The following is a 57,671-nucleotide window of genomic DNA, read 5'->3' as shown; positions in this document are numbered from 1 at the left end:
ATCCGGCAGCACGCCGTAGCCAATGGAATCCACTTTACCCTCGAAGGTTTTGCCGCTGTCGCTCATCAGGCGAATTGTCGCAGGCGTACCGGCATGAATATTTTTCAGATCGGTTTCGCGGAAGTTGGCGATCACGTACCAGTGACGAGTGTCGATTAGGGTAAAAATAGGGCGCATGGCAGAAGCAAATTGCCCGACGGAGGTTTTGAGAGAAATGACCCGGCCATCAAACGGCGCGCGAACGGTCGCCATTTCCAGATGCAGTTTGGTCAGAGCGATATCCGCTTCCACCGCTGCACGTTGGGCGACCAGTGCATCGACGCCGCTGACGCCGCTGGCGGCTGACTGCGCCTGCAACAATACGGCATTAAGGTCGGCCTCTGCAGCGCGCTGTGCAGTTCTCGCACGGTCAACTTCTTCAGCAGAAACAAAACCTTCTTTCAGTAATGGCTCGGTACGGTGCAATGTATCGCTGGCCTGTTTAGCGGCGGCGCGGGCTTTTTCTACCGTGGCGTTAACTGAGTCGGCGCCAAACTGTTGGGCGTTAACGCTACGCTGAGTGAGCATAATTTGCTTATCCAGTGCGGCGAGGGAGGCTTCGGCTTTCGCCAGATTCGCTTCGTACGGGCGAGGATCGATACGAAACAGCAAATCGCCCTGTTTGACTGCCTGGTTGTCTGTGACCGCCAGTTCCACAATACGACCGCTGACTTCCGGCACAACATCGATGGTATCTGCTGACGCGTAAGCGTCATTAGTTGATGGCGCATTGTCTACGCGCCAGATAACGAAAACGAGGGCAACCAGCGCCAGCGCGACGACCAGCAGGGCAGGGATCTTACTGCGAGGAGCTTTTTTCGGCGTACTTTCCATGAGCGCATCTCAAATAGATTAGAAAAATGCCAGCCAGAACAGCATGGCGTAGAGAGCAAAAAGGGCGGTATAAATAATTCCGACAAATGCCAGATTGATATTTGCCCTCTGAATAATTCGCCTTGTGATGAGCGTCAAAATAAGGCTGGCAATGGCGCAGAAAAACCAGCTGGGATAATAAGCGCCGATCACCGGGATTGCCGGAGATAATGAGCATCCCGAAACCATGAAGACGGGAACTATCCAGGCTGTTTTTTTGAGGTGCATCGCCATGCGAGAGAGAACTGTTGGCATATTAAATACATCCTGTCTGCTGCGAACAATATCTGTAGTGAATATCAATATCCATTGAAGGCGTCAGTATGGCTATTTTCTTGATGAATAAAAATAGCTTTATTCAGCCACCGCATTCATAACTTATATATATTGTGTATTAATTTGCTGCATATATTTTTAATATAAATGCTTTCGGGGGCTTGAACGCCCCCGAGAATGAGTTGAATTAATTCGGGGTTACGATATTCACCCACAAATCAAAATTATCCAGACAAGCAATAATTTCTTCCAGTTTCGCACCATTGCCAATAATTTTGGCTTTCTTCGCTTTTACCAGATCCGCCATTTTCGCCTGTCCGGTCAGCACGGCGTGCAGATCTTCACGGTTAATGTAGAAAGAGGCGTCGGCTTGCGGTTGCAGCGTTTTACGGTAGTTAAGCACGCTATCGTTCAGGGTCAGGTTGAGGTTATCGCCGTTACTCATATTGAAGTTCAGGCTGATATTCTTCCCGGCGGCTTTTTCGCTATCGAGGCGAACAGCCATAAAGTCGAACAGCATTTCGACCGACATCCCGCGAATGGTATCCGGGGAACCGGTGGTGCCATGGCTGAACTTATGTACCCCTTCGCGCAGCTCTTTCGCGCCAGTCAGGTAGAAACCGCGCCAGGTGGCGGACTCTGCCTGATAACCGAGCTGTTCAAAGTTATTGGCTTGCAGGTTTTTCGCCACCTGGTCACCCGGATTGGCGGCAATCACCTGTTTCAGCAGTTCTGCCGACCAGCGATAATCACCTTGCTTGTTCGCTTCTTTCGCCAGGTTGATGACACGGGCAGAACCGCCCAGCGCCTGCACATAACGTTTACCCATCTCCACCTGACCATACGGATGCAGGTTTGCCGGGTTACCGTCGTAATAGCCGAGATAGAAGTTATATACCGCACGGGCGTTGTGGCTGACAGAACCGTAATAGCCACGGCTGGCCCAGTTATTGGCAAGCGTTGGCGGCAGCTTAATCATGTCGCCGATTTCATTCATGGTGTAGCCCTGGTTTGCCAGGTGCAGGGTCTGGTCGTGAATATACTTGATGGTATCGCGATATTTACCAATATAATCATTGATATGCTTATTGCCCCAAACCGGCCAGGTATGCGGCATAAACAATACTTCTGCTTCGTTACCCCACATATCCAGCGTTTCGTTCAGATACTCGGTCCACTTGCTGGTGTCGCGGGTTTTCGCGCCGCGCAGAGTGTAGAAGTTGTGCAGGGTATGAGTAGCGTTCTCGGCGGTACACAGGGCTTTCAGTGCCGGAATATAGAAGTGCATTTCCGCTGGCGCTTCGCTGCCAGGGGTCATCAGGAAGTCAAACTCCAGACCGTCGATAATCATCTTCTCGCCAGTTCTGACGATAGTTTTGGTTGGCGCAATAATGCTTGGGTCACCGGTTGCCAGCGTCACGCCGAGGCCGTTACCCACGTTACCCTGCGCGTTGTGCGGCAGTAACAGGCCGTAAGAGTAGAGCGCACGGCGGCTCATAATATTACCCGCCAGTACGTTTTCGCTGATGGCTTCGTCCATAAAGCCAGCCGGAGCGATCACCTGAACTTTTCCCGATTTAACATCAGCTTCAGAGATAATGCCTTTCACACCGCCATAGTGGTCGGTGTGGCTGTGGGTGTAGATAACCGCAACAATCGGTTTTTGCGGACGATGCTGGAAGTAAAGGTCAAGTGCGGCTTTTGCGGCTGGCGGCGTCACCAGCGGGTCGATAACAATAATGCCTTTCTCGCCTTCCACGAACGTAATGTTGGAGATGTCCTGACCACGCACCTGATACATTTTATCGGTGACTTTGAACAGGCCAGAAATACCGTTGATCTGCGACTGACGCCACAGGCTGGGGTTTACGGTTTCCGGTGCAGCGGAATTAATATCAAATTTGTAATCATCCGCGCGGTAGTAAACTTTGCCATTCGCATCACGAAGAATACCTTCATCGAGCAGCGGGGCGATAAATCCACGCTGGGCATCGTCAAAATCCTGACGATCGCTAAACGGTAATGATTTGGCGTAATTCTGATTTACCTGTTGCGTATATTGAGTGGCGGCTTTCGCTTCATCTGTTGCGTAAGCGGTATTTACCATCATGCTGCTGGCGGCGGTTAAGGCAATAACAATCCTGCTCAAACGGAATAACTGAGAGTTATTCATATAAATCTCCATTTATCATTTATGTCGTAAATATGTAATCCATGCAAAATACGTCATTTAAAGCTGGCGTTATCATAATTGGGAAACGACGACTTTAATAAACGGAAGTGTGAGCGGAACGAGCCATTTTATTAGGCATTTGTGCTGAAGGTGAAAAAGTACGGCATATCTATTAATAATATCAATAATGTGACATGAATTATATTTTCATTATATATATTGCTTTCCTCTTTCACTTCGCCAGGAAGTACGCACAATGATTAATCAGGTGAATAATGCGGAGTGTAACCATGAAACCCGTGGTGCTGGTGGTGGATGATGACGCGGCTATCTGTGCACTGTTGCAGGACGTGTTAAGCGAACATGTCTTTACGGTTTCAGTCTGCCATACCGGACAGGAGGCAATATCGTGTATTGAAGGCGATCCTGATATTGCGCTGGTGGTGCTGGATATGATGTTGCCTGATACCAACGGCCTGATGGTATTACAACAACTACAGAAAATGCGTCCTGCATTGCCGGTGGTGATGCTGACCGGTCTGGGCAGTGAGTCTGATGTGGTGGTCGGGCTGGAAATGGGCGCGGATGATTACATCTGCAAGCCATTTACCCCACGGGTAGTGGTCGCGCGACTAAAAGCGGTGTTACGGCGCGTTGGCGTGCTGGCGGTCAATGAGGAGAAAAATGCCGGGCTGTCATTTAATGGCTGGTATCTCGATACCACACGCTGCCAGCTACACAATCCGCGACAGCAACTTGTTGAGCTGACTCAGGGCGAATATGGCTTGTTGCTGGCACTGGCACAAAACGCCCGTCGGGTATTGAGCCGCGAGCAGTTGCTGGAGTTTACCCATAGTGACAGCATAGAGGTGTTTGATCGCACCATCGACGTATTAATCATGCGACTACGACGCAAAATCGAACTGAACCCGCATCAGCCAATGTTGATTAAAACTCTGCGCGGTCTGGGTTATGTCTTCGCTGCCGACGTGCATTAATCCGACATTTCTGTTTGCAGCTCTTCCAGTGTTTTTGCCCCGTCGATGGCGTTGGCGCATAACAGGCTCGCGCGCGCACAGGCATGTGCCAGTTTGATGCTCTCGGTAAGCGTCCAGCGTTCGTGGCAGCCATACAAAAATCCGGCACAAAACGCATCACCCGCGCCGACGCTACCGATAATCTCGCGCGGTTCTAATTTCCGTGAGGGTATCCACATGCCGCCCTGTTCTGGCGTCTCTCCCCATGCGCCTTCCGCGCAGTGAATCACCACGCGCTGGCGCACGCCCGCATCTAACAGTTCGCGCGCGGCGGCGGCAATATGCGCGATATGTGGCTCGCCGTTAGGCAAACGAATCTCCAGCCCGCTAAATTCCCCGGCCTCCAGTTCGTTAATCACCAGATAATCCAGATGACGCAACGCGGGCAATACCAGCGGCTGATAGCGCGGATCGCCCTTGCGGGAAACCAGATCGAGACAGGTTTCATAGCCAGCGTCATGCATCTGCGCCAGCAGGCAGGCGCTGCGAGTGCCATAAACATCGTCTGGCATATCCAGGCTTTCGAGCAGGAGCAGATAGCCGAGATGGAAGATTTTCATGCTGCTATCAAGCTGGTCGAACGCCGGGAGATCCAGCAGCCGGTTAGCGCCCGGTGAATGGAAAAATGTGCGCTGCCCGCTGGGATCGGTCATCACCTGCGACATCGACGTCGGCGCAAAGGTGGTGCGCTGCACATGCTGGCGGTTGACGTGGTATTGCTCAAGCATCGCCATAATGTAATCGCCATCGCTGTCCTGACCGATTAGTCCGACCGCCTGCAAAGGCAGCCCGGCGCGCATTTTCGCCAGCGTCAGCAGGACGTTAAGCGGTGCGCCACCGGTAGAGCGTTCACTGTGGGTGATCTCCGCCAGCCAGCCGCGCTCCGGCCACTGGATAATCTGGTGGACGTGATCAATCAACATATTTCCTGCTGCGATAATACCTTTACGTTCCATCATGCCAGCTCCTGGATTAGCTAATGCGCTACCGCCGGGCAGCGTCGCCGCCCGGCCTCGGACTTATTTCACCGTCCAGCCTTTGTAATTACCGACGTTGTCTTTGTCGATCATCGTCACCGGGATTAGCACCGGCTCTTTCGGCGCGGGCTTGCCCTGCAAAATGTCATAACCGATCTCAACGGCTTTCGCCGCCATCACCTGCGGGTCTTGCGCGGGAGTCGCGACAAACAACGAGTTCTCACGCTTCAGCGCCTCTTCGGCGTCCGGGCTACCATCCACGCCAACAATAAAGAACTCGTTACGTTGTGCCTGTTTTGCTGCCAGATCGGCACCAATCGCGGTGGGATCGTTAATCGCAAATACGCCGTCGATCTTCGGATTCGCCGCCAGCAGCCCGGTCATCACCTCCAGCCCGCCTTCACGACTGCCTTTGGCGTTCTGGTTGTCTGAGAGCACCTTGATGTCAGGATGGCGTTTAAATTCGGTCTGGCAGCCTTCGACGCGGTTCTGCACGGCGGACACCGGCGGCCCGTTGATGATCACCACGTTGCCTTTCCCTTTCAGGCGATCGGTGATGTATTTACAGGCCATTTCGCCCGCCTGGGTGTTATCGGAAGTAATGGTGGCGTCGGCACCTTCTGCCGCTACGTCCACCGCCACCACCACGATCCCGGCGTCTTTCGCCCGTTTCACCGCCGGGCCGATCCCTTTTGAATCGGCAGCGTTAAGGATGATCATATCGACGTTGGCGGCAATAAAGTTATCTATTTGCGAAACCTGCTGGCCCAGATCGTAGCCACTGGAAACCAGCGTCACTTTGACGTTATCGCCTGCCAGTTTGCGCGCTTCCAGCTCCGCGCCTTTGGTTATCTGCACGAAGAACGGATTCGCCAGATCGCCCACCGTCACGCCTATCGATTTCAGTTCTTTCGCCTGGGCGAACGGTGCTGCGACCAGCAGCGCGCCTGCACAGAGCGCGGTCACTAAGGGCTTCAATCTCATGCTGTATTCCTCATGTGTAGGGTATTGTTGTTATGCGCTTTGATGATGTCGGGTACGGTATTTGTCGATCAGCACCGCAATGATGATCACCGCCCCTTTGATCACCAGTTGCCAGAAGTAAGAGACGCCCATTAAGGTCATGCCGTTGTTTAGCGTGGCGATAATCAGCGCCCCCACCAGCGTGCCGGTGATGGTGCCGATGCCGCCGACAAAACTGGTGCCGCCGAGGATCACCGCCGCAATGGCGTCCAGTTCGTAACCCATGCCTAAGTTGCCGTTGGCGCTGTACAGTCGCGAGGCACTCATAATTCCGCCCAATCCTGAAAGCAGGCCGCTCATGCCATAAACAAACAGCAGCACCAGCCAGACTTTTATGCCGGTAAGACGTGCCGCCTGCATATTGCCGCCGACGGCGTAGATATGAACGCCAAGCGTGGTACGGCGCAGAATAAACCAGCACAGCACGATTACCGCCAGCGCAATGACCACCAGCCAGGGGATCGGTCCAAGATAGTTATTGCCTATCCACTCGAAATTAATGTTGGAGTTGATAACCGTAGTGCCATCCGCCAGCAGATACGCTGCCCCGCGCAGCGCCGTATAGGTGCCGAGTGTGACAATAAACGGCGGTAATCCGGCAAAGGCCACCAGCGCGCCGTTGAACAACCCCAGCAGCAGGCCGAGCATCAGCGCCGCCGGGATCGACAGCATGGCGAACTCCGGGCTAAGGGAGACGACCATCGCTGCTACCGCCGTGGTGCCGAGAATTGAACCTACAGAAAGATCGATCCCGCCGGTCAAAATGATGAAGGTCATTCCTGCCGCCAGCACAATGTTGATTGACGCCTGGCGGGTAATATTCAGCAGGTTACTTTCGGTAAAAAAGTTTGGCGCGATAAAGCCAAAAACCGCCACGATCAGGATCAGAATCGGCAAAATGCCGACCGTTTGCATCAGATCGCTCATTAACATTTTTTTGGCAGAGGTCTTTGCAGATGTTGTCATGAGCGCACCGCCTGGGAATGGGCGTCGTTGACGCCGGTCGCTAAGGTCATAATGTTTTCCTGGGTGATGTTGTTGCCGTTTAACTCACCGGCAATGCTGCCTTCGCGCATTACATAAACGCGATCGCTCATCCCGACTATCTCCGGCAGTTCGCTGGAGATCATCAGGATCGCCACGCCCTTGCGTGCCATCTCGTTCATGATCCGGTAGATCTCGCTTTTTGCGCCGACATCCACGCCGCGCGTGGGTTCATCGAGCAGTAAAATGCGCGGGCCAATCGCCACCCAGCGGGAGATCAACAGTTTTTGCTGATTGCCGCCGGAAAGCCCGCCCGCTCGCACCTGGGAATGTGGCACACGAATGTTGAGCAACTTAATGGCATCATCGGAGATGGTTTGCGCTTTTTTGCGGTTGAGCATCCCCCAGCTGGCATCGCGCTCCAGGGTTGCCATGGTGATGTTTTCGGCTGCCGCCATTTCAAGGAACAGCCCCTGTTCTTTGCGGTTTTCGGTCAGAAATCCAATGCCAAGATCGATGGCTTCACGCGGGGAGTGGATCACCACCGGTTCGCCATCCACTTCAATCATTCCGCCCGTTGCTTTACGCACGCCGAAGATCAACTGCGCGAGTTCGGAACGTCCGGCACCCACCAGCCCTGCGAGGCCGACAATTTCGCCGGAACGCACCAGCAGGCTGCTCGGCTGTACTTTGCCGCCGTCGGTCAGGTGGTGAACGTTCAGGCGGGCTTTGCCGGGCAGGATATCGCGTTCTTTATTGAACAGATCGCTCAGCGGCCTTCCGACCATCATCCGCACCAGCTCTCCGGCGTTGAGGTTGTCGCGGGTCAAGCTGCCAACGTATTGCCCGTCGCGCAGCACGCTGACGCGATCGGAAAGCTCATACACTTCCGCCATGCGGTGGCTGATGTAGATAATCGCCATCCCTTCATCGCGCAGCCGCATAATCAGTTCAAACAAGCGGTGAGTTTCGCGGGAGGAGAGGGCGGCGGTGGGTTCGTCCATCACCAGAATGCGGCTGTTGCGATGCAGCGCGCGGGCAATTTCGACCTGCTGTTGTTCGGCAATGGTCAGCGTCATGACTTTATCACTGGCCTTGAACTGCGCGCCGAGGCGGTCGATCACTTTTTGCGCCTGCACCAGCATCTCTTTACGCTGCACCAGCCCGCCGTGGGAAAGCTCGCTGCCGAGGAAAATGTTCTCTGCCACCGTCAAATTGGGTGCCAGCTGCATCTCCTGATAAATCAGCGTAATACCGGCGCTTAAGGCATCTTTTGGCGTGCGAATGTGAAAGGGGTTGCCATCAATCAGGATCTCGCCGCTGGTGGCAGTATAAGCCCCTGCCAGCACCTTCATCAGCGTGCTTTTTCCTGCGCCGTTTTCCCCCATCAGGGCATGGATCTCGCCAGGGTAAACCGTCAAATCCACCCCTTTGAGCGCATAAAATTTGCCGAAGGCTTTGGCAATATTGCGCATCTCCAGAACTGGCGTGCTGTTCATGGTGGACTCCTGCGAGGTTGTCGATATCAGCACTCCATCACAGGAAAGTAAATGCAAAATGTCAGAAGCCGTTCATATTTGTCATATTGCGAATTTTCTTCACGGAGCGTGATATGGCGCACCCCGGACGTCACTTTTTTGCCAGCGCGCGCGGGCGATTGCTGCTTTTGAATTTGCTGGTGGTGGCGGTGACGCTGATGGTCTGCTGCGTGGCGGTGATGGGCTTTCGCCATGCCAGCCAGATGCAGGAACTGGTGCAGCAGCAAACGGTAGATGATATGACCGGCAGCCTGAATCTGGCGCGCGACACGGCAAACGTGGCGACGGCGGCGGTGCGATTGTCACAGGTGGTGGGGGCGCTGGAATATAAAGGCGAAGCCGAGCGATTGCTGGAGACACAGCGGGCGTTAAAAAACTCACTTGAGCAACTGGCGACAGCGCCTTTAGCACAGCAGGACGCCGGGCTGGTGGCGCGAATCATCCAGCGCAGCAATGAACTGCAAACCAGCGTCGGCGGAATGCTGGAGCGGGGGCAAAGGCGGCACCTGGAGCGTAACGCGTTGTTAAGTTCGCTATATCAAAACTTAAGTTATCTGCAGCATCTGCAAAAAGTCACTCACGCGCAAGATGATATTTTGCTTAACGAGATGAACCGGCTGATCGTTGCCGCCATTGCCACTCCAGCACCGCAGGCGATTATTCATCAACTGGTCGAAGTGATGTCTGCGCTGCCGACTCATAGTGATACGCCGTTAGTAAATACGCTACTTACTGATTTTAATCGTGAACTGCGTAAACTCGCGCCGCTTTCGGCGTCACTGGAGCAAAGCGATCTGGCGATTAGCTGGTATATGTTTCACATCAAAGCTCTGGTGGCGATCCTTAACAGCGATATTAACCATTATGCCGAACAGGTGGCGATGCTTTCAGGTCAGCGGGTAGCGCAAAGCTACCAGGATCTGCGCTCCGGCGAGAGAGTGATCATGATCTTTGCCCTGTTAGCGGTGGTGATCACCGCGTTTGCAGGTTGGTACATCTATCGCAATCTTGGCTCAAACCTGACGGCGATTTCTCGCGCCATGAGTCGTCTGGCGCACGGTGAAGCAGACGTCAGCTTTCCGGCGTTACAGCGGCGCGATGAGTTGGGGGAACTGGCACGCGCCTTTAACGTCTTCGCCCGTAATACCGCATCGCTTGAACGGACGTCACGGCTGCTGAAAGAGAAAACCACGCAGATGGAGATTGCCCAAACCGAGCGGCAGGGGCTGGAAGAGGCGCTATTGCACAGCCAGAAGCTAAAAGCGGTCGGGCAACTGACGGGGGGACTGGCGCATGATTTTAATAATCTGTTGGCGGTGATTATTGGCAGCCTGGAGCTGGTGAACACGGAATCGCCCGACGCGCCGCGAATACAGCGGGCGCAGCAAGCCGCCGAACGTGGCGCGCTACTGACCCAACGGCTGTTGGCATTTTCCCGCAAGCAGTCCTTACATCCACAAGCCATTGAACTGAAAACACTGCTGGAAGAGTTAAGCGAATTGATGCGCCACTCCTTACCGGCAACGCTGACGCTGGAGATTGAAGCGCAGTCTCCGGCGTGGCCTGCGTGGATTGACGTCAGCCAACTGGAAAATGCCATCATCAACCTGGTGATGAACGCTCGTGATGCGATGGAAGGGCTGACGGGAACCCTCAAAATCCGCACCTGGAACCAGCGTGTCACCCGTAGCGGTGGGCAGCGTCAGGACATGGTGGCTTTGGAGGTTATCGATCATGGCTGTGGAATGTCGCAGGAGGTGAAAGACCAGGTGTTCGAACCGTTCTTTACCACCAAACAGACGGGGAGCGGCAGCGGGCTGGGCTTGTCGATGGTCTATGGTTTCGTGCGTCAGTCCGGCGGGAGGGTGGAAATCGAAAGTGCGCCGGGGCAGGGAACGACAGTCAGACTACAGCTTCCCCGTGCGTTGTTGGCGGCGAAAAATGTATCGTCAGCGGTGGTAGAACAGACAGCCGTCAGCGGCGATAAGCTGGTGTTGGTGCTGGAAGATGAAGCTGCGGTACGCCAGACCATCTGTGAACAGCTGCATCTGCTGGGCTATTTGACGCTGGAAGCGAGCAGTGGCGAACAGGCGCTGGATCTGCTGGCGGCATCAGCGGAAATCGATATCTTTATCAGCGACTTAATGCTCCCAGGCGGTATGAGCGGCGCAGAAGTGGTCAATGCAGCACGCAAACGCTACCCACACCTGACGCTGTTGCTTATCAGCGGTCAGGATTTACGCCCCAGCTATAACCCCGCGTTGCCAGAAGTGGCGCTGCTGCGCAAACCTTTTACCCGCGTGCAACTGGCGCAGGCATTGGGGCAAATTGAGGGATGATTTTCAGAATTTATCAAGAGGCCTGGAGCAAATGTGCTGCTATTGTGAGCAATTCTGTTCTGAATGGGATATAAAAGGAATTATGCCAGTACTGACAAGAGGCGATTCACATATGATCGTGATGCCAACCACCTATAGCCCAATGACGGTTGCTCGTTCTTTTCGCGTGGTGGAAGAGATCGAGCTTTCCGGGCGTCTGTTACAGGTGATTTATGACAGCCAGACGCCAAGAGCGGCCATCATTGAAGCGGACATTGAAGTTTTTGCAGGCGTGCCACGTCATCGGGTACTTGCCGCTCTCGACCTGCAGCGTAAAAAAGAGTTCGGCAGCGATATTATTGCCGTTGAACGCTGGTGGGAAGACTCGGATCTGGTACAAGTGGAAGGTATCTGCGTCTCCCCTGGTGAACGCGATAAAGGTCTGGCAACGCGACTGTATGAAGCGTTAATCCTGCAATGCGGAATCACACTCATCAGCGATTTTGATCAGTATGATGGCGGGAAGATGCTCTGGCAGAAGATCGCGCGCGAGTCCGATCAGATTTCAGTGTTTATATTAGACACTGAACAAGAGACATTTTGGCCTTACGATGGCACGAAAGTGATCTACGATGGTGGCTGCATTCCGGAAGAACGTATCTGGAGTATTTCTCCGGATCAAAAATGTCATAGCATTGTGCTGGTGGCGGAAAATAAACGGCGAGCTATCCAGCTAATGGAAGAGTCTGCGCCTTACCGTATTTGAGATTACTCCGCTACTCCGGTTATTCACACTCAACTAACGTTAAGCCAGTCCATCACAGAGACTGGCTTATGAAACCTTACTCCACGCTCTTTCTTTTCACCCTGCTCACGTTGACCATCGTTCCGGCTCAGGCCGATATTATCGACGACACGATTGGTAATATTCAGCAGGCGATTAACGACGCTTATAACCCTGACCGTGGGCGTGACTATGAAGATTCGCGCGACGACGGCTGGCAGCGTCAAGTGAGCGACGATCGTCGCAGACAATATGACGACCGCCGCCGCCAGTTTGAAGATCGCCGCAGGCAGCTTGACGACCGCCAGCGCCAGCTTGATCAGGAGCGTCGGCAGCTGGAAGATGAAGAGCGGAGAATGGAAGATGAGTATGGGCGGTGATGTTGGGTGTGGAGCAGGCATCGCCCCTCCCCCTAATTCTCCCCATCAGCTATAAAAGCCCGACTATGGTGTTGACTGCTGCTTAACGACATTAATCATCCACGGCACACCATATTTATCGGTAACTTTGCCGAAGCCATGCGCCCAGAAGGTTTCCTGCCAGTCCATTTCGATTTTTCCGTTGGCGGCAAGGTTGTCAAACCAACGTTTCCCTTCCTCGACCTGTTGCGAATCGAGCACCAGCGTAAAGCCGGAGTAGTTGACTTTTCCTGACGGTATGGCATCGCTCATCATGATGTCGCTTCCGGCAATGCGCACGTTAGCATGGGCGATGGCAGTATCGGGAAATTGCATCCCTGAAGGACAGCCTTCGGTGCTTTCTTGCGTGGGTTTCGGCATTTCCCCAAAGCTGATTTTATAGAGCAGTTCCGCGCCTAACGCGCGTTGGTAATAGGCTATCGCGTCGGCACAGTTACCGGAAAAAGAGATATAGGGACTTAACGGCATGATGGTGACCTCAGTTAAGAGAAGTCAGTTAAGTGTAGTTTGAATTTTGTACAGATGAAGAGTAGGCCTGATAAGACGCGCAAGCGTCGCATCAGGCAGTTGGCACCGTTGCCGGATGTATCGCACCCGGCATTCGAAATCAGTTCTTTTTCACAAACTCAGATTTCAGTTTCATTGGACCAAAACCGTCGATTTTGCAATCGATGTTGTGGTCGCCTTCAACCAGGCGGATGTTTTTCACTTTGGTGCCAATTTTCAGCATCGAAGAGCTACCTTTCACCTTCAGATCTTTAATGATGGTAACGCTGTCGCCGTCAGCCAGCAGATTGCCGTTAGCATCTTTAACGATCAGCTCGTCGCTTTCCAGTGCAGGTTCTGCGTCGTTCCATTCGTAGGCACATTCCGGGCAGATGTACATGCCGTTATCTTCGTAGGTGTATTCGGAGTTGCATTTCGGGCAGTGTGGTAATGACATGTGGATTTCCTCAAAAGTCAGCAGGGCAAAAGCGCCAAAAAACGGCAGATTGCCGAAAAAGGCCGCAATTATACACAAAATCCCTGAGTTTGTCGGGGGTACTGCTGATTTTAGTCGACGATCGTTTTCATTTGAAAGACAACGCAAAAAGAAAATAATCTTTTTGCCTCTGTTTATTATTTAAGTTAAGGTTAACTCTCTTCTTGTTCTTTTTTTAATTAAATTGTTATTTTATCTTTCTGACTTTTAACTTGTCGGAAGAGATTTATTCATCCTAATAAAAACAATATATTAAATATAAAAATTATTTCCTGCAGTAATTATAAAAGCCGACAACAGAACTAAAAAACGATCTGGCTAAATAAAAATAATGAAATTTGCCTTAAGGAAGAATTTTCCATGTACACACAGACAATATATGAATTAAGTCAGGAGGCTGAGCGTCTGTTACAGCTTTCCCGACAACAGTTGCAGTTACTGGAAAAAATGCCGCTCTCTGTGCCCGGAGAAGATGCACCACCACTGACTTTACCCTGGAGTCAGTCTAATATCGCCGAGCGTCATGCGATGCTGAATAATGAGCTGCGTAAAATTTCCCGTCTGGAAATGGTGCTGGCGATTATTGGCACCATGAAAGCAGGGAAATCAACCACCATTAACGCTATTGTTGGCACTGAAGTTCTGCCTAATCGCAATCGCCCTATGACTGCGCTGCCGACGCTTATTCGCCATACGCCGGGGCAAAAAGAACCGGTGCTGCATTTTTCACATGTCGCACCAATCGACTGTTTAATCCAACAATTACAACAACGCCTGCGCGATTGCGATATTGAGCATCTGACCGAACTGCTGGAAATAGATAAAGATATGCGTGCGCTTATGCAGCGGATCGAAAATGGCGTTGCTTTTGAAAAATATTATCTTGGTGCCCAGCCAATTTTTCATTGTCTGAAAAGTTTGAATGATTTGGTGCGTCTGGCGAAGGCGCTGGACGTCGATTTTCCTTTTTCTGCTTACGCCGCCATTGAGCATATTCCAGTAATTGAAGTGGAGTTTGTCCATCTGGCGGGACTGGAGAGTTATCCCGGTCAATTGACGTTGCTGGATACCCCCGGACCGAATGAAGCCGGACAACCGCATCTGCAAAAAATGCTTAACGAGCAACTGGCGCGCGCCTCCGCAGTGCTGGCGGTGCTGGACTATACGCAACTGAAGTCAATCTCCGATGAAGAGGTGCGTGAGGCGGTTTTAGCGGTGGGGAAATCAGTACCGCTGTATGTGCTCGTCAATAAGTTCGATCAGCAGGATCGTAACAGTGACGATGCCGAACAGGTGCGGGCGCTGATTTCCGGAACGCTGATGAAAGGCTGTGTTACGCCAGGGCAGATATTTCCGGTATCGTCGATGTGGGGCTATCTGGCGAATCGGGCACGTCATGAGTTAGCTAACAATGGGAAGTTGCCTGCGCCGGAGCAACAACGCTGGGTGGAGGATTTTGCCCATGCCGCGCTTGGCAGGCGCTGGCGCAATGCCGATCTGGCAGATATCGACCGTATTCGTCATGCCGCCGATCAACTGTGGGAAGATTCGCTGTTCGCGCAACCGGTTCAGGCATTACTCCATGCTGCCTACGCCAACGCGTCGTTATATGCTCTGCGATCTGCCTCGCATAAGTTGTTGAATTATGCCCAACAAGCGCGGGAATACCTTGATTTTCGCGCACACGGGCTGAACGTCGTCTGCGAGCAATTGCGGCAAAATATCCGCCAGGTTGAAGAAAATATGCAGCTATTGCAGCTCAATCAGGTGCAGGTGAGTGGCGAGATTAAACATGAAATCGAGGTGGCTCTGGTATCAGCCAACGACTTTCTGCGTCAGCAGCAAGATGAGGTGAATACCCAGTTAGCTGTACTTTTTCAACATGATTCATGGTCGTTAAGCGAGATTCGTACCCGCTGCGAGACGCTGTTACAGGCGGCGCAGACCAAAATCAGCCGTGATTTTACGCTGCGTTTTGCTGAACTGGAATCAACCCTTTGCCGGGTGTTAACCGATGTTATTCACCCCATCGAGCAGCGGGTAAAAACAGAATTGAATGAGTCCGGGTTTCGCCCCGGCTTTCATTTTCCTGCTTTTCATGGCGCAGTCCCACACTTCAATACTCGCCAGCTGTTCAGCGATGCAATATCCCACCAGGAAGCAACGGATGAGCAGAGCAGCCGTTTTGGCATTGTGCGTGAGACGTTCTCGCGCTGGCTGAATCAGCCTGACTGGGGACGGGGTGGTGAGAAATCCCCGCCAGAGGCCGTTGATTACAGTGCGCTACAACGAACGTTAACCGAAGAAGTAGACCTTTATTGCCAACAAATGGCTAAAGCTTTGGCGGTTCAGGTCGATGATTCTGTCATGGCAGGCATGAACACTTTTTTCGCTGATTTCGCGTTATGTTTGACGGAATTACAGGCGCGTTTACGCGATAGTCTGGCGCTGCGTCAACAAAATGAATCCGTGGTCAGGATGATGCAGCAGCAATTGCAGCAGACCGTGATGATTCATGGCTGGATTTATACGGACTCTCAGTTGTTACGCGATGATATTCAAACTCTTTTCATGGCAGAACAGTATTGACAAAGACGTTACTGGACGGCTCCGGTCGCGTACTGGAGTCGGTTTATCCCCGCTTTTTGGTGGATCTGGCGCAGGGCGATGGTGCCCGCTATCCACAAGCCCATCAGCAGCAGTTTCGTGAACGACTGATGCAGGAGCTCCTTGCGCGCGCACAGCTTCAGGCGTGGGCGAATGCCGGAATGTTAAATGCGCCACTTAGCCTGCGCCTGACATTGGTGGAAAAACTGGCGGCGATGCTGGATCCCGGCCATCTGGCGCTGACGCAGATCACGCAACATCTGGCGCTATTGCAAAAAATGGATCACCGCTCGCACTCCGCTTTCCCGGAACTTCCCCAGCAAATTGCCGCGTTGTATGAGTGGTTTTCTGCCCGCTGTCGCTGGAAGGAAAAAGCGTTAATGCAACGAGGGTTACTGGTTCAGGCAGGTGAGCAGAGTGAGCAAATTTTTACCCGCTGGTGTGCTGGTGCGTACAACGCCTGGTCGCTGCCGGGACGTTGTTTTATTGCTCTGGAAGAGCTGCGCTGGGGGGCATTTGGTGATGCCTGCCGTCTGGGAAATCCACAAGCAGCGGCGTTGTTGCTTGACGATTTACGCCTGAAAGCGACGCAATATCTGGCTGAAAGTATCAATGCGGCACCGACTACTCGCCATTATTACCATCAATGGTTTTCCTCTCCCACTACCCCGACTGGCGGGGATCATGCTGACTTTTTAAGTTGGCTTGGCAAGTGGTCCGATGCCGATAAGCAGCCCGTTTGCTGGTCAGTAACCCAACGCTGGCAAACCGTCGCGTTGGGGATGCCACGGCTCTGTTCAGCACAGCGTCTGGCGGGCGCGATGGTTGAGGAAATCTTCTCTGTAAATTGACTGTAAATGATCAGTTACATCAATGAGTGCTCAACGAAATCCATGTGTGAAGTTGATCACAAATTTAAACACTGGTAGGGTAAAAAGGTCATTAACTGCCCAATTCAGGCGTCAACAGGTTTGATTGTACAATCCTTAATCGGATCGTGTAAGCAAACCAGCTACGCTTGTTACAGAGATTGCACCCTGCAATTCCCGCTCCCCTTTTGCGGGCGCCGCGTCGATTTGCCTGACGCGTGCGGAAATGGGCTTACTCTGCGAGGAAAGCTATGCTGAAAAGGAAAAAAGTAAAACCGATAACCCTTCGTGATGTCACCATTATTGATGACGGTAAACTGCGAAAAGCCATTACTGCAGCATCGCTGGGTAATGCAATGGAATGGTTCGATTTTGGTGTTTATGGCTTTGTTGCTTACGCATTAGGTAAAGTATTTTTCCCAGGGGCTGACCCCAGCGTGCAGATGGTTGCTGCACTTGCCACCTTCTCCGTTCCCTTTCTGATTCGACCGCTTGGCGGACTCTTCTTTGGTATGTTGGGCGATAAATATGGTCGCCAGAAGATCCTCGCTATCACTATTGTGATTATGTCGATCAGTACGTTCTGTATCGGTTTAATACCGTCCTACGCCTCTATTGGTATTTGGGCGCCGATTTTGCTGTTGATCTGTAAGATGGCACAAGGTTTCTCGGTCGGCGGCGAATATACCGGAGCGTCGATATTTGTTGCGGAATACTCACCTGACCGTAAACGTGGCTTTATGGGCAGCTGGCTGGATTTCGGTTCTATTGCCGGGTTTGTGCTGGGTGCGGGCGTGGTGGTGTTGATCTCGACCATCGTCGGTGAAGAGAATTTCCTTGACTGGGGCTGGCGTATTCCGTTCTTTATCGCGCTGCCGCTGGGAATTATTGGGCTTTATCTTCGTCATGCTTTAGAAGAGACGCCAGCGTTCCAGCAACATGTTGAGAAACTGGAACAGGGTGACCGCGAAGGTTTGCAGGATGGCCCGAAAGTCTCGTTTAAAGAGATTGCCACCAAACACTGGCGCAGTCTGTTGACATGTATTGGTCTGGTGATTGCCACCAACGTGACTTACTACATGTTGCTGACTTATATGCCGAGTTATTTGTCGCATAACCTGCATTACTCCGAAGACCACGGGGTGCTGATTATTATCGCGATTATGATCGGTATGCTGTTTGTTCAGCCGGTGATGGGCTTGCTGAGTGACCGTTTTGGTCGTCGTCCGTTTGTGATCCTCGGCAGTGTTGCGTTGTTTGCGCTGGCGATCCCGGCGTTTATCCTGATTAACAGTAATATTATCGGCCTGATTTTCGCCGGGTTGCTGATGCTGGCGGTGATCCTTAACTGCTTTACGGGTGTTATGGCCTCTACCTTGCCAGCGATGTTCCCGACGCATATTCGTTACAGTGCGCTGGCGGCGGCATTTAATATTTCGGTGCTGGTTGCCGGTCTGACGCCAACGCTGGCAGCCTGGCTGGTGGAAAGCTCGCATAATCTGATGATGCCTGCCTATTACCTGATGGTAGTGGCGGTGATTGGTTTGATTACCGGCGTGACCATGAAAGAGACGGCGAATCGTCCACTGAAAGGTGCGACGCCAGCGGCGTCAGATTTGCAGGAAGCGAAGGAAATTCTCGTCGAGCATTACGATAATATCGAGCAGAAAATCGAGGATATTGACCAGGAGATTGCCGATTTGCAGGCGAAACGTACCCGCCTGGTGCAGCAACATCCGCGAATTGATGAGTAAGCTGAAACGGATTGCCTGATGCGGCACTCTCTTATCAGGCCAACAATCGAACTCTTAAGGTTCACTTAATCTCTGACGCGCATACTCTCCTCCAGGACAACGGAGGAGAGTGCAATGAAAAACCGTGTTTATGAAAGTTTAACGACTGTGTTTAGCGTGCTGGTCGTCAGCAGCTTTCTCTATATCTGGTTTGCCACGTACTGATCTTTTTTCAGCCGTACCCAGGCGCGCGTGCCGGAAGCCTCTTCCCGGTTTTGCAGGAAAAACTGCCCGTGATGCAACTGTGTGATGCGGCTGACAATACTTAATCCCAGACCAATCCCGCCATAACGGCTGTCCATTCGTACAAACGCTTTGCTCAACTCTCCGCATTTACTCTCATCAATGCCAGGCCCTTCATCTTCAACGGCCATGACCGCTCCGCCAGCTTCTTGCAGCTTAATCATAATGTTGCTGCCTTGCGGGCTGTAACGATGGGCGTTTTCTACCAGGTTTCGCAATAACATCCGCAGCAGGGTTGCGTCACCCTGAACGGTGATGTCGGCGGCGCTCTCTGGCAATAGCAGGGTTTGCTGGCGCTGGTCGAGCATGGTACTGAGTTCGTCATACGAGGGGAGAATGACATCTTCCAGCAGTTTTACATGTTGATAATTACCGGAAGAAAATGACTGTCCGGCGCGCGCTAGTTGTAACAGCTGGGAGACGCTCTCCATCATCTGATCAAGCCGTGCCACTAACGGTGCTACATCAATGTGATGCGTTTTCGCCAGCAGTTCCAGATGCAAACGCACCCCCGCCAGTGGCGTTCGCAGTTCGTGAGCGACGTCAGCGGTAAACAACCTTTCGTTATCCAGCGTGCTGGTCAGGCGACTGACCAGATCGTTCAACGCCGAAACCACCGCTTCGATTTCGAGGGTGGCACTGTGAATGGCTATGGGCGTTAAGTTGTCAGCGGTGCGCGCTTCCAGCTCTTTTTGCAGTTCCGCCAGCGGGCGTGTGATGCGGTGCACCGCCTGATAGCAGATAAATAGTGTCAGGCTGACCATAAATACGCCGGGAACAATCAGGCTGGCGACTGCTTCGCGGATCTCACGCATGATGTGGCGATCGTTGTTGCGATTGTCACGTAGCGCCTGCTCAAACAGCTGAATTTGCTCGGTACTTTCATGCCATAACCAGAAGACGCTGATCAGCTCAAACACCAACAAAATGGCCCCGATGGTCAATATCAGCCGTTGGCGCAGCGATATTGGTCGGCGCAGAAAACGCATCAGATTCAATTATTTTTCCTCATTTGCGACCAGCATATAGCCAAAGCCGCGCACGGTGCGGATACGTGTTTTACCCACTTTGTCGCGCAGGTTGTGGATATGCACTTCCAGGGTGTTGGTCGAGGGTTCGTTGTCCCAGTTGTAGATATCGTTGTAGAGAATTTCCCGATGCACGGGGCTGCCTGCTTTGAGCATCAGCCGCGATAGCAGAGCATATTCTTTGGGCGTCAGAATCAACTCTTCGCCGCCCATCCATACCTGACGGCGACCCATATTCAGCGTCAGATTGCCAACAATCAGCTCACTTTCGCCCTGATTATTATGGCGTCGCAGCAGGGCGCGGATGCGGGCGTGTAACTCTTCCAGCGCAAAAGGTTTTACCAGATAGTCATCGGCACCGACATCCAGCCCGGCGATTTTGTCGGTCAGGGTATCGCGAGCGGTGAGGATCAGTACCGGCAGGGTATATTTTTTCTGCCGGATACGGGCGAGAAAATGCAGCCCATCTTCGTCGGGTAAACCTAAATCCAGCACCACCAGGCTATAATGACCGGCCTCAAGGCTTTGCTCCGCCATCCGCGCGGTCGTGACTCCATCGCACGCGTAGCCTTCGGTTTGTGCCGCCAGAATCAGCCCCTGCAATAACAGTGTATCGTCTTCAACAATCAGAATTTTCATTCAGTCACTCTCCTGCAAGTTTGCAGAATATCATCCGCAGCCTGGTAATACTTCGTTTCGACGCCGGTTAATCCCAACAGGGTTGAGAATAAATTGTCCTGTGAATAGTGCTGCGTTTGTGCCTGTTTTTGCAGGCAGCTCTGGTCAATCTGATACCGCTTTTGATAATCCTCCGATAACCACAGCAGCATCGGTACTTGTTTTTGACTATCAGGCGCGATGGCATAAGGCAGGCCGTGCAGGTAGATGCCATTTTCACCTAACGATTCACCATGGTCAGAAAGATAAACCAGGCTGGTGGTAAATTTATCCTGATGTTCTTTCAGCAGATTAATTGCTTTATCAACAATATAGTCGACGTAGAGCAACGTATTATCGTAAGTGTTCACCAGTTGTTCTTTGGAACAGGTCTGGATCTCGTTGGTGTCGCAGGTGGGGGTAAATTTCCTGAACTGCGGCGGATAGCGGTTGTAATAGGTCGGGCCGTGGCTACCGATGGTGTGTAAGACAATCACGCCATCACCTTGCAGGTTATTGATGTACTCTTCCAGCCCGTGGAACAGCACCTCGTCATAGCATTCGCCGTTGATACACTGGCCGGGCAGGTTCAGCGCGGTGACATTCTGGTGTGGTACGCGGTCGCAGACACCTTTGCAGCCACCGTCGTTGTCATTCCATAACACATTAATGCCCGCTCGCTGAATGATATCCAGCACGCCTTCCTGGTGCTGTGCCAGCTCTTCTTTGTAATGCTCACGCGGCATATCCGAGAACATGCATGGCACAGAGACAGCCGTTGCCGTGCCGCAAGACGCGGTATTGGGGAAATAGACCACGTTATCTTTCGCCAGACGCGGATTGGTTTCACGTGGGTAGCCGTTGAGTGAGAAATTCTCTGCCCGCGAGGTTTCGCCGACGATCAGGATGGTCAGATTTTTACGCTTCTCGTTTTGCATTAACGGGTTGCGGTGTGCATCCTCGCCAATGCGAACCAGCGGCAGATTTGCCAGTCGCTGGTGGGAATACCATGACCAACTGGCAACAATGCTGTTGGAGGGGCTTAAGGATTTCACCAGCTCTTTGTTGTTGCGAAACAGCGAGGCGTAGTCTTTATAAAACAACGCGGCGACCAGCAGAATCAGCAGTACAGAAATCAGAATATTGGCCCCACGGAAAAGAACGCTACGCAGGCGTGAGGTTGCGGGTTTGATTTTTACCCAGCAGGCAATCAGTGCAGCAAGAACCCCGCTTAATCCCAGAGTTAATAACATCTGCGGTGTCATTAACGCGTAGCTTTCCGCAGGTGTGGTATCCATGATATTGGCAACCATCGAACGGTCGATGACGATGCCATAAGTCATTATGAAATATTGCGCAGACGCGCCGACAAGAATAAACAGGCAGGCCAGTGGACGATTAAGCCATAAGAAAGAGCCTAGCGTCAGGACAATATTAATCACGCTGAACGCGACGACCGGCATCGATAAGAAAACCAGTACGTTATGCATTGAATCCAGCGGTAACGCCTGTAACACCTGTTTAAAAAAGGCAATGTTCAGGCAGATAGCAATATAAAAAGAGGCCAGCAATAGCCAGGCGAGTAAATTCAAAGAGGGTCTTTTTAGAAGGCGCTTCAACATCACGGTGTTTCCATCGAACAAAGTGCGCATATGCTCGCAAAGCAAAGTTAAGCCAACCTTAAGTTCTTAAGGTTGGCTTTTATGTTTGCTGGATTAAGGGGGCTTAATCTTTGCTTATTGGTGCATCTAAAGGATAGGGGTTTTTATGCAGTCGGTTGTAGTTCAGCGTGTACATTGCGGTAATCACCATCAGCGTGACGAATGACCACATAACCTCTTGTGCGCCAGAACCGACCACCGCCCAGATGCAGTAAAGGAAGGCGATAGTGGTGATAGCCAGATACGCCGGACGCGCTTTACCAAAGTGACCGTGGCCTAAAAGTAGTAAAGCTGCACAGGTATAAAGATAAGGCACCAGGGTAAAGATTACCGATACGGAAGAGACCAGACCGAACTCTTTGGTTGCGTTTGGCGAAATGCTGCTGAACTGGAAGATAGTCATCAGGATACCGACGATAATCAACCCGGCTACCGGTGTGCCTGCTTTGTTGACGCGGGCAAAAATCGGTGGGAACAGACCGTCATCGGCAGCGGCTTTCGCCGTTTGCCCGGCCAGTAATGTCCAGCCGCCCAGCGAACCTAAGCAACCAGCCGCCGCACAGAAGGAGACAATGGCCCCTGCGGTATCACCCAGCGCCATCCGTGCAGCATCACCGAAAGGTGAGGCGGAAACGCGCAGTGCGGCGTTGGGGATCATCCCCATAATCGCGGTGGTCGAGAGCACATAGCAAACGGCGGCAATCAATACCCCGCCAATGGTGGCGATAGGGACGTTGCGTTTCGGGTTTTTCACCACACCCGCTGCAACGGAGGCACTTTCCACACCGATGAACGACCACAGCGTAACGTTAAGGGTACTTTGAATTGCACCGAAGGTGCCCAGGCCGCTGACGTTCCATGCCGCCATATAGGTTTCTCCGTGGAACCAGAACCAGCCGAATACGGCAATCCCGACGATTGGGATCAGCGCCAACACGGTAGCGACGGCCTGCACGCGGGTGATCATTTTCGGACCGACGATATTAAGCAGAACGAAGATCCACAGCACCACCACGCAGGTGATGGTTAATACCCACGGATCTTTCAGGAGCGGGAAGAAATAGCTCAAATAGCCGACGCCAATGACCACCATGGCGATATTGCCAATCCAGCAGGCCAGCCAGTAGAGAACGTTGGTTTGATATCCGAGAAAAGGACCGAAACAGCGGCGCGCGTAGGCATATGAACCGCCAGGGCTGGGATCGAGGAACGACATTTTGGCGTAGACCATCGATAAAGCCAAAGCACCGATAATCGTCACCAACCAACCATATATGGCAATACCGCCAGTTGAGGCCAGGTTTGCAGGTAACAGAAATACACCTGACCCCATAATATTCCCCGACACCATCAGAGTAACGGGGATTAAGCCCACTTTGTGAGCATCAGCATCCGAAGACATAATTAAACTCCTGCGAAGGCGAGCTTCGTGACAATAAATTACGTCATATCATACGCCTGCATTCGCGCATTGAATTATCGTCAGTCGGGTTATCGCTGATGCCGTTATTAATATATCTCTTCGTAAAGGTTATAAATCAGGCGACAGAACGTTCTCTGTGTTGGCTAACATAATGGAGTGGCGTCATGCCATAGAAGTCTTTAAATACAGAAATAAAGTAAGACGTGCTGTTGTAGCCACAGGACTGTGACACCTGTGAGATATTTTTTCCATCCATCATTAATTCATTTACAGCATAACGCATCCGGCAGGTGGTTATTATTTGGCTATAACTGGTGTTTTCGCTTTTCAGCTTTTTCTTTAACAAACTTGGGCTAAGACATAAACAACTGGCTACCATACTAAGATTCCAGTCTTTATGGATATCGCTTTCAATGATTTGATAAACGCTGTCGCTAACACAATTACGTAACATATACATAAGTAGAGAAAGGAATTTTTTACTGTCGAGAAAGCGAGAGAGCACAGTGAATAATAATGCACGTGTTCGTTCTTTTTCCGACTCTGTTTCAGCAGGCGCTGTGCTATGTTGCGCCGCAACGCGAAACACCTCTGGTGTAAGGCATGGCAGGGAAATAATCGGTGTGGCGCTACGTTGCCAGACCGGTATTTTCGAGAGATCTTTATTCAGAAAACGGAGATAATCTTTGATGATGTCTAGGCTAATATACGCAATCAAAGTGTTATTCAGAGAGGAGACGTCGATAATATTATTTTCACAACTTAATAACGCCATATGGTTAGCCTTCAAACTTATAGGCTCTTTCCCATTCACTCTTAGCCAGACATCTTTTTCAGTTAATAAAACTATACAAGGTTGGTTGCTGCAAATCCTCATACATGTACTCCTGAAATGCAAAGAAAAATAGTGGATCTCGCCAACATAGAGAGATACCGGGGACTGGTTATATAATTGTATGACGAATCAAAACATGCATAAAAATAACGTGTTTTACTAATATTACAAATTTTTATAGTAATTTCTCATGTACAAAAATTTTTACAGAGTGGTGAAGGGTAAATAATAAACAAAAAAAGCGCGGGGTGGGACCGCGCAAAAAGTATGACATTTTTGTTTGCAGCAATTTTTATGAAAACGTTGCCATACTCAAAAGGCCTCAGGCCAGGCGGCGTAATGTTATTAAAACAATTACGCCTTCAGCGGAATAGTGGTTACGCTTTCACACACATTACGTGGTAAATACCGTCAATAATTTCTGTACCTTCAGTTTCGTGTTCAAATCCAGGGAAATGATGATCCCAGGATTGCAGCGAGCGTAAATAACTTACCTGCGGACTGTTTTTATCGCCGAAGTTTTCACCAGACAGCAGCATCGGGATTCCTGGCGGATACGGGATGACTGAGTTCGCCGCAATGCGTCCTGGCAGATTTTCAATGGATACCAGCTCGACGTTGTTGTCGACAATCGCGTTGTACGCTTCACGCGGAGTGATTTCAGCCACCGGCAGGCCAGAATAGGCTTCGTTTAACCGTGCACCTGGGTTGTTTTCTTTCAGCCAGGCAAACATTTTGTCGCCCAGATCGTGAATCCCCATGTTCGCGTAAGTGTCAGGATATTGTTCAACAAGTTCCGGCATCACCTGCGCCAGCGGTGTGTTGGCGTCGTAGTGGCGTTTGAAGGAACAGAGGGTGTTAACCAGAGTTCCCCATTTCCCTCGGGTCACACCCATTGAGAACAGGAACATAATCTGGAAATCGGTGGTGCGAGTTGGCACGATGCCGTGGTGACCAAGCCATGCGGTAACCAGTGCGGCAGGTACGCCAGTCTCTTCCAGTTCACCGTCTTCACCCATCCCCGGTGCGAGGATGCTGACTTTAATCGGGTCGAGCATACTCCAGTTGTCCGGGATATCTTTAAAGCCGTGCCAGCTTTCGCCCGGATGCATTACCCAGCAGTCCTGAACGGTGGTCAGCAGTTTGCGTGGCGCGTCGGCAAAGTCATAGGTTTTGCCGGTTTCCGGATCGGTAACCACTTCTTTATTCCACGGTTTAAAGAACCAGCTACCTTCGTCAGTAAACTCTTTATACAACCGTGCCATTGCCTGGCGGAAATCGACCGCTTCATCGATCACTTCCTGAGTCAGTGACAGACCGCTGTTGCCGTCCATCATTGATACAGCCACATCGTTTGATGCGCAGATGGCATACAGCGGGGAAGTGGTGGCATGCATCATGTATGCCTGATTAAAGCGGGAGAAGTTAATCGCGCCCCGGCCTTCACGTACATGAATATAAGACGCCTGCGACAGCGCATTCAGCAGTTTATGTGTGGAGTGGGTAGCGAAAACGGTTGGACCGTTGTGATTGCCTGGTTCACCGCGCATTGCATAGTGATCGGCATAGATCGGGTTAAACCGTGCGTAGCCATACCAGGCTTCGTCGAAATGCAGACGGTCAGAGGTTTTTTCCAGCAGATCCTGCGCGTCTTTGGCGTTATAGCACACGCCGTCGTAGGTGCAGTTAGTCACCACGCAGTAAGACGGTTTTTGTCCGACTTTGTCTTTAGTCAGCGGGCTTTCACTGATTTTCTTCTGCAAGGTTTCAGGCTGCATTTCCTGCGGGTAGATTGGCCCGATAATGCCGTAGCGGTTGCGGCTTGGCACCATGTATACCGGTTTCGCGCCAGTCAGCATTAAGCCTTGTTCAATGGATTTGTGGCAGTTACGGTCAACAACGACCACGTCGTTATCGGTCATGCAGGCTTGCATGATGGTGCGGTTAGAACCTGAAGTGCCGACAACGACTGACCAGGAGCGATCGGCACCAAATACGCGCGCGGCATATTTTTCGCTTTCGCCAAATGCGCCAGTATGGTCAAGCAAAGAACCGAGAGAAGTTCGTTCGATCCCCATATCGGTGCGGAACAGGTTTTCACCATAATAGTCATGGTAGAAACGTCCGGCTGGCGTTTTAGTGAACCCCACTCCGCCCTGGTGACCCGGCGCGGCCCAGGAATACTCATGGATGTCGCTATATTTCATCAGCGCGCTGAACAGTGGCGGTAACAACTGTTGACGGTAGCGGGTCATCGCGGCGATGGCGCGTCCGGCAATAAAATCGGCAGTATCTTCCAGAATCCAGGCGAATTCATCGACAAGCTCCAGCAGGTCGCGATCCAGAGCGGCGATTGATTTTTCCCGATCGCCTAACAGGAATACCGGCACATTTTGCTGGCGTTCATGAAGTTTACCGATCAATTCTCTGACGTTTTGATGTTCGTCTGGATGCTCCATTTGATAACTGAACATCAGACAATCAATAGCTTCATTTGAAGAGAGAATGGCAAAACCATCATCGAATGAGGTTGATTTAATGACGGTAACATTTTGTTGGCTCAAGGCATTCGCCAGACGTTCAACGGCGCTACCGACCCAGGTGTCCTGATGTAGAAACTCGCTTTCAACAATTAATACTTTCATCATTGTTTACCCGGTTGTGAAGGAATCTTCGTTGCGGGCAAGTATCTTCCGGGCATTTCAGGCTGTAAAGCGATTGAAAAATAAGCATTTTTAATTTTTTATTATTATAAACATAAGCTTATATTAATTTTTCAATTAATTTTCAATGTTTATTATCGACAGCTAAATTATTTTTTTGGCTGATACTGATATCGTTTTTAACCGGGAAGTGTCTGGCGGCGCTGTTGGCTAAGTTTGCGGTATTGTTGCGGCGACATACCGACATATTTGGCGAAAGTACTGTAAAAACGACTGCTTGAACGAAAACCTGCCGTCAGGGCAATATCGAGAATACTTTTATCGGTATCGCTCAGTAACGCGCGAACGTGGTTGATGCGCATCGCGGTAATGTACTGTTTCATCGTCAACTGCATGACTCGCTGAAATATCCCCATCGCATAGTTGGCGTTTAGTTTGACGTGCTCAGCCACGTCGTTGATGGTCAGCGCCTGGTCATAGTTTTCTGCAATAAAGCCCAGCATCTGGCTGACGTAAAATTGCGCATGGCGCGAGACGCTGTTTTTGTGCGTGCGCGAGGTTTTATTGACCAGAATCGGTTCCCAGCCGGAGAGGCTAAATCGCTTGAGCATCAGGCCAATTTCATCAATGGCGAGCTGGCGGATTTGCTCATTCGGGCTGTTCAATTCCTGCTGCCAGCGGCGCACTTCAAAGGGGCTAAGTTGCTGTGTCGCCAGCGATTTAATCACCATGCCGTGAGTGACGTGGTTTATAAGGTCTTTATCCAGAGGCCAGGAGAGAAACAGATGCATCGGCAGATTAAAAATCGCCATGCTCTGACAGGTTCCGGTATCGGTTAGTTGGTGTGGCGTACAGGCCCAGAACAGCGTGATATGCCCCTGATTGATATTCACTTTTTCATTGTTGATCAGGTATTCCACATCGCCATCGAAAGGCACATTTACCTCAACCTGACCATGCCAGTGGCTGGTGGTCATGACATGTGGTGCACGAAACTCTATCTCCATCCGCTGGTATTCTGAATACAGAGACAGCGGGCTGCGGGTCTGTTTTTCATCGCTGCTACACATAAAGGTATCTGTATTCATGGATGGATCTCTTTCCTGGATTATCAGAATTATGGCATGAGTGGCTGAGGATGACTGCGAATGACGACACAAAACGTAAAGAGAGAGGATTTTCTAAGGGCTAATTACTCTGTTTTTCAGGTAATTTAGTCCCAAAAACTCAGATTTACTGCTAAGTAACCCCAGATCTGAGTTTTCGGGAATGCTCAGTGGGGAAGCCGGAGGCTTTCTGCGAAATCGCCTGCCATGATGAAGTCATTCAAACAAGCCAGGAGATCTGCATGATGTCTGCACCCAAAATTACATTTATCGGCGCTGGTTCGACAATTTTCGTAAAAAATATTCTTGGTGATGTGTTTCATCGCGAGGCGCTGAAAACGGCGCATATTGCTCTGATGGACATTGATCCAACTCGCCTGGAAGAGTCGCACATTGTGGTGCGTAAGCTGATGGATTCAGCTGGAGCCAGCGGCAAAATCACCTGCCACACGCAACAGAAAGAAGCCTTACAGGATGCCGATTTTGTCGTGGTGGCATTTCAGATTGGTGGTTATGAACCTTGCACGGTGACTGATTTCGAGGTCTGTAAGCGCCATGGTCTGGAACAAACTATTGCCGATACGTTGGGGCCGGGCGGCATTATGCGCGCGCTGCGTACCATTCCGCACCTGTGGCAAATTTGCGAAGACATGACAGAAGTCTGCCCCGATGCCACCATGCTCAACTACGTTAACCCGATGGCGATGAATACCTGGGCGATGTATGCCCGCTATCCGCATATCAAACAGGTAGGGCTGTGCCATTCGGTGCAAGGAACGGCGGAAGAGCTGGCGCGTGACCTCAATATTGACCCCGCTACGCTGCGTTATCGTTGTGCGGGTATCAACCATATGGCGTTTTACCTGGAACTGGAGCGCAAAACCGCCGACGGCAGTTACGTGAATCTCTACCCGGAACTGCTGGCGGCTTATGATGCAGGTCAGGCACCGAAGCCGAATATTCATGGTAATCCTCGCTGCCAGAACATTGTGCGCTATGAAATGTTCAAAAAGCTGGGCTACTTCGTCACGGAGTCGTCAGAACATTTTGCCGAATATACGCCGTGGTTTATTAAGCCAGGCCGTGAGGATTTGATTGAGCGTTATAAAGTACCGCTGGATGAGTACCCGAAACGCTGCGTCGAGCAGTTGGAGAACTGGCACAAAGAGCTGGAGGAGTATAAGAACGCCTCCCGGATTGATATTAAACCGTCACGGGAATATGCCAGCACCATCATGAACGCTATCTGGACCGGCGAACCGAGCGTGATTTATGGCAACGTCCGTAACGATGGCTTGATTGATAACCTGCCGCAAGGATGTTGTGTGGAAGTGGCCTGCCTGGTTGATGCAAATGGCATTCAGCCGACCAAAGTCGGTACGCTACCGTCGCATCTGGCAGCCCTGATGCAAACCAATATCAACGTACAGACGCTGCTCACCGAAGCCATTCTCACCGAAAATCGTGACCGTGTTTACCACGCTGCGATGATGGACCCGCACACTGCCGCCGTGTTGGGAATTGACGAAATATATACCCTTGTTGACGATCTGATTTCCGCCCACGGCGACTGGCTGCCAGGCTGGTTGCACCGTTAAGGGGTAATCGCTTCCGGCGCTTTGGTAATTAAGCCATAGCGCCGGAGCTGGCGACAGTGAAGGCGAGCAAGCAATATCACCGTAGTTAATGCGCCCAGCAGCGCGCAGAACATATCAGATTGCGTGTCCCACTGGTCGCCCTGGGTGCCGAGAAAATCATCCGCTCCCTGACCCATCGCCAGCGCCGCCCACCACTCGATCAACTCATACATGGCGCTTATCGCCAGTGCTACGCAGCAGACCAGAAACGCCACCATTTTGCGTCCGCGCACGTACATTCCACGCACGAGGATTTCTCGCGCCACCAGTGCAGGCACCAGCCCCTGGAAAAAATGCCCCAGCTTGTCATACGGATTACGGCTTAACACCAACCATTCCTGTACTTCAAAACCGATGGGGACTTTCGCGTAGGTGTACTGACCGCCGACCATCAGGATGATGGCGTGAAAGAAAATCAGTGCATAGAGCAGCGGCGTTAACGGATAACGTCTGGCGGTGGTAAGCAGCAACGGTACGACAATAATTACCGGCGTCACTTCCATCAACCAGGTGAGTTTGTCATGAGCCGAAATTCCGGTGTAAATCAGGATTAACGTCAGCGCCAGTGCGCCAGTGTTAAGAATTAACGGCTTGAGTGTGCGGGTCATGGTGAGTTCGCAAGTCAGGGAAAATACTGACTATTCACCAGCAAGCGTGAAATTACAATCGCAAAAGAGGTGGCCCAGGGGGATCACCTGGCAGTATGCCGCCAGGCGCTGGGCCAAAGAAGTTACTTAGTGCAGTTCGCGCACTGTTTGTTGACGATTTGCTGGAAGAAGTCGTTGCCTTTGTCATCGACCAGGATAAACGCCGGGAAATCTTCTACTTCGATTTTCCAGATAGCTTCCATACCCAGTTCCGGATAAGCGACACATTCCAGATGCTTAATGCTCTGCTGTGCCAGCACTGCCGCCGGGCCGCCAATGCTGCCGAGGTAGAAGCCGCCGTGTTTATGACACGCGTCGGTGACTTGCTGACTGCGGTTACCTTTCGCCAGCATGATCATGCTGCCGCCGTGGGATTGCAGCAGATCCACGTAAGAGTCCATACGGCCTGCGGTGGTTGGGCCTAAAGAACCCGATGGATAACCGGCTGGCGTTTTTGCCGGACCTGCGTAGTAGATCGGGTGATCTTTGATGTACTGCGGCAGTTCTTTACCGGCGTCGATCAATTCTTTCAGCTTGGCGTGCGCAATATCACGACCGACGATAATTGTGCCGGTGAGTGACAAGCGGGTGGATACCGGATACTGCGAAAGCTGGGCGAGGATCTCTTTCATCGGACGGTTGAGATCGACTTTCACCGCTTCGCCTTCACCCGCCTGACGCAGCTCTTCAGGAATATACTGACCTGGGTTGTGTTCCAGTTTTTCTATCCAGATACCTTCGCGGTTAATTTTCGCTTTAATGTTGCGGTCAGCGGAGCAGGAGACGCCCATACCCACCGGGCAGGATGCGCCGTGACGCGGCAGGCGGATTACGCGGATGTCGTGAGCGAAGTATTTACCGCCAAACTGCGCGCCGAGGCCGAGCTTCTGAGCCTCTTCCAGCAGTTCTTGTTCTAACTGAACATCGCGGAACGCCTGACCGTGTTCGTTACCTTCAGTCGGCAGCTCATCGTAATAGTGAGCACTTGCCAACTTGACGGTTTTCAGGTTGGTTTCCGCAGAAGTACCGCCAATCACAAACGCGATATGGTATGGCGGGCAGGCTGCGGTGCCGAGGGTACGCATTTTCTCAACGAGGAAGTTTTTCAGTTTACCCGGAGTCAGCAGGGCTTTGGTTTCCTGATAGAGATACGTTTTGTTGGCAGAACCGCCGCCTTTGGCGACGCAGAGGAATTTGTACTCGTCGCCATCTACCGCGTACAGGTCGATTTGCGCAGGCAGGTTAGTGCCGGTGTTGACCTCTTTGTACATGTCCAGCGGTGCGTTTTGTGAATAGCGCAGGTTATCTTCGATATAAGTGTTATAGACGCCTTTTGATAAGGCTTCTTCATCACCGCCGCCGGTCCACACTCGCTGACCTTTTTTACCGACGATGATCGCGGTGCCGGTATCCTGGCAGGTCGGCAGTACACCTTTGGCGGCGATTTCAGAGTTTCTCAAGAATTGCAGCGCCACATACTTATCGTTTTCACTGGCTTCAGGGTCGTGAAGAATAGAAGCTACCTGTTGCTGGTGTGCCGGGCGGAGCATGAAAGAAGCGTCATGGAAGGCTTGCTGCGCCAGCAAGGTCAGGGCTTCAGGTTCCACCTTCAGGATGGTTTCGCCGTTAAATTCGGCAACACTAACGTAATCGGATGTGAGCAGATAGTACTCGGTATTGTCTTTCCCCATCGGGAAAGGCGTCTGATAAATAAACTCTTTATTTGACATAGCTTCCAGCCTGTAACTCTGTATTTGTTATACGAAAATGGCGTGCCGCACAGCGACGGGCAGCACGCAGAGTGCAATTACAAGAACCCGTACATCGCAGCGAAGATCCAGCCGAAGACGCACGATACGCTCACACCAATCAACCCTGGCAAAATAAAGCTGTGGTTGATGACGAAGCGGCCGATGTGGGTGGTTCCGGAACGGTCAAACTGAATCGCTGCCAGATCGCTCGGATAGGTCGGCAGGATGTAATAACCATAGCAAGCCGGTGCTGAAGCCACGATGTATGCCGGGTCAACGCCAATCGCCAGTGCGACCGGAACAATCGCTGCCAGTGCAGCGGCCTGGGAGTTAACAAACTTGGAGACCAGCAACAGAACAATGGCATAAGCCCACGGATACTCTTTCACCATTTCGCCCAGTACGCCCTGAATTTCAGACATATGCGCACCGAACATGGTTTCTGCCATCCACGCGATACCGTATACCGCCACGATGGCAATCATACCGGAACGGAAGACTTCATTTTTTGAGATGGACGCGGGATTGGTTTTGGTCAGGATAATAATCAGCGCCCCGGTCAGCAGCATAAACATCTGGATAACCAGTACCATCGACAGCGGTTTGCCGCCAAAAGACGGACGCAGGTCAGAATCAGCACCAAGAAGTGCGACCACCGCGATTGCCCCGAGGAAGATCCACATTGCCAGCCAGTTGCTTTTCGGCAGTTTTTTATCCAGCAGCGTGGCGGTGTCACCGTAAACGTACTCACGGTTTTCTGGTACGGAGATGAATTTCTGGAACTCTTCGTCTTTGTCCAGATCTTTACCACGGAACCAACTGAAAATACCGATCGCCAGGATACCTAACAAGGTAGAGGGGATGGTAATCGCAAGCAGGTCGAGGAACTCAAGGTGACGACCATCAAAGGTTACGTTCCCCAGCATTGCGACCAGCGATACTACGGCAACCGACACCGGACTGGCGATAATCCCCATCTGCGCGCCGATAGAGCTCGCCGCCATTGGGCGTTCCGGACGGATGTTGTTCTTAATCGCAACGTCGTAGATGATCGGCAGGATGGTGTAAACCACGTGACCCGTACCGCAAAGAATGGTCAGCGTACAGGTGACAAATGGTGCGACGATGGAAACATATTTCGGATTGCGACGCAGCAGTTTTTCGGCAATTTGCAGCATAACATCCAGGCCGCCAGAGGCTTGCAGGGTCGCCGATGCCGCTACCACCGCGATGATGACCAGCATGACATCAACCGGTGGTTTACCCGGCTGAAGATGGAAGACGAAGACCAGAATGACCAGGCCGATACCGCCTAATAAACCCAGCGCGATACCGCCCTTTCGGGCACCATAAAACAGACATATCAGTATTATGATAAGTTGGATGGTAAATAACATGTGTAAACCCTCGCGATAATCCCATTTAAATTCTTGCCAAATAGATCACAGCCACATTCTGTTTTGGATGAACTGTTATCAGAGACTGACTAAATATCCGTTTGGTCGTAACTGGCTTGAGTAAATACTTCACAGTGAATATTGGCTGATTCAGACAGCGGTAAATTTATGCACTGTGATAAGTGACTTTTTCAGAGGAAAATACTCTCTGGCGATGGGGTTATAGTTTGTGTTTCGCAGATGTTAAAGATCTGTTTTTCTCTATCTTGTTGATATTTATTGGTATAATTTTTGTTCTACAGACAGATATCATCAAGTTTATAGATTATTCTGATCTACCTATTTGTGGGTAAAAATACACATAATACGGATGACATAATAGTTAATTAACTTTTGTTAGCGTTTTGAAATTAAAAACTCTATTTATCCGAATTGATATTAATTCGCAGGGGATGAAGAGGGATAATTATATTTGATCTGGCACAAGTTTTACTGATGGCTGATGTAACTTGTGCCAGTGCTGGTTTGCATTACTGCAATAATTGTTACTTCCAGATAACTAATAACGCGTTATTGGCAATATTGCTTCAGTAATGAGTAATGCTCAGCCTGAATACGGTAGCGATAAACCGGACGACCGGTGACGCCATAATGGATACTGGTAACTAAGATGTGACAATTCACTAGCCAGATCAGATATTTGCGGCAGGAAACGCGAGAGATGTTAACCTCGTTGGCCAGCTCGTCGGTTGAAAATTCATAGTCCTGGTGAGCGTCAATCCACTGGCACAGCGTGCGTAAAGTCTGCGGCGTTAAGCCTTTTGGCAGACGGCGGGTATCCTGTTCGTTAGATGAATTGCCATGAATTAGCTGATCCAGCTCGGCCTGGTCATAGTATTGATGTTTCTCCAGCGCCATTTTCTTTTGTCGCCAGCCGATGAGCGCCTCTTCAAAACGTGATGCCTGGAACGGTTTGATTAGATAATCAACGACGCCATAATGCAGAGAATCCTTAATGGTTGCGGCATCAGCAGCCGAGGAGATGACAATCACATCGCTTTTGCATCGAGCGTTGTGCAGGACAGGCAGTAAATCGAGCCCGTTTTCTTTTTGCATATAGATATCGAGCAAGATCAGGTCGATAGGCGTTTCGTTGTTGAAGATAATCTCTTTGGCTTTCTCCAGTGTCGAGGCTGTTCCGCAGCATTGAAAACCAGGGATCTGCGCCACGTATCGGCGATTCAACTCCGCCACCATTGCGTCGTCATCGATAATTAATACATTGATCATTTGCTCGACCTCTCCCCATCCCAGGGTAACTGGACAAAAAATTGTGTGAAAATCCCGGGTTCCGATTCCACGGCAATGCTGCCGCCGAGATTTTCAACCTGTTGTTTGACAAGTGCCAGACCGACGCCTCGTTCACTTCCTTTTGTCGAGACACCTTTTTCAAAAATGTGATCGATTTTGTCGGGGGAAATTCCCGGACCATCATCGTTAATTTCACAGTGCAGCCAGCCGTGACGGTAGTGCAACGTAACGCTGATTTCACCACCGGGTTCTTGCCCTAATGCCTCCAGCGCGTTTTCTATCAGATTTCCCAGTGCGGTAATTAACGTTGCGACTTGATCTTCACTACCGCTGTCTGGCAACTGGCTCTCACTATTTAATATCAGCGTATGGCCTAAATCGGTCGCGCGGTTAATCTTGCTGATTAAAAAACCAGCGATAACCGGAGATTTGATTTTACCCAGCAAAGAGCCAATCTCTTCCTGATAGTTGTTGGCTGTTTTTAGAATGTAATCTTCCAACTGCTTATAACTCTTCAGATGTAATAATCCGAGAATCACGTGTAATTTGTTCATAAATTCGTGGGAGCGTTCACGAAGTGCGTCGGCATAGTTGACCAGACCATCCAACCGTTGCATTAGCTTACGAACTTCCGTTTTGTCCCTGAAGGTAGAGATGGCTCCGATGATAACGCCATTGCTGCGTACGGGTACGGTGTTGATGAGTAATAGCCGATCTTTGACGGTAACCTCTTCATCTCGTCGCGGCGTGCCGTCGCGTAATACTTCCGAGACATCCACCACCTGCGACCATGCCTGACTCAGTGTCGACAGCTTTTCATCATCCTGGGATTTGTGATAATTAAGCAGTTCTTGCGCGGCATCATTAATTAGTGTGACTTCGCCGCGCGCGTCTACGGCAACGACACCTTCTTTGATCGATTGCAGCATTGCCTGGCGTTGCTCAAACAGAGTTGAGATTTCGTAAGGCTCCAGGCCGAACAGGATGCGCTTAAGTACTTTGACCAAAATCCATGTCCCCAGCCCGCCAACCAGCACACCGAATAAAATTGACCAGATAATGCTCCAGCGACTGTCATTGATCTGCTGCGTTACGCGGCTTAGCTCCAGACCAATCGCCACCACGCCGATCTGCTTATGATTTTCGTCGTAGATAGGGGTAAATACGCGTAAAGCCTGTGCCAGAAAACCGCGATTAATCGCGACATTTTCCTCGCCGTTGAGCGCCTTCAGGATGTCGTCCCCTTTAAAGAGCTGACCAATGCGTTGGGTTTCAGGGTGCGAGTAGCGAAGACTTTGCATATTGGTAACGACAATAAACAGCAGATCGTTGCGTTTGCGTACAGCTTCGGCGATGTCCTGGATACCGCTCTCCTGCGGTTTTTTCTGCAAGCCCTGACGAATTTCTGGCGAGTCGGCAAGGGTACGCGCCACGGCCAGCGCCTTGTTAGCCAGCCCGTCACGCGTCATGTCGCTGATTTGCGAGAAGTAAACCAGATGCACTACCAGCAGCACCGAGAACAGCACTGCGCTGACCATTAAGATCACCGTGGTACTGAGTTTCATCGGACGTTTGCGTAACATGCGGCAGGGCAGTGAATGTCTCATCAGCTTCCTTGTATGACAAATTTCCTAAGCATTATCTCTGATGCTGCGGGTAATTCAAAGGGAGTAAGGGGATTGGCCATCCGGGGAAGCGGATTTGGTAACTGAAACTGCCAGTGTCGTCTGGCGATTCGGGAGCTATGCTTATAGCGAAAACCATACTTATGAGGGAGGGAAGGTCATGGATCAGGAACTACTGGACGTTGGTTATCGCTGCTATACCGGCGAAAAGGTCGATGTCTATTTCAACACCGCAATATGTCAGCATTCCGGTAATTGTGTTCGCGGTAATAGCAAACTGTTTAATCTCAAACGTAAGCCGTGGATCATGCCGGATGAAGTAGACGTCGCTACCGTCGTGAATGTTATTGATACGTGCCCCAGCGGCGCACTGAAATACCGTCTTAAATAAGCGAGGGGAAAATGGAAATACGTGAGGGTCATAATAAATTTTACATCAATGATGCGCAGGGAAATCAAATAGCTGAAATTGTCTTTGTGCCGACCGGAGAGAATTTAGCCATTATCGAACATACCGATGTTGATGAAAGCCTGAAAGGGCAAGGGGTTGGTAAACAACTGGTAGCGAAAGTTGTGGAAAAAATGCGCCAGGAAAAACGGAAAATTATCCCACTGTGCCCGTTTGCGAAACACGAATTTGATAAAACGCGTGAGTATGATGATATTCGCAGTTGAACAGATGATTTGTATCCGCCGTAAGTAATACAAATCTGTAACAATGTTGCTAATATGTTGTATGAAAATAACCCCGCACATGCGGGGTTATTAATCTAAGAACTATAGACTATTGGCATTGTAAAGTTAATTCATTGAATTTAGCTGTTTTATTTTTCAATTTGTAATTTACTTTACACTTTTGAGAAGGCTCCTCACCCCATTGTGCAATAAGAGTATCCTCTTCAGGTAACCCTGACATATACACCTGTCCTTGATCAGCAACAATACTGCTGTTAATGCTGTTTTCAGAATCTAATGTCACTACACTACCAAACGGTACTGGCTCGCCATTCTTCTGTATTAAGGTAATGATTGCTTTATTACCGACATTGACTTTAAACGGGGCGGAAACTAAAGCTCCTCGAGCAGGGATGACAGTAACATCTGTATTTAGCAGCTCGACATTATCCTTAACACTATTTACATCAAGCGAAATTTGATTTCGGTTATAGGGATTTAAATATGGGACAACGGCATATCCACGCGAGTCCGTATAAATACCTGAACCGTTCAATACTCTTACGCTGGCGGCATCACGAGCCTGAACCAGAGCACTGGCACTGTCCAGACTTAATGGCTGGGATAAGGTTAATCCATGTGGATGCAACGTAATACCACCGCTAATTCCGTATGTCCATTGACTGGACTCTTTTTGCCAGGCATAACCGCCGTTCATTTGTGCATAAGGTCCACGATAGTTAAGGGTAATGTTACCTGACTCTCCTCGGTTTTGATTCTGCCAGCCTTGTGCCACGGCATAGCTAAACTCACCATCCTGTGAGGAGCCGTTTAATCCAACCTGCTGTTGCACCTGACCATTATTCGTAATGGTATTCGTGGTTAAGAACAGGTTATTTCCATTCAGCAATGAGTTGAGCGGTACCGAAACAGATAAAAACAGCGATTTATCTGCCTCGTGGTAATACGGGCTTTTATTATATCCGAGCGATAGCATTGCCGAGATATAGCGGAATGGCAGCGAGTAACTCGCAGATAAGTTATATCCATCAGCGGTATCCCAGTACTGATCTTTACTTGCTGAGAGGTAGAGTTGTCCCCAGTCCTGAAGATCTTGATTTATCGTTGTTGATATACGTGAACGTTGATGATAACTGTTTATATTTTTCTCATCAACGAATCCATTCTGAATTTGTTGTAACTCATCAAAATCGTAGTAACCGCGTGTGGCATAACGATAGCCGGTAATATTCAATGTCGTATTTGTCTCACCAAAACCACGCGAATACATAAAACGGTAAGACTGTCCTTGCTGTTTTCCTAAAGACTTATAATTCTGCGAAAATTGTGAGCGAGCATGAGTGACATCCAGGGAGAACGCTCCAAAAAAATCGGAATATTTACCCAGGCCAAGCAGAACTGCTGCATAATTATCTGCTTTGATGGCACCACCATAAAATGTATATTCATCAGGCAATCCGATAGCTGCTGAAGACTGAACAAACTGAGGATCAGACACACTATTATTCAAAGTAGAACTTGAGCGATATTTCCCAAATGCCAGGTTATAGCGTAAGCGTCCCTGACGTTGAAGAACCGGTAAAACAGCTGTCGCCTGAGTAAAATGGCGAATACTGCCATCTGCCTCACGAATTTCCACCTCCAGGTCACCGGTGAATATTTGGTTAAAATCGCGTAATTCAAACGGTCCAGGTGGGACGTTTTTTTGATAAATGACAACACCGTTTTGCTTGACGGATACCTGCGCTTGAGAATAAGCAATGCCACGGACAACAGGGCTATACTGACTGAGCTCTGGTGCAATCATGCCATCATCAGATGAAAACTGTGCACCTTCAAAAGGAAAACTGTCAAATATCGCACCATCCGTTGAGGTCTGGCCTACGATAAATTGCCCTCCCTGAAGAAAAGAATAATCATGCTGTAGATAAACACTAACGGGTTGCCAGTGGCTCTCTTTATTATATGAGTTTGTTGACCAGTTACCGTTATGACGAAGGCGCCATCCACCAAGGTTCAGAGAACTGTCCAGAGATAAAAACTGACTACGACTACCGTAGCCATTATTATTTTGCTTAATTCCATTAAATAGATAGTTAACCATTAGTGCTGGCATACCTTCATCCCAGAGATGGGGTGGAGTACTTAACCAATCCTGAGGTTTGAGGTAGCTTTGTGGTATATTTAATATTAGCTTTTGGTTATTCGCATCGAATTTCTCTGTTGCGCCCTGAATAATATATGCAATATTTTGCTGGTAAGCAGATGGGGTAGATACGGAGAGCTTATCTGTATCAATCCCCCAGCGTTCCAACTGTTGAGGCGTCAGTCTGGCGGTTAGCTTATTATCTTGTTCGGTAAAATCAATTTTAATTTGACTATCAACTATTTTACCATTCATAATAACGTCAACAGTATATTCCCCAGGCGCCGCCCCACTCGCATTCATAAAATAACCTAGGTCAATGTTTTTAGCATTGTTACCATCAGATAATTCCAGAAAATCAGGGTTAAATGATAACTCATTATTATGACCAGAAACGGGAGACGCTGCCCCCCAACTGAACGCCGGGCACAGGAGTGCGATCCTTACCAGTAATAAGGATTTTTTTAATAAAACTTTCAAACTGCCTCCCGAAAAATGATGAAAAATATTAGAATTTAATATCTACAACCGGGTTTTTCCCACCATAATCATTAATCGTTGTATAACTAAAAGACTTTGCATTCTGTGTTGGTATTTTAAACTCCGAATATGGTGCAACCATGAAATCTTCAATTGAGGTTACTTTCTTATTGTTAATTTTTACATTATCCATTGTAATATAGTAAGGTGTTGTGTTTTCTATACTAATATATTCATTTTTCTTTAATATTTTTAGGGATTTAAATGCCGCGTTAACTTTGCCTGTTTCGTTAAGTTTATGCGGACGATAAATTAGTTTGATTCTGCTATTAATTGCAAATTGTAAATCAGAAGGTTTCGAACTAGTTTTATCATTACTAATCTCTTTTGGTGGAATTGCAAGCACATTAATTCGGAAAATAGATTCTTTATCTGTTGGTAATAAATTATCTATTTTATCGATTTTCAATTGAATGCTTTCATTAGGTGATATCCTGTAAAGTATTGGCGTTATAATGAATTTTTTACTTTTCCCATTATCGCTATAGTTGGATATCCATGACCGTAATAGCCAAGATTTATTTTCATTAAAGTTATTAACTTTTATTGATGCACTATTTTGTTGTGAGTCAAATATTACTCTTGTTAAGTCTAAATTTATACCTTCAAGGTCACGTGCAATAACTGGTGAAGATAACAGGAGAAGAAAAGTATAAAGTATTTTTTTTCTCATTTTTACTCCATAGAAAGCATGGTTGTATATCAACCATGCTTTGTTTATCAATGAATGAACATTAGGCGTATGTGGCAGTTACAACAAAAGATGCGCTATAATTACCTTGACCTACATCAGTTGCGTTGTTTGTTGACATTTTAACTGCATCGACACGTACAGGTAACGCAAACGTGTCGCTCGTAACACTGATAGGCTCTGATGGGCTATTGTCCAGCTTCAAATATTTAAAAACTGAGCCGCTATCTGTAGATACAGCAAAAGACAGACCCAGCCACCCTTGTTCTTTATTGTTAACTTTTGGATAAGCAACTACTTTATTCCCGGCAACCGCAGCAACATTGCTAGCCATCACTTTAAGATTAACGGATTGACCATTACATCCTGAAAACTGGATATTACCAGCAGGCTGTTGAACCATGGCGTTCAGTTGCTGTGTTTTATTGTACATCGCAGTGGTAACACTTGGCATTGTCACACTTTGTGGAAAAGTCACTGAACAAGTCGATGTTCCAACAGTGCCTGTTACCGCTATTGTACCAGTTCCGATGGTTGTACCAGAATTTGCTGCTGCCATAGCTGAACCTGCGGTCATGCTTAATAACAGCCCCATTGCGAGAAGTTTTTTATTCATAATAGAAACTCATTATCAAAAATTGTAAGATAAGATGAAACTCTTAATTAAATATATTTAAGCAACACTTACTTCGCATTTTGCATTTTCTGCATTGGCTTGGTTGTTGTTGCGATATCAATACTACTTTTTTTTGTTGTTTGATCAACAAGGGGCAAAATTAAACATTGTTTTTTAATTGACATTTAAGGTGTTGTAAATGTCAAAAAAACATTTTTTTTGATTTTTTTCATGATATTTTTATCTTATGTTTGTATTTTTATTTTGTTTTGTTTATCTGATTTTGTTATTTTTTAGATGTTTCTAATAAATATATTTTTTTGATAATTAATTTGCTCATACTCTGTCACCTCTTGACTATCCTAAGGTAAGGATAATATATAATTAAGTATTTTTTACTTGTTGGGGGGGTATGATGTGAATAAAATATATGTGTTAAAGAAAAATCATAGAGGTGAAATTGTTGCTGTATCGGAAGTGGTAAAAAATATAAAAAGGAAAAATACCTCGACATTTATTTTGAAGTTAAAATTACCCACATTATTATTGATAAGCATAATGGCGGGAGGATACAGCTTTCCATCGTGTGCTTCCGTCGTTAGCTCCACTACTTCCTATCAAACGTATCGTGATTTTGCTGAGAATAAGGGAGAGTTCCGTCCCGGCGCGGAAAATGTTCCTCTATACGATAAAAATGGCAATCCCGTCACGACGCTGAATAAGGCGCCCATGATTGACTTCAGCTCTAATGATTCGACTGGGGTTGCAACATTGGTTTCGCCACAATATGTCGTCAGCGTTAAGCACAATGGTGGTTATCAATATGTGAAATTTGGCTATGCGGATGATTCCTCGTATACCCTTGTTGACAGAAATAACCACTGGAGAGATTTCCACACTCCCCGCCTCAACAAAATTGTTACTGAGGTTACACCGCTAGATATAACCAATGCGGGCACTGCTAATGGAACCTATCAAAATGCTGACCGTTTCCCTGTGTTCTATCGTGTTGGGACGGGGACTCAATATGTAAAAGATACCAACGGAAAAATTTCCTATTTAATGGGGGCGTACTCGTATAAAACAGGTGGAATAGTAAATAAGCCGTTTATATCTGACTGGAGTTTTGTCACGAATACTACTAATACTCCGCTCTCAACCTACGGTACTCCCGGTGACAGCGGTTCTCCTCTTTTTGCCTGGGATGCAGACCAAAATAAATGGGTTTTGTTAGCCGTTCTCAATTCATATGCAGGGGTCAATGGCAATACTAACTGGTACACAATAATTCCTGCCGGTGACGTAAAAAATACGATGAAACAAGATGCCGATGCACCGGTAAATACAAAACAAGATGAGGGGGATATTCATTGGTCATATGACGAAAAAACGGGACTTGGTTCATTAACCCAGGGAAGCACATCATGGGAAATGCATGGAAATTTGGGCGCAACATGGCCTGCTTCGCTTAATAGCGGTAAAGATCTAACTTTTCAGGGCGGCGGTACTGTAGTGTTAGAAAATACCATTAATCAGGGGGCTGGCACACTTACTTTTGATGGTGATTATATTGTCAAGCCCGTTGATACTCAGACATGGAAAGGTGGCGGAATTATTGTTAATGGTGAGCATCTTGTCGACTGGCAGATTAATGGGGTTACTGGTGATAGTTTGCATAAACTGGGTACGGGTACGTTAAAAATTAGCGGTACTGGTGTAAACCCAGGAAGTTTAAGTGTGGGAGACGGAACCGTAATATTAGCACAGCGTGCTGATGATAACGGACTGAGCCAAGCGTTCAGTTCTGTCAGTATTGTAAGTGGGCGTCCTACTCTGGTGCTAAGCGACGACAAACAAATTAATCCAGATAATATCAAATGGGGCTATCATGGCGGCAAGCTCGACATTAATGGAAACGGTTTGACTTTTCATAAACTTAACGGGGCTGATGATGGAGCCATACTGACTAACAGTGGCTCCATGGCTAATGTTAATCTGGATTTCAACAGCCCAGATACAACAGCCACGATTGCTAATATCTGGCACGGCCATTTCACCGGCAATCTAAATATCAATAATGAGGTTACAGCAGGAGCACAGAATGATTTCGTCATTGATGGTGGAGTGAATACTCAGGGGAGTATAACCCAGCAAAATGGTCGGCTATTTATGCAAGGACATCCGGTTGTTCACGCCGTCAGCAGTCAGGACGTAGCAAATAAGTTAAAGGCACTGGGTGACAATTCTGTACTGACCCAACCGGTGTCATTTACTCAGAACGATTGGGAAAATAGGCAGTTCAGTATGGCTGAGCTTAACTTACAAAATGCTGAATTTAACCTTGCAAGAAACGCCAGCCTTAATACGAGAATTAATGCCGATCATTCTACCGTTACATTAGGTAGTGAGGATCTTTATATTGATCTCAATGACGGGAATGGCGTGGCGACCAAACCAACATTGGGTAAGTCAAAGGCAACCGCTGAAGATGATCAGAGTCGTTTCAATGGACATGTACAGTTGAAACAAGGATCGGCACTAACTATTAATGAACATTTTGTCGGTGGTATTGATAGCACAGATAGTACGACGACGATAACCTCTACAGATACCACGCTTAATCAGCTCAGCCGTTTCACCCAATCTTCTTTGTCATTAGGTGAAGGGGCAAAATTGACCGCTACAGCCGGATTGCTTTCTGACGGGACAGTAAGCAGTAATGCAGGGGCGAGTCTTTCCTTGCTATCAGACCAGCCAGGAACGATGTATTCCGCTCAAAGCTGGGAGCTTAGCGGACAAAACACGAGCTTAAATGTTGGCGTGGGTGGGATCATCACTGGAGATATCAATGCCAATGATGCGGCCAGCATTAGCTTTGGCACGACTGATATTAACCAATCCACAAATTACTATGGAAATATCAGCGCGCCGTTGGCAAGTGTAACAATGAAGGACACTGCCTGGCTGGCAAATGAGCAGTCGGTGGTTAAGTCGCTCACTTTGAATGGTTCAACACTGAGTTTTAATCGTCTCGGGCAGGGGGGACTGACGGCAGATACGCTGGAGGCCACTAACAGTTCGTTCATTATTAATGCCGATGGTAAAGCAGCAGATACGGTGACGGTAAACCAGACGTTGACAGGGGCGAATAACACACTAGTTGTTATTCCTACGACGAATTCAGTAAAACAGGTCGGTTACCCTGTATCATTGGTTACTGCCCCGAAAAATACACAAAGCGATATATTTACACTTAACCCGGTTTCAATAAACTCGGGGTTCCATAGTTTCACACCGCAACTTGATGTGTTGGAGACCGACGTTAATAAGCAATGGCGTCTGGAGGGATTTTACATACAGCCTGATAAAGCCGCTTTGCGGACAGGCAAGAGTTTTATGGATCTCGGTTATAAAAACTTTATTACAGAAATTAATAATCTGAATGATCGTATGGGTGACTTACGCCATACCCATGGTGAAACAGGAGCCTGGGCTAGACTTAACAGTGGTTCGGGCTCAGCTACTGATGGATTTACCGGAAGTCATACGCACTTGCAAATTGGGGCAGACAGGAAACATATAATTGAAGGCGGAGAGTTATTTACTGGGGTCACGGCGACATTTACAAACAGTAATAACCGGGGAAGTGGATGGTCAGGAAGAACCAAATCAACGGGTATTGGTGTGTACGCTTCAGCTATGTTTGACTCTGGACTCTATGTAGATACTATCGGGAAATATGTGCGTCATGACAATCATTACTCATCAAGTGCGTTAGGAATGCCAGAACAAGATTATGGCTCGCACTCTTGGTATTTGGGCGCTGAGGCCGGTTGGCGTTTTTCCTTACCTGACGAAACATATATACAGCCGCAAACAGAGTTGATCTACGGTACTGTATCTGAGAATCAGTTTTCCTGGCAATTCAATGGGGCTGAGATCAACATGCAACGTAAGCAGATGCAACCATTGATTGGTCGCACAGGCATTGAATTTGGCAAAACATTCAGGGGCAAAGACTGGGAAATTACAGCATTGACTGGGATTAATTATCAGTACGATTTATTTAAGCCTACTGTGACAGCATTCAAGGATCTGGCAGGTGATACATATATTAATAATGGTAAAGATAGCAGAGTGGTATTCAATGTTGGGCTAAATACTAAAATCAAAGAAAACACCAGGATAAGTCTGAATATGGAGCGTTCTGAGTTTGGTTCTTACAATATTGATAAGTTAATTAATGCTAATATTCGCTATACATTCTGAGTCGTAGAGTAGATAAAAAAGAAAACCTGAACATATTGTTCAGGTTTTCTTATTGATTGATTGCTATAGACAGTCAAATATACTTATCTACCTGACACTCAGGAGTGTAAAATTTTATCTTATGTTGCTATTTTTTAGAATGGCCTTTTTCTTTACTTTAGCTTATAGTTGAATTCAGTTCAGGTATCTAATGTTTTTATATATGCTATGACCGTTGCTCTAATAATGGTTACAAAAGACATTTATTTAAAAAATGGTATCTTATATTTTGCAAGCCAGGATGAAGGGTATAAATGTTTTGAATTCAGTGGGCGTGCCTCTGTATATGAGGCCGTTCAGCAATATAGTCATGTTTATATAGTCTGCGATAATAATAATTATTTTTTATACAGTCTTCTTTTTTCTGGGGGGCCTGTTAAGTGCATATGTGCTGATAATGTAACTATACACTATGGAAATCGGTTATCAATTGATTATACATATCCACCAGAACAAATCTTGTGCTCTCTTAATGATATTGAACGAGAGATTCTGTACCTCTACTTTATTAAAAGGAGGAAAATAAAAGAAATTTCAAAGATCACATGTTTAAGTATAAGCAAGGTCTATTATAGAATAAGAATGATAAAGATTAAGTTTGGTGCTGAGACGACACGGAAGCTCCCAGTTCTGTTTAGATGTTATCTGTAACATCAAATGATTTGATTTCTGTCTTTTCATATTTTTTCATAATGTAATTATTATCAAAGTTAATAAATTCTATCATCATAGAGACTAATTATTTAGAGTCTCTAAAGTTAGTCGCTATGTCGATGAGAAACTTTTTACTGAGAGGTATTCATCTTTGCGTTATTTTCGAGTTTACAGAGAGGATACCCCATGACATTATATTCTTACAAAGCATGGGGGTGACTGTATGAATAGTCAAAATGCTTTAAGTAATATGAGGCTTGCTGTTAGAGGAGATATACCCGGTAACTCTACATTAGTTCTTAAAAAGATTAGGTTTTACAATTGTGCTATTATTTATCTTCGCAATGCCCAATTACTGGTTAAAACGATAGATGGGGGGATTATTAATATTCCACCTGAATCAATATGTTATATCGAGAAAAATACAGTCATTGATGTTACACTTAACGTGTTAGGTAAAGGCATGCCTTATGATATCTTTCATATAGATAATAATATGTTAAGTTGTATCTGCAAAGTCATGGAACCTTTGTTACTGAATCCACATAAAGTCGGCCCTATGCGAAGTAGAATTTTTAATTGCATGGCAGATAAGACAGATACAGAGATATTTAAAATGATAACAGAAGCAAATGTTCCTCATCATAGACTAATTTATAATATTACTTATTTGTTATCTAAAGTTGATGATATTGAATCCTTGGTTTGCTCATTATCTGTTTCCACAGACTCTACTTTCACAGAAAAATTAAAGTTAATAATAGAATCTGATCTTTCAAAATCATGGCGGCTAGTTGATTTGGCAAATATTTTGCATATGTCAGAAGTCTCAATTCGGAAAAAACTTGAAAAAGAAAATAATAATTTTAACAATTTGGTTCTGGATATTAGAATGCAACATGCAGCAAGACTGATAACTACGTCTGAAAAACATATTAATAGTATATCTGACGAGGTCGGCTATGTTAGTACATCATATTTTATCCGTAATTTTAAAAGTTATTTTGGTATAACACCAAAACAGTTCTCCTTGAAAGTGAAAAGGAAATCATAATTAATATTGCATATATAATAGCGACAGAAGCAGTTCTTACTGATTTTCAATAAATTTCCTGTGAGGTGAAAACGGTATGCATTTTTAATAAATTTTACCCGTCCAGGACGAGTTCCTTTTCTTTATCTTAAGAATAATGTTATTTTTTAACCAAAAATGATGCTGTTGCGCAGGGAATAGTCGGGGGATATCCCATAGCACTGAGCGTTCATTCCCCCAAAATGAGAAGTTGAACATGCCTCCATAGCGATTAGTGTTCCGGACTCGAATCGTTGAACGATATCCTGCAATTTGGAGCATGAGATGTTTCTATTCTATGCAACAGAATCATCATTAATCCAGACGCAGACCTGAAAAACAGGCTTGGCAATATAACAATCCTGATCGTGTTCATGTGATATTACTCCCGGATTAATGCAGTCAGTAAAAGCATGGCACTGACTGCATTAAGAAGGGACGTCCATCATATCACGAAACAAAAGCTCCCACCGACATCGCCACTGAAGTCCTGCACCGTATCGGTGAACTTGTAACTATCCAGTATAATCATTCTATACACATTTATTGGCTTGAGGAGTCAACTACTTCTTAATTTTGGAGAGAAGAGTGTCAGGTGATACGTTAATTCGCCATTATCTACATATATAGCGGTTTACTTAAATAATAGCGAATTATTTACCCATGGGCTCAATTAATCTTCGAATATAAAAACATCCACAAGCTAAAACTATTATTGTTTTTCGAAAAAAATAAAAGAATATGATAAAATAATATTAGTGTGCGAAATAAATGAAGAATTGCGCCTCGCAATGATATAAAATAAAAAACAATAAATACAAAAACACTTAAACGCCATATGGGGTTGTTTATTACTTGCTTTTATTTTTGTAGCTTTGTCCTTCATTATGTAATGTGGATATGGAGTTGATATTATTTTTCTAAATAATTTTAGATGGCGCAATGTGATTTAATTATTGCAATGTAAATATGCTAATTGCACTACTATAAAATCTGTATTGTGGATGTGCTTTTTACATGCGTGGGCTGAATTTTTATTTTTTTACTGCAATTAATAAAGGTAACTGGAAGCTTATTTTTTAATAAAGGCATAGTTCTATTTGTTGGTATTATGTTATAAACGTTATGGAGTCTTACCCGTGAACAGAATATATTCACTTAAGTATTGTCACCTTACTCAAGGGCTTATAGCTGTATCAGAATTAGCATCCCGAGTATCCTCTAAAACTGGTCGAAAACTTCTCGCTACATTTATAGTTTCCGCCTTGTCTTATGGTGCTGCTGAATATGCCTATGCAGCACAGATGGATACCCGAAATTTCTGGATCCGTGATTATCTTGATTTGGCACAGAATAAAGGTGTATTTCAGCCTGGAGCATATGGGGTAAAAACGCCATTAAAAAATGGTGGCGAATTCAGTTTTCCTGAAGTAACGATCCCTGATTTTTCTCCAGTGTCCGCTAAAGGTGCAACAACTGCTATTGGTAGTGCCTACAGTGTTACCGCAAGCCATAATGGCACTATTCACCATGCCGTTAAAACTCAGACATGGGGACAGTCAGACTATCATTATGTTGATCGGGTGACCAAAGGTGACTTTGCGGTCCAGCGTCTGGATAAGTTTGTTGTTGAAACAGCTGGTGCAACAGAGCATGCTGATTTCAACTTATCAGCAGCAGAAGCATTAGAGCGTTATGGTATTGAGTTCAATGGAAAGAAACAGATAATCGGTTTTCGGGTTGGAGCCGGAGCAACCGGTGTTACATCTTATGGGGTGGGACAGGCATATAATCCATTATTACGCAGTGCTTCTATGTTTCAGTTAAACTGGAACAATATGTTAGCCACGAATAATACAGGCGGATTTTATAATGAAGTGACAGGAGGAGACAGCGGTTCCGGATTTTACTTGTATGATAATCAGAAAAAAAAATGGGTCATTCTGGGAACAACATATGGTAAGGCATTCTCCAGTAAGGATACCTGGGCCTTTTTTGCCCGATATGACCAGAATATGGTTGATACCCTGAAAAATGTGTTCACTCAGGATGTGAATCTTAATGGTCAGAAAATGACCGTCAATAATAAAAATATTACTGTTAACGGTAATACAACCGCTATTGAACTGACCAAGAATAATAAAAATAAAGATTTGAAATTTCATGGTGGCGGGAACATTGAACTCACCGATAACCTGAATTCAGGAACTGGAGGACTGATTTTTGATGAGGGACAACATTACTCAATCACCGGGAAAGATAAAACGTATAAAGGTGCGGGTATTGATATCGGAAAAAATACGGTTGTCGACTGGTCGGTAAAAGGAGCGGCAAATGATAACCTGCACAAAACAGGAGCCGGGACACTGAATGTCAATGTGGCCCAGGGGAATAACCTGAAAATGGGTGACGGTACTGTTGTTCTTAATGCAGCAAAGGCTTTCAATGCTATCTATGTTGCCAGTGGTCGCGGAACGCTCAAACTGGGTCAGGCCGATGCGCTGGATAAAAATAGTGATTACAGAGGTATTTATTTTACCAGCCGTGGAGGGACTCTGGATTTAAACGGGTTCAGCCAGTCGTTTAAGAAGATTGCGGCAACTGATGTCGGTACCATTATCACCAATACTTCTGATAAAACAGCGACCCTTTCTCTACAAAACCCCTCCCGTTATGTCTATCACGGCAACATCACGGGAAATACGAATATCGAACACACTGGGACACAGAAAAGTGCTGACAGCAGCCTGATTATTGACGGAAACATTGATACGCACAATGACATCACCATACGGAATTCCCAGCTTCGGTTACAGGGTCATGCCACAACACATGCAATATTCCGTGAGGGACCCCGATTCTGCTATGTTCCCGGAGTTCTTTGTGACAAAGATTATGTTGCTGATTTTGCCAAACTAGAAAGTGAGGCAAATAAGAAAAATAACAGTGCCTATAAAACAAATAACCAGGTGGCTTCTTTTGATCAACCTGACTGGGAAACCCGGCATTTCCGATTTAAGACTCTGAATCTGGAAAACTCAGAATTCACAACTGCACGTAACTCAGTTGTTGAGGGTGATATTGTTGCATCGAATTCAACGCTGAAACTAGGGGGCGACGTTCCGGTATTCATTGATATGTATGATGGCATCAATATCACTGGTAATGGGTTTGGCTTCCGCCAGGACGTTCGTGAAGGACGCTCAGCGGATGATGGCAGTAGCAGCTATACGGGCAATATTACACTGCAAAAAGGCTCCACGCTGGACATCAACAACCGGTTCACTGGCGGGATTGAAGCCCATGACAGTAAGGTAAATGTCTCCTCACCGGATGCCCTGCTGCAGAACAGTGGTGTTTTCGTGAATTCCACTCTTTCTGTCCGTGACGGCGGTCATCTGACGGCACAAAAAGGGCTCTACAGTGATGGTCGGGTTCAGATTGGGAAGAACGGTACGCTTTCCCTGAGCGGCACGCCGGAGAATGGCGCTGATAATACCTGGATGCCTGTGCTGACATACATGACAGAAGGCTATGATTTAACCGGCGATAACGCCACGCTGGACATCAGCCAGCAGGCGCATGTTTCCGGGGATATTCATGCAACCAGTTCATCCACCATTCGTATTGGCTCTGAAAACCCGGGCTCAGTTTCCTCTTCTGTCTCCCCTGTTCTGGCTGCCGGGTTGTTCAGTGGATATAACGCGGCGTACTACGGCGCCATCACCGGCGGTAAGGGAAACGTCAGTATGAACAGTGGTCTGTGGCAGCTGACCGGAGACTCCGACATCAACAGTCTGACGACCCACACCAGCCGGGTACAGTCTGAAGAAAACGGAGCCTTCCGTACCCTGACGGTTAAGACACTGGATGCCACGGGCAGTGATTTTGTCCTGCGCACTGACCTGAAGAACGCCGATAAAATCAGCGTGACGGGGAAAGCCAGCGGTTCAGACAACACCCTGAATGTCAGCTTTATGAAGAACCCGACCCCGGGGCAGTCCCTGAACATCCCGCTGGTCAGTGCGCCGGCCGGAACATCAGGGGATATCTTTAAGGCGGGCACCCGAGTGACAGGCTTCAGCCGGGTAACACCGACACTGCGTGTTGACACCACTGGCGGCAGTACGCAATGGATTCTGGATGGTTTCCAGACGGAAGCCGATAAAGCGGCTGCAGCGAAGGCGGACAGTTTCATGAATGCCGGCTACAAAAACTTTATGACGGAAGTTAACAACCTGAACAAACGTATGGGTGAGCTGCGTGACACGAACGGTGATGCCGGTGCCTGGGCCCGTATCATGAACGGCGCCGGTTCAGCCGATGGCGGGTACAGCGATAATTACACTCACGTTCAGGTCGGTTTTGACAAAAAACATGTGCTGGATGGCGTGGATCTGTTTACCGGTATCACAATGACCTATACCGACAGCAGTGCAGACAGTGATGCATTCAGCGGGAAGACAAAATCCGTGGGGGGCGGTCTGTATGCTTCAGCACTGTTTAACTCCGGTGCCTATATCGATTTGATTGGTAAATATATTCACCATGACAATGACTACACAGGCAACTTTGCCGGTCTGGGTACGAAGCACTACGGGACCCACTCCTGGTATGCCGGCGCGGAAACGGGTTACCGTTATCACCTGACTGAAGACACTTTTATTGAGCCTCAGGCCGAACTGGTTTACGGCGCAGTGTCCGGGAAAACATTCAACTGGAAAGACGGTGAGATGGATCTGAGTATGAAGAACAAGGATTTCAGCCCGTTGATTGGCAGAACAGGGATTGAGCTGGGCAAAACATTCAGTGGTAAGGACTGGAGTGTGACAGCCCGTGCCGGAACCAGCTGGCAGTTTGACCTGCTGAATAATGGCGAGACGGTTCTTCGTGATGCATCCGGAGAGAAACGGATCAAAGGGGAGAAGGACAGCAGGATGTTGTTCAATGTCGGCATGAACGCACAGATAAAGGACAACATGCGCTTTGGTCTGGAGTTTGAGAAATCAGCCTTTGGTAAATACAACGTGGATAACGCGATAAACGCGAATTTCCGTTATATGTTCTGACAGGCAGAGGCCCCTGAAAAGGGGCCTATAGTGAGGTTACTCCCGGATTAATGTAGTTAGTAAATGTATGGCACTGACCACCTTGGGAAGGGGGGACATCACATCACTACAAATTCCGGCAATTGCGTACATGGCAACGGCAAGTTATTTAATCTCAAACGTAAGCCGTGGATCATGCCGGATGAAGTAGACGTCGCTACCGTCGTGAATATTATTGATACGTGCCCGAGCGGCGCGCTGAAATACCGTCATAAATAAGTGAGGGTCATAATAAATTTTACATCAATGATGCCCAGGGAAATCAAATAGCTGAAATTGTCTTTGTGCCGACCGGAGAGAATTTAGCGATTATCGAACATACCGATGTTGATGAAAGCCTGAAAGGGCAGGGGATTGGTAAACAACTGGTAGCGAAAGTCGTGGAAAAAATGCGCCAGGAAAAACGGAAAATTATCCCACTGTGCCCGTTTGCGAAACACGAATTTGATAAAACGCGCGAGTATGATGATATTCGCAGTTGATGGTGCGAAGGCAGAAAGGACGTTTTCCCAAAAGCAAAAACCCGCCTTGTGGGCGGGTTTTCAGGAATTAGTGGTGCCCGGACTCGGAATCGAACCAAGGACACGGGGATTTTCAATCCCCTGCTCTACCGACTGAGCTATCCGGGCAACGGGGCGCATTAAACCGTAATCTGCACATCTCGTCAACCTAATTTCAGTAAAAGCGATTCAACTGCTTAAGATTGCGGCAAATCGCTTCTTTTCTGTGTTTCTGTCAGGTCAATGCACCACCCTGGCGGCAGCGGGCGAAGCGCAGAATATCTTCCGCCAGCCGGTGTGCGGTGTCGACATCCGCCTGGCTACGATTCACCAGCATTCGGCTCAGGCAACCTTCCAGCACCAGTTCCATCTGCTTTGCCACCATCGCCGGATCGTCAACTTCCAGCGTGGTTAATAGTTCGTGGGTGAAATCGTAGGCCGCGCTTTTTTGCTGATCGGCCAGTTGATGAATAGGGTGGCCAGGATCGGGATAAAACGTACAGGCAGCGATAAATAGACAGCCCGGATAGCGGTTGTTTTTAACGCACTCTGATAACGCCTGATAACGCGCCAGCAGCTTTTGTTCGGCGGTTTGCGTTTCGTCCAGCATCAGCTGACGACGCCAGACATCTATCTGTTGGCTAAGATAACGCAGCGCATCGTAGAGGATTGCCTCTTTGTCTGGCCAGAAGCGGCGCAGCTCGTCCAGTGGATAATCCACACGTTCAGCAACCATCTCCAGCGTGGTGTTGGCAATCCCTTGTAATTCTAATAATTTCAGGGCTTCTCCCAGTACATCTTCACGTTGCACGCTATTTTCCTCCGTCTTTCCCACTGCAAGTGTCGTTCACGGTTGGCGATCGCGCAAATGTGCGCTGAAGGTTTCAGCATCCATAAAGCCCGTGACGCGTGCTTGTGGATGCTCCTGGCCTTGTTCGTCAAAAAAGAGAATTGTCGGTAGGCCAAGGACATTTAGATGTTTTAACAGCGCCACATCTTGTGCGTCATTGGCGGTGACGTTGGCCTGAAGTAAGACCGTGTTAGCCAACGCTTTTTGCACCTGTGGGTCGCTAAAGGTGTATTTCTCGAACTCTTTACAGGCAATGCACCAGTCGGCGTAGAGATCTAACATTACCGGTTTGCCTTTGGCTTCAACGAGCGTCTGATTTAACTCATCCACCGTTTTGATTGGTGTAAAGTTGAGATGCGCCTGAGTTTGCGCGGTATGCGTCGCACCAAATGCCCAATCCTGGAGTGGGCGCACGCTAACCAATGCCGCTGCCAGCAGGATTATTTGCACTACGCGCATCCAGCCGCGTTTGGCCTGTAAGCTGGTGACAAAGGCCCAGCCAAAGAATGCGACGCCCAGCGCCGACCACAAGCGTAATCCCCAGACATCACCAATCACCCGCTCCAGCAGGAAGACCGGCAGCGCGAGGATCACAAAACCAAACGCGGTTTTGACTTGTTCCATCCACGGGCCGCTTTTCGGCAGCAGACGGTTGCCAAAGACGGTAATTAACATCAGCGGTAGACCCATACCCAGCGCATAGAGATAAAGTGTGCCGCCGCCCAGCCACATGTTACCGCTTTGGGCGATATACAACAGAATCGCGCTAAGTGGCGCGGTGGTACATGGTGAGCAGATCAAACCGGCAATCGCCCCCATAACAAACACACCGCCGGGCGAGCCACCCTGTTGGCGATTGCTCATCAGCGTGAGGCGCGTTTGCAGCGAAGAGGGAAGCTGCAGGGTAAATAAGCCAAACATCGACATCGCCAGCAGTGTAAAGACGATGGCGAGGCCAATGAGCACGTAAGGGTGCTGTAGCGCCGCCTGGAACTGTAATCCGGCAGCGGCAACTACCAGACCCAGCGCCGTGTAGGTCAGCGCCATCCCTTGCACATAAATAAAGGTCAGCAACAATGCTATGGCGGTGGAGAGTCGCTGTTTACCGCCCAGCACGATGCCGGAAATCAGTGGGTACATCGGCAGTACGCAGGGGGTGAAGGCGATGCCGATGCCTATCAACAATGCCCAGAGCGCAGAAAAGGGCAATTGCGCGGCGGACTGCTCTTGCTGCGGAACAGACATCGGCTGTGGCGCTGCGTTGTTGGCAAGCACTTCGCTTAACGGTACGGTTTTGGTTTCTGGTGGATAGCAGAAACCAGCGTCAGCGCAGCCCTGGTAAGTGACAGTTAATGTCGCGCCAGCCGTAGCCTGGTTGATGGTCACTGGAAGCGTCAGCCGCTTGCGATAAATCTCGCTTTTGCCGTAAAACTCATCGTCATGCCAGACGCCTGGCGGTAACTGCACGTCGGCAATTTTCGCTTGTTCAGGCGTGATGCGGATCTGTTTACGGTAAAGGTAATAACCGTCTTTGATCTGCCAGGTTAGATTAAGATCATGTTGGTTTTGCTGAAAATCAAAAGCAAAAGCCTGATCCGCTGGGACAAATTGTGAACGTCCTGGCGCGTCGAATAATCCGGCGAAAACGGAAGTGCTGCAAAGTAGCAGGATCAGCGTAAAGATGCGTTGAGCCATGAGAGGTAATCTGTGTCTCCGTGTGTAACAGGTAAAACCAGAAGCTCCGGGGTTTGATACGGATGATGAGACTTCAGGCATTCCAGCAGCGCCTGCTGGTGAGCTTTGTCGGTTTTTAAGATCATCTGTACTTCATATTCCTGTTCCAGCTTACCTTCCCAGTAATAGAGAGAGGTTGCGCCGGGGATCAGGGTTGCGCAGGCCGCCAGTTTTTCTGCCAGCACTTTGGCGGCTAAATCCTGGGCTGTCGCTTCATCCGGCGCAGTACACAGCACCACGACAGACGCGGTATTCGAACTTTTATCATCAAGCATAAACACCTCGCAAGAACAGATGGAACCGCAAGAGAAAGGTCACTATACAACGGACGAGGGAATGATGTTAGTCGGCGGGAAAGAAAGCGGGGCGTGAACGCCCCGCGATTTGTCATTACAGCATGAAGCTACCCAGCACGAAGCCGAAGCAAACGGCCAGGGCAACACCCAGAGTACCTGGGATGAAGAACGGATGGTTGAAGACGAATTTACCGATACGAGTTGTACCCGTGTCATCCATCTGTACCGCAGCAACCAGCGTCGGGTAGGTCGGCAGAATGAACAGACCAGACACCGCAGCGAAAGAAGCAACAGCGGTCAGCGGAGAAACGTTCAGTGCCAGAGCCATCGGCATCAGTGCTTTTGCGGTTGCAGCCTGAGAGTACAGCAGAGCAGAAGCAAAGAAGAAGATGACAGCCAGCAGCCACGGATGACCCTGAATCACTTCACCAGCGGTATCTTTGATCCAGTCGATGTTGTTGGAAACGAAAGTATCGCCCAGCCATGCAACGCCCAGGATACAAATACAGGCGCTCATACCTGCTTTGAAGGTGCTGGAGTTGAGGATGTTGTCGGTATCAACTTTACAGATAACGGTAGTCAGAGTTGCAACGCTGAGCATGATGATCAGGATTGCGTTGGTGGTGTTCATCAGCGGTTTCTCAACCAGGCCCATGCTCGGGCTGTTGATGATTGCATAGATAACCACGCCAACTACGCCCAGCAGGAACAGCCAGACGGAAGTTTTTGCACCGGATTTGATTTCAATCTGTTTTTCACCGCGCAGTTCAACCAGGCCTTCTTCCAGACGCTTACGATAAATCGGATCGTCAGACAGTTTGGAGTTGAACAGCATAGTGACCAGGAAGGACATCACCAGAACCGCCAGCAGGGTGGACGGGATGACCACAGAGAGCAGATGGAGGTAGCTGATGCCATGACCTTCCATTACGGAAGACATGTAAACCACTGCCGCTGAGATTGGCGATGCGGTGATCGCAATCTGCGCGGAAACCACTGCAGTAGACAGCGGACGGCAAGGTTTAACGCCTTGTTCCTTCGCAACTTCAGCGATCACTGGCAGCGTTGCCAGAGAGATGTTGCCAGTACCCGCAAAGATTGTCAGGAAATAAGTCACGATCGGAGCGAGGATCGTGATGTATTTCGGGTTACGGCGCAGCAGCTTTTCTGTCTGATGAACCAGATAGTCCAGACCGCCAGCAACCTGCATGGCAGAAATAGCGGCGATAACCGCCATGATAATGGAAATGACATCGAACGGGATGTTACCAGGTTTGACGCCGATAGCGGCAAGAACCAGCACCCCCAATCCGCCTGCAAAACCAATACCTATTCCCCCCAGTCTGGCGCCCAAGAAGATCGCCAGCAAAACTATGATGAGTTCTACAACTAGCATATTAGCCTTCCTTGTTTTTTAACAAGTTGATATTAGATTGTTATTTTTAAGTTACTACTCACAAGAAAAAAGGCACGTCGTCTGACGTGCCTTTTTTATTTGTACTACCCTGTACGATTACTGTTCGCTTTCATCAGTATAGCGTTTTGCTTTGTAAGCCGGGTGCATCAGATTCTGTACGGAGAAAATATCGTCAAGTTCCGCTTCAGTCAACAGACCGCGTTCCAGAACGACTTCACGTACACTCTTACCGGTTTCGGCACAGATTTTACCCACGATGTCACCGTTGTGGTGACCGATGAACGGGTTCAGGTAAGTGACGATACCGATAGAGTTGTAAACATAACCTTCGCACACTTCTTTGTTAGCAGTGATGCCGTTAACGCAT

General features: G+C 48.4%; 44 protein-coding genes, 1 tRNA gene and 1 pseudogene (2 of these 46 running past the window's edge). 16 read left to right on the top strand and 30 right to left on the bottom strand.

Annotated elements, in window-relative coordinates; all coding sequences use genetic code 11:
- The 3 genes from mdtN to yjcS all read right to left on the bottom strand — a co-directional run.
- On the bottom strand, positions 1 to 873 hold the 5' portion of the coding sequence (mdtN, locus tag WES_RS01845; protein ID WP_016159893.1) for a multidrug efflux transporter periplasmic adaptor subunit MdtN. 159 nt of this gene lie to the left of the window's left edge; the window shows 873 of its 1,032 coding nt (coding positions 1–873); the start codon lies at positions 871 to 873; the stop codon falls past the left edge of the window.
- Between the two features lie 18 nt (positions 874 to 891).
- Entirely contained in the window at positions 892 to 1,167 is a 276-nt protein-coding gene (locus WES_RS01850; protein WP_010351753.1) for a YtcA family lipoprotein, read from the bottom strand.
- A 208-nt stretch (positions 1,168 to 1,375) separates the two neighbouring features.
- Positions 1,376 to 3,361 (bottom strand): alkyl sulfatase YjcS, encoded by a 1,986-nt coding sequence (yjcS, locus tag WES_RS01855; protein WP_016159894.1) that lies wholly within the window; start codon positions 3,359 to 3,361, stop codon positions 1,376 to 1,378.
- A gap of 290 nt (positions 3,362 to 3,651) precedes the next feature.
- Between yjcS and WES_RS01860 the strand changes: the two genes are divergently transcribed.
- Positions 3,652 to 4,359, top strand: a complete 708-nt coding sequence (locus WES_RS01860) for a response regulator transcription factor (protein WP_000805927.1) — start codon at positions 3,652 to 3,654, stop codon at positions 4,357 to 4,359.
- Here the strand turns inward: WES_RS01860 and WES_RS01865 are convergent.
- From WES_RS01865 to WES_RS01880, 4 genes are read right to left on the bottom strand one after another with little or no spacing between them, the layout of a single operon-like run.
- The gene (locus WES_RS01865) at positions 4,356 to 5,357 is read right to left on the bottom strand and encodes a carbohydrate kinase family protein (RefSeq protein WP_077637379.1); all 1,002 of its coding nucleotides are present in this window, start codon (positions 5,355 to 5,357) and stop codon (positions 4,356 to 4,358) included. The two genes, WES_RS01860 and WES_RS01865, sit on opposite strands and share 4 nt — an antisense overlap.
- Positions 5,358 to 5,417: 60 nt before the next feature.
- On the bottom strand, positions 5,418 to 6,359 hold the full coding sequence (locus WES_RS01870; protein WP_001237477.1) for an ABC transporter substrate-binding protein: 942 nt from the start codon (positions 6,357 to 6,359) through the stop codon (positions 5,418 to 5,420).
- A gap of 30 nt (positions 6,360 to 6,389) precedes the next feature.
- Positions 6,390 to 7,364, bottom strand: a complete 975-nt coding sequence (locus WES_RS01875; protein WP_000213465.1) for an ABC transporter permease subunit — start codon at positions 7,362 to 7,364, stop codon at positions 6,390 to 6,392.
- Complete coding sequence (locus WES_RS01880) at positions 7,361 to 8,881, bottom strand: sugar ABC transporter ATP-binding protein (RefSeq protein ID WP_016159896.1); 1,521 nt, start codon at positions 8,879 to 8,881, stop codon at positions 7,361 to 7,363. Before WES_RS01880 ends, WES_RS01875 begins: the two co-directional genes overlap by 4 nt.
- Before the next feature lie 113 nt (positions 8,882 to 8,994).
- On the opposite strand from WES_RS01880, the gene WES_RS01885 reads away from it, so the two are divergent.
- From WES_RS01885 to yjdP, 3 genes are all read left to right on the top strand, one after another.
- A complete protein-coding gene (locus tag WES_RS01885) occupies positions 8,995 to 11,259 on the top strand; it encodes a hybrid sensor histidine kinase/response regulator (RefSeq protein ID WP_016159897.1) in 2,265 nt (754 codons plus the stop codon).
- Between the two features lie 112 nt (positions 11,260 to 11,371).
- The gene (locus WES_RS01890) at positions 11,372 to 12,004 is read left to right on the top strand and encodes a GNAT family protein (RefSeq protein ID WP_000636711.1); all 633 of its coding nucleotides are present in this window, start codon (positions 11,372 to 11,374) and stop codon (positions 12,002 to 12,004) included.
- Positions 12,005 to 12,072: 68 nt separating this feature from the next.
- Positions 12,073 to 12,402 (top strand): DDRRRQL repeat protein YjdP, encoded by a 330-nt coding sequence (gene yjdP / locus WES_RS01895; protein ID WP_016159899.1) that lies wholly within the window; start codon positions 12,073 to 12,075, stop codon positions 12,400 to 12,402.
- Positions 12,403 to 12,465: 63 nt separating this feature from the next.
- On the opposite strand, the gene yjdN is transcribed toward yjdP, so the two are convergent.
- Both yjdN and WES_RS01905 read right to left on the bottom strand, forming a co-directional pair.
- Entirely contained in the window at positions 12,466 to 12,909 is a 444-nt protein-coding gene (gene yjdN, locus WES_RS01900) for a VOC family metalloprotein YjdN (RefSeq protein ID WP_016159900.1), read from the bottom strand.
- Between the two features lie 139 nt (positions 12,910 to 13,048).
- Entirely contained in the window at positions 13,049 to 13,384 is a 336-nt protein-coding gene (locus WES_RS01905) for a zinc ribbon domain-containing protein YjdM (protein WP_016159901.1), read from the bottom strand.
- Positions 13,385 to 13,783: 399 nt separating this feature from the next.
- Here WES_RS01905 and crfC point away from each other — a divergent pair, with 399 nt between their 5' ends.
- From crfC to pmrR, 4 genes are all read left to right on the top strand, one after another.
- Positions 13,784 to 16,012 (top strand): clamp-binding protein CrfC, encoded by a 2,229-nt coding sequence (crfC, locus tag WES_RS01910; protein WP_016159902.1) that lies wholly within the window; start codon positions 13,784 to 13,786, stop codon positions 16,010 to 16,012.
- Entirely contained in the window at positions 16,009 to 16,881 is an 873-nt protein-coding gene (locus WES_RS01915; RefSeq protein WP_016159903.1) for a diguanylate cyclase regulator RdcB family protein, read from the top strand. Before crfC ends, WES_RS01915 begins: the two co-directional genes overlap by 4 nt.
- A 269-nt stretch (positions 16,882 to 17,150) precedes the next feature.
- Positions 17,151 to 18,653 (top strand): glycine betaine/L-proline transporter ProP, encoded by a 1,503-nt coding sequence (proP, locus tag WES_RS01920; protein ID WP_010353876.1) that lies wholly within the window; start codon positions 17,151 to 17,153, stop codon positions 18,651 to 18,653.
- A gap of 114 nt (positions 18,654 to 18,767) precedes the next feature.
- Positions 18,768 to 18,857, top strand: coding sequence for an LpxT activity modulator PmrR (pmrR, locus tag WES_RS01925; protein ID WP_000797657.1), 90 nt, complete (start codon positions 18,768 to 18,770; stop codon positions 18,855 to 18,857).
- Here the strand turns inward: pmrR and pmrB are convergent.
- The 7 genes from pmrB to melR all read right to left on the bottom strand — a co-directional run bounded on the left by pmrB (position 18,833) and on the right by melR (position 28,290).
- A complete protein-coding gene (gene pmrB, locus WES_RS01930) occupies positions 18,833 to 19,933 on the bottom strand; it encodes a two-component system sensor histidine kinase PmrB (protein ID WP_016159904.1) in 1,101 nt (366 codons plus the stop codon). The two genes, pmrR and pmrB, sit on opposite strands and share 25 nt — an antisense overlap.
- The gene (basR, locus tag WES_RS01935; RefSeq protein ID WP_016159905.1) at positions 19,934 to 20,602 is read right to left on the bottom strand and encodes a two-component system response regulator BasR; all 669 of its coding nucleotides are present in this window, start codon (positions 20,600 to 20,602) and stop codon (positions 19,934 to 19,936) included.
- On the bottom strand, positions 20,599 to 22,242 hold the full coding sequence (gene eptA, locus WES_RS01940; RefSeq protein WP_010353881.1) for a phosphoethanolamine transferase EptA: 1,644 nt from the start codon (positions 22,240 to 22,242) through the stop codon (positions 20,599 to 20,601). Before eptA ends, basR begins: the two co-directional genes overlap by 4 nt.
- A gap of 103 nt (positions 22,243 to 22,345) precedes the next feature.
- Positions 22,346 to 23,683, bottom strand: a complete 1,338-nt coding sequence (gene adiC / locus WES_RS01945; RefSeq protein ID WP_000093133.1) for an arginine/agmatine antiporter — start codon at positions 23,681 to 23,683, stop codon at positions 22,346 to 22,348.
- Positions 23,684 to 23,819: 136 nt separating this feature from the next.
- On the bottom strand, positions 23,820 to 24,581 hold the full coding sequence (gene adiY, locus WES_RS01950; RefSeq protein WP_001217092.1) for a DNA-binding transcriptional activator AdiY: 762 nt from the start codon (positions 24,579 to 24,581) through the stop codon (positions 23,820 to 23,822).
- Positions 24,582 to 24,916: 335 nt separating this feature from the next.
- Complete coding sequence (adiA, locus tag WES_RS01955) at positions 24,917 to 27,184, bottom strand: arginine decarboxylase (protein ID WP_077637380.1); 2,268 nt, start codon at positions 27,182 to 27,184, stop codon at positions 24,917 to 24,919.
- Between the two features lie 197 nt (positions 27,185 to 27,381).
- Entirely contained in the window at positions 27,382 to 28,290 is a 909-nt protein-coding gene (melR, locus tag WES_RS01960) for a transcriptional regulator MelR (protein WP_001090774.1), read from the bottom strand.
- 260 nt (positions 28,291 to 28,550) lie between these two features.
- Here melR and melA point away from each other — a divergent pair, with 260 nt between their 5' ends.
- Positions 28,551 to 29,906 (top strand): alpha-galactosidase, encoded by a 1,356-nt coding sequence (melA, locus tag WES_RS01965; RefSeq protein WP_016159907.1) that lies wholly within the window; start codon positions 28,551 to 28,553, stop codon positions 29,904 to 29,906.
- On the opposite strand, the gene WES_RS01970 is transcribed toward melA, so the two are convergent.
- From WES_RS01970 to WES_RS01990, 5 genes are all read right to left on the bottom strand, one after another.
- Positions 29,903 to 30,553 (bottom strand): DUF2238 domain-containing protein, encoded by a 651-nt coding sequence (locus tag WES_RS01970; RefSeq protein WP_016159908.1) that lies wholly within the window; start codon positions 30,551 to 30,553, stop codon positions 29,903 to 29,905. The genes melA and WES_RS01970 overlap by 4 nt on opposite strands.
- Before the next feature lie 122 nt (positions 30,554 to 30,675).
- Complete coding sequence (fumB, locus tag WES_RS01975; RefSeq protein WP_016159909.1) at positions 30,676 to 32,322, bottom strand: class I fumarate hydratase; 1,647 nt, start codon at positions 32,320 to 32,322, stop codon at positions 30,676 to 30,678.
- Positions 32,323 to 32,399: 77 nt separating this feature from the next.
- Entirely contained in the window at positions 32,400 to 33,740 is a 1,341-nt protein-coding gene (dcuB, locus tag WES_RS01980) for an anaerobic C4-dicarboxylate transporter DcuB (RefSeq protein WP_000899528.1), read from the bottom strand.
- A gap of 570 nt (positions 33,741 to 34,310) precedes the next feature.
- Entirely contained in the window at positions 34,311 to 35,030 is a 720-nt protein-coding gene (gene dcuR, locus WES_RS01985; RefSeq protein WP_000611279.1) for a two-component system response regulator DcuR, read from the bottom strand.
- Positions 35,027 to 36,658, bottom strand: coding sequence for a sensor histidine kinase (locus WES_RS01990; protein ID WP_016159910.1), 1,632 nt, complete (start codon positions 36,656 to 36,658; stop codon positions 35,027 to 35,029). The genes dcuR and WES_RS01990 overlap by 4 nt, the downstream gene beginning before the upstream one ends.
- A gap of 178 nt (positions 36,659 to 36,836) precedes the next feature.
- On the opposite strand from WES_RS01990, the gene yjdI (WES_RS01995) reads away from it, so the two are divergent.
- Together yjdI (WES_RS01995) and WES_RS02000 are read left to right on the top strand one after the other, a co-directional pair.
- Positions 36,837 to 37,067 (top strand): 4Fe-4S mono-cluster protein YjdI, encoded by a 231-nt coding sequence (gene yjdI / locus WES_RS01995; RefSeq protein ID WP_016159911.1) that lies wholly within the window; start codon positions 36,837 to 36,839, stop codon positions 37,065 to 37,067.
- 11 nt (positions 37,068 to 37,078) lie between these two features.
- Positions 37,079 to 37,351, top strand: a complete 273-nt coding sequence (locus WES_RS02000; RefSeq protein ID WP_016235258.1) for a GNAT family N-acetyltransferase — start codon at positions 37,079 to 37,081, stop codon at positions 37,349 to 37,351.
- Between the two features lie 109 nt (positions 37,352 to 37,460).
- On the opposite strand, the gene WES_RS02005 is transcribed toward WES_RS02000, so the two are convergent.
- From WES_RS02005 to WES_RS02015, 3 genes are all read right to left on the bottom strand, one after another.
- Positions 37,461 to 39,998, bottom strand: coding sequence for a fimbria/pilus outer membrane usher protein (locus WES_RS02005; RefSeq protein ID WP_016158916.1), 2,538 nt, complete (start codon positions 39,996 to 39,998; stop codon positions 37,461 to 37,463).
- Positions 39,999 to 40,026: 28 nt separating this feature from the next.
- Entirely contained in the window at positions 40,027 to 40,731 is a 705-nt protein-coding gene (locus tag WES_RS02010; protein WP_016158917.1) for a fimbrial biogenesis chaperone, read from the bottom strand.
- 61 nt (positions 40,732 to 40,792) lie between these two features.
- A complete protein-coding gene (locus WES_RS02015) occupies positions 40,793 to 41,365 on the bottom strand; it encodes a fimbrial protein (protein WP_016158918.1) in 573 nt (190 codons plus the stop codon).
- Between the two features lie 417 nt (positions 41,366 to 41,782).
- Between WES_RS02015 and WES_RS02020 the strand changes: the two genes are divergently transcribed.
- The 5 genes and pseudogenes from WES_RS02020 (at position 41,783) to WES_RS0121855 (ending at position 52,989) form a co-directional block, all read left to right on the top strand.
- Positions 41,783 to 45,634, top strand: coding sequence for a S6 family peptidase (locus WES_RS02020; RefSeq protein WP_016158919.1), 3,852 nt, complete (start codon positions 41,783 to 41,785; stop codon positions 45,632 to 45,634).
- Between the two features lie 916 nt (positions 45,635 to 46,550).
- Positions 46,551 to 47,381 carry an AraC family transcriptional regulator gene (locus WES_RS02030; RefSeq protein ID WP_016158921.1) on the top strand — a complete coding sequence of 277 codons (831 nt, stop codon included), beginning with the start codon at positions 46,551 to 46,553 and terminating at the stop codon, positions 47,379 to 47,381.
- A 1,157-nt stretch (positions 47,382 to 48,538) separates the two neighbouring features.
- Positions 48,539 to 52,468: an autotransporter outer membrane beta-barrel domain-containing protein gene (locus WES_RS02035; RefSeq protein ID WP_016158922.1), complete on the top strand. Its 3,930-nt coding sequence runs from the start codon at positions 48,539 to 48,541 to the stop codon at positions 52,466 to 52,468.
- Between the two features lie 102 nt (positions 52,469 to 52,570).
- Positions 52,571 to 52,726: pseudogene (gene yjdI, locus WES_RS0121860) on the top strand (4Fe-4S mono-cluster protein YjdI); the annotation flags it as partial.
- A complete protein-coding gene (locus tag WES_RS0121855) occupies positions 52,723 to 52,989 on the top strand; it encodes a GNAT family N-acetyltransferase (protein WP_024195160.1) in 267 nt (88 codons plus the stop codon). The pseudogene yjdI (WES_RS0121860) and the gene WES_RS0121855, both read left to right, overlap by 4 nt.
- Before the next feature lie 71 nt (positions 52,990 to 53,060).
- Here the strand turns inward: WES_RS0121855 and WES_RS02040 are convergent.
- The 6 genes from WES_RS02040 to aspA form a co-directional block, all read right to left on the bottom strand.
- Positions 53,061 to 53,136, bottom strand: a tRNA-Phe gene (locus tag WES_RS02040).
- 106 nt (positions 53,137 to 53,242) lie between these two features.
- A complete protein-coding gene (locus WES_RS02045; protein WP_001188520.1) occupies positions 53,243 to 53,818 on the bottom strand; it encodes a transcriptional regulator in 576 nt (191 codons plus the stop codon).
- Between the two features lie 36 nt (positions 53,819 to 53,854).
- Complete coding sequence (gene dsbD, locus WES_RS02050) at positions 53,855 to 55,552, bottom strand: protein-disulfide reductase DsbD (RefSeq protein WP_016158910.1); 1,698 nt, start codon at positions 55,550 to 55,552, stop codon at positions 53,855 to 53,857.
- Complete coding sequence (gene cutA, locus WES_RS02055; RefSeq protein WP_000883313.1) at positions 55,528 to 55,866, bottom strand: divalent cation tolerance protein CutA; 339 nt, start codon at positions 55,864 to 55,866, stop codon at positions 55,528 to 55,530. Before cutA ends, dsbD begins: the two co-directional genes overlap by 25 nt.
- 115 nt (positions 55,867 to 55,981) lie before the next feature.
- Positions 55,982 to 57,283, bottom strand: a complete 1,302-nt coding sequence (gene dcuA, locus WES_RS02060; protein ID WP_000961959.1) for an anaerobic C4-dicarboxylate transporter DcuA — start codon at positions 57,281 to 57,283, stop codon at positions 55,982 to 55,984.
- Positions 57,284 to 57,400: 117 nt separating this feature from the next.
- Positions 57,401 to 57,671: the 3' end of an aspartate ammonia-lyase gene (gene aspA, locus WES_RS02065; protein ID WP_010349613.1), read on the bottom strand. Its footprint extends 1,166 nt past the window's final position; 271 of the gene's 1,437 nt are visible here — the last part of the coding sequence; its start codon lies off the right edge, out of view; the stop codon is at positions 57,401 to 57,403.

Origin of the sequence: Escherichia sp. KTE31 (genome assembly GCF_000407925.1) — a bacterium.
In the GTDB taxonomy this organism is placed as follows: domain Bacteria; phylum Pseudomonadota; class Gammaproteobacteria; order Enterobacterales; family Enterobacteriaceae; genus Escherichia; species Escherichia ruysiae.
Note: the sequence above shows the minus strand (reverse complement) of the source record. Positions and strands in the feature narration are given on the sequence as shown.

Bases quoted from the DNA above. Each gene is read 5' to 3' on its own strand.
- WES_RS01850 (WP_010351753.1), bottom strand. From the start codon at position 1,167: ATGCCAACAGTTCTCTCTCGCATGGCGATGCACCTCAAAAAAACAGCC.
- yjcS (WP_016159894.1), bottom strand. From the start codon at position 3,361: ATGAATAACTCTCAGTTATTCCGTTTGAGCAGGATTGTTATTGCCTTA.
- WES_RS01860 (WP_000805927.1), top strand. From the start codon at position 3,652: ATGAAACCCGTGGTGCTGGTGGTGGATGATGACGCGGCTATCTGTGCA.
- WES_RS01865 (WP_077637379.1), bottom strand. From the start codon at position 5,357: ATGATGGAACGTAAAGGTATTATCGCAGCAGGAAATATGTTGATTGAT.
- WES_RS01870 (WP_001237477.1), bottom strand. From the start codon at position 6,359: ATGAGATTGAAGCCCTTAGTGACCGCGCTCTGTGCAGGCGCGCTGCTG.
- WES_RS01875 (WP_000213465.1), bottom strand. From the start codon at position 7,364: ATGACAACATCTGCAAAGACCTCTGCCAAAAAAATGTTAATGAGCGAT.
- WES_RS01880 (WP_016159896.1), bottom strand. From the start codon at position 8,881: ATGAACAGCACGCCAGTTCTGGAGATGCGCAATATTGCCAAAGCCTTC.
- WES_RS01885 (WP_016159897.1), top strand. From the start codon at position 8,995: ATGGCGCACCCCGGACGTCACTTTTTTGCCAGCGCGCGCGGGCGATTG.
- WES_RS01890 (WP_000636711.1), top strand. From the start codon at position 11,372: ATGATCGTGATGCCAACCACCTATAGCCCAATGACGGTTGCTCGTTCT.
- yjdP (WP_016159899.1), top strand. From the start codon at position 12,073: ATGAAACCTTACTCCACGCTCTTTCTTTTCACCCTGCTCACGTTGACC.
- yjdN (WP_016159900.1), bottom strand. From the start codon at position 12,909: ATGCCGTTAAGTCCCTATATCTCTTTTTCCGGTAACTGTGCCGACGCG.
- WES_RS01905 (WP_016159901.1), bottom strand. From the start codon at position 13,384: ATGTCATTACCACACTGCCCGAAATGCAACTCCGAATACACCTACGAA.
- crfC (WP_016159902.1), top strand. From the start codon at position 13,784: ATGTACACACAGACAATATATGAATTAAGTCAGGAGGCTGAGCGTCTG.
- proP (WP_010353876.1), top strand. From the start codon at position 17,151: ATGCTGAAAAGGAAAAAAGTAAAACCGATAACCCTTCGTGATGTCACC.
- pmrR (WP_000797657.1), top strand. From the start codon at position 18,768: ATGAAAAACCGTGTTTATGAAAGTTTAACGACTGTGTTTAGCGTGCTG.
- basR (WP_016159905.1), bottom strand. From the start codon at position 20,602: ATGAAAATTCTGATTGTTGAAGACGATACACTGTTATTGCAGGGGCTG.
- eptA (WP_010353881.1), bottom strand. From the start codon at position 22,242: ATGTTGAAGCGCCTTCTAAAAAGACCCTCTTTGAATTTACTCGCCTGG.
- adiC (WP_000093133.1), bottom strand. From the start codon at position 23,683: ATGTCTTCGGATGCTGATGCTCACAAAGTGGGCTTAATCCCCGTTACT.
- adiY (WP_001217092.1), bottom strand. From the start codon at position 24,581: ATGAGGATTTGCAGCAACCAACCTTGTATAGTTTTATTAACTGAAAAA.
- adiA (WP_077637380.1), bottom strand. From the start codon at position 27,184: ATGAAAGTATTAATTGTTGAAAGCGAGTTTCTACATCAGGACACCTGG.
- melR (WP_001090774.1), bottom strand. From the start codon at position 28,290: ATGAATACAGATACCTTTATGTGTAGCAGCGATGAAAAACAGACCCGC.
- melA (WP_016159907.1), top strand. From the start codon at position 28,551: ATGATGTCTGCACCCAAAATTACATTTATCGGCGCTGGTTCGACAATT.
- WES_RS01970 (WP_016159908.1), bottom strand. From the start codon at position 30,553: ATGACCCGCACACTCAAGCCGTTAATTCTTAACACTGGCGCACTGGCG.
- fumB (WP_016159909.1), bottom strand. From the start codon at position 32,322: ATGTCAAATAAAGAGTTTATTTATCAGACGCCTTTCCCGATGGGGAAA.
- dcuB (WP_000899528.1), bottom strand. From the start codon at position 33,740: ATGTTATTTACCATCCAACTTATCATAATACTGATATGTCTGTTTTAT.
- dcuR (WP_000611279.1), bottom strand. From the start codon at position 35,030: ATGATCAATGTATTAATTATCGATGACGACGCAATGGTGGCGGAGTTG.
- WES_RS01990 (WP_016159910.1), bottom strand. From the start codon at position 36,658: ATGAGACATTCACTGCCCTGCCGCATGTTACGCAAACGTCCGATGAAA.
- yjdI (WP_016159911.1), top strand. From the start codon at position 36,837: ATGGATCAGGAACTACTGGACGTTGGTTATCGCTGCTATACCGGCGAA.
- WES_RS02000 (WP_016235258.1), top strand. From the start codon at position 37,079: ATGGAAATACGTGAGGGTCATAATAAATTTTACATCAATGATGCGCAG.
- WES_RS02010 (WP_016158917.1), bottom strand. From the start codon at position 40,731: ATGAGAAAAAAAATACTTTATACTTTTCTTCTCCTGTTATCTTCACCA.
- WES_RS02015 (WP_016158918.1), bottom strand. From the start codon at position 41,365: ATGAATAAAAAACTTCTCGCAATGGGGCTGTTATTAAGCATGACCGCA.
- WES_RS02030 (WP_016158921.1), top strand. From the start codon at position 46,551: ATGAATAGTCAAAATGCTTTAAGTAATATGAGGCTTGCTGTTAGAGGA.
- dsbD (WP_016158910.1), bottom strand. From the start codon at position 55,552: ATGGCTCAACGCATCTTTACGCTGATCCTGCTACTTTGCAGCACTTCC.
- cutA (WP_000883313.1), bottom strand. From the start codon at position 55,866: ATGCTTGATGATAAAAGTTCGAATACCGCGTCTGTCGTGGTGCTGTGT.
- dcuA (WP_000961959.1), bottom strand. From the start codon at position 57,283: ATGCTAGTTGTAGAACTCATCATAGTTTTGCTGGCGATCTTCTTGGGC.